This window comes from Paracoccus sp. NBH48, assembly GCF_015390265.1.
GTDB classification, from domain to species: Bacteria; Pseudomonadota; Alphaproteobacteria; order Rhodobacterales; family Rhodobacteraceae; genus Paracoccus; species Paracoccus marcusii.
Genome location: NZ_VUOJ01000004.1, coordinates 785834 through 841253, shown reverse-complemented (window position 1 = coordinate 841253; position 55420 = coordinate 785834). Strand labels below are relative to the sequence as shown.

The window sequence follows — 55420 nt, the reverse complement described above, 5'->3', positions numbered from 1 at the left end:
GGTTTCGCGGGGGTGGCCGATGCGTTCGCGCAGCCAGGCGAAATACAGGACCTCAACCGTCACGACGGGAATCCTTCAGATAGGGCAGCGCCTTGATGAAATAGTCCCAGCCCGTCCAGGCCGTCAGCGCCGCGGCGATCCAGATCAGCGTCCAGGCCGGCATAGGTGGCAAGCGCCGCCCAGCTGCCCGACCAGATCAGCCCGACCTCGCCCACGCGGGGGGCCAGGCCGTGTTCGACATAGGCCAGGCCCGTGGCCAGGAACAGGATCGAGATGGCGACCATCTGCAGGGTCGTCTTCCATTTCGCAAGCTTGGTCACCGCCAGCAGGCGCGATTTGTCGCCCAGGTATTCGCGCAGGCCGGACACGAACACCTCGCGGAACAGGATGATCGTCACCGGCAGGATCAGCCAGGGGTTCATCCCGGAATACCCGGTGATGACCACCAGCGCGATGACCACCATGGCCTTGTCCGCGATCGGGTCCATCGCGGCGCCAAAGCGGCTTTCCTGTTTCCAGGCGCGGGCCAGATAGCCGTCGATCCAGTCGGTGATCGCCGCGCCCCATGAACAGCGCCAGCGCCGCCCAGTCGGCCCAGGGCCTGTGGAAGTACAGAAACATCAGCGGGACCCCGGGGGCCGCCAGCAGACGCAGAAGGGTCAGGATATTCGGAAGGTTCCAACGCATGGCCGCACGCTAGTCCCTGCCGCGGGCGTTGGAAAGGGCCAACGCGCCGCTGGCGAAGCTGTGATCCGGACCTGTCATCCTTGGCGTTGAAGTGGTCATAGACCTTTTGCGCCATCGCCGCGGAAATGCCCGGCGCCGCCTGCAAATCGGTCAGCCCGGCGCGGCCCACGGCCTTGGCGCTGCCGAAATGCTGCAGCAGGGCGCGCTTGCGCGACGCGCCGATGCCCGCGATCTCGTCCAAGGGGTTGGCCATCTGCGATTTCGCGCGCTTGGCGCGGTGAGTGCCGATGGCCCAGCGGTGCGCCTCGTCGCGCAGGCGCTGGACGAAGTACAGGACCGGGTCGTTCATGCGCAGCGCGAAGGGGCGCTGGCCGTGGCGGTGGAACTCCTCCTTGCCGTGGTCGCGGTCCTGGCCCTTGGCGACGCCGATCATCGGGATGTCCTCGACGCCCAGTTCGGCCATGATCTCGTGGACGGCCGAAACCTGCCCCGCGCCGCCGTCGATCAGCAGCAGGTCCGGCCAGGCCTCGGTCTGGCGGTCGGGATCGTCCTTCAGCAGACGGGTGAAGCGGCGCGTCAGCACCTCCTTCATCATGCCGAAGTCGTCGCCGGGAGTGATCTCGGTGCCCTTGATGTTGAACTTGCGGTACTGGTTCTTGATCCAGCCGTCCGGCCCGGCGACGATCATGCCGCCGACCGCGTTGGTGCCCATGATGTGGCTGTTGTCATAGACCTCGATCCGGCGCGGGGGCGCGGGCAGATCGAAGGCCTCGGCCAGGCCCTCCAGCAGGCGCAGCTGGGTCGCGCTTTCGGACATGCGGCGGGCCAGGCTTTCGCGCGCGTTGCGCAGCGCGTTGGTCACCAGGTCGGACTTCTCGCCGCGCAGCGGAACGGCCACCTCGACCTTGCGGCGGGCGCGCTCGGACAGGACATCCGCGGTCAGGTCCGGATCCTCGGGCGGGTGGGACAGCAGGATCTGGCGCGGCGGCGGGGTGTTGTCATAGAACTGCATCAGGAAGGCCTGCATCACCTCGTCCGGGCTCTCCGCCCCGCCAAGGCGCGGATAGAAATCGCGGTTCCCCCAGCTTTGATTGCCGCGGATGAAGAAGACCTGCACGCAGGCCTGCCCCCCCTCCATGTGCAGGGCCACGATGTCGGCCTCGGCCACGCCCTTGGGGTTGATCGCCTGCACCGACTGCACCGCGGTCAGCGCCTTGATGCGGTCACGCAGGGCGGCCGCGCGCTCATACTCCATGTTCTCGGCCGCGCGGGCCATCTCGGTCGCCAGGTCGGACTGGATGGTCGTGGTCTTGCCCTGCAGGAACCGTTCCGCGTCATTGACCAGCGCATTGTAGTCGGGCGCGCTGATGCGGCCCACGCAGGGCGCGCTGCACCGCTTGATCTGGAACAGCAGGCAGGGGCGTGTGCGGCTCTCGAACACGCTGTCGGTGCAGTTCCTCAGCAGGAACACGCGCTGCAGCTGGGTCAGCGTGCGGTTGACAGCCCCCGCGCTGGCAAAGGGGCCGTAATAGTCGCCCTTTTCCGACTTCGCGCCGCGATGCTTCTTGATCTGGGGATAGTCGTGGGACTTGGCCACCAGGATGTTCGGGAACGACTTGTCGTCGCGCAGAAGCACGTTGTAGCGCGGCTTGAGCTGCTTGATCAGGTTCTGCTCCAAGAGCAGCGCCTCGGTCTCGGTGTTCGTGGTCAGGAACATCATCGACGCCGTCTCGCGGATCATCCGCGCGATGCGCCCCGAATGGCCCGACGGCCGGGCATAGTTCGACACCCGCGCCCGCAGGTCGCGCGCCTTGCCCACGTAAAGAACCGCCTGCTGGGCATCCAGCATGCGATAGACGCCGGGACTGCTGTCCAGCGTGCGAAGGTAATCCTGGATGAGGGCGTGGCCGGTTTTCTGGGTCATGACGTGAACTTGGTGATTCTCGGGCCCGCTGCAAGTTCCGGGGACCGAAGGCAAGAAGGAAGCTTTCCACGGAATCTGTGGATAATTCTGTGGGTGGGCTGTGAGGATGACCCCACAGGGCCAGCAATCGTTACAGTTCCGTGAAGTTGCCCTTATTTTAGGCAGATCGCAATGGCATTGTTATTGCTTGATAATTTTTATTCAGGCCCATTGTGGACAGAAAAATCTTGCAGAATCCGCATCTTGCAGGGGTCTGCCGGGGTGCCGTGGACAAAATGATCCGATCGTTCCGGATCGGGCCTATTCCGGCCCCAGGACGTCGGGCGTGCGCCACCCCAGATGCTGTCCGCCATCGACGCAGATCAGCTGTCCGGTGACCGCACGCGCGTCCAGGAAGTACCCCAGGGCGTCGGTGATCCCCTGAGCATCCGCCCCCCTGCCCAGCACCGTCGCAGCCCTCTGGGCGGCGAAATGGCGGTCGCTCTGGCGGGCGCCCTGCAGGGTCGGACCGGGACCGATGGCGTTCACGCGGATGTCGGGTGCCAGGGCCTGTGCCGCGGTGCGCGTCAGCGACCACAGCGCGGCCTTGGCGATGGAATAGGTCATGAACTCTGGCGTGGGCTTCAGAACCCGCTGATCGACCATGTTCACCACCAGGCCCGCGGCCTGAGGCTCGCCGTTCTCGTCCGTGCGGGCCTTGGGGCATTGCGCGGCAAAGGCCTGCATCAACTGGAAGGGCGCGCGAAGGTTCGACCCCAGGTGCCGGTCCCAACCCTGCATCGTCGCGCTGCGCATCGTGTCGTATTCGAAGATCGAGGCGTTGTTGACCAGCACGGTCAGCGGCCCCATCGCCGATGCGACGTCCGGGACCAGCGCGGCGGTCGCATCTGCGTCCAGCAGGTCGACCTGGAAGGTCTGCGCCCGCACGCCCAGGGCGCGTGCGTCAGCGGCCGTGCGCTCGGCATCGTCGGCCGAACCGGCATAGTGGATCGCCACGTCATGGCCGCGCCGCGCCAGTTCCAGCGTCATCGCGCGGCCAAGGCGGCGGGCCGCCCCCGTGACCAGCGCGACGCCCGTCACAGCAGCACCCAAGCATAGGCGGCATAGCCCGCCACGAACAGCGCCCCCACCGGCCGCGTCAGGCTGATGCCGCGGAACAGGAACGGGAACAGCAGCAGGGCCGCGCCCAGCATCACCCACAAATCCAGCCGCAGCATTTCGGGCGGGATGGGCAGCGGAGAGATAACCGCGGTGATCCCCAGGATGGCCAGGATGTTGAAGATGTTCGAGCCGACCACGTTGCCAAGCGCCATGTCCGCCCGACCCTTCAGCGCGGATGCGACCGAGGCCGCCAGTTCCGGCAACGACGTGCCGATCGCGACCAGCGTCAGCCCGATCACGGTCTCGCTGATGCCGAAGGCGCGGGCGATGTCGGTCGCGCCATTGACCAGCAGGTTCGCCCCGACCGGCAGCAGCACCAGGCCCAGGCCCAGCCAGACCGCAATGCGCCCCCAGCCCGCGCCCAGGGTCGCGCCGTCCACGCCGTCGGCCTGCGTCTCCTCGGCGCGGCCGGTGGACAGCTGCCGCCACAGGACCGCGGCCAGCGCCAGCAGCAGGATCACGCCCTCAAGGCGCCCTATCTCTCCGGTCAGGGCGATGCCGATCAGCAGCAGCGAGGCCGCGATCATCATCCCCCAGCTTTCGCGCAGGTCGTGCCCCTTGGTGACGATCACCGACACCAGCGCGGTCACGCCCAGGATCACCAGCACGTTGGCGATGTTCGAACCAACGACATTGCCCATGGCGATGCCGCTGGACCCCTTCAGCGCCGCCGACAGCGACACCAGCAGCTCGGGCGCCGATGTGCCGAAGGCCACGACGGTCAGGCCCACGACCAAGGGCGTCATGCCCAGTTTCAGCGACAGCCCGACGGCGCCCTTGACCAGCAGGTCGCCCCCCAGAACCAGAAGGGCCAGTCCGCCCAGCACCAGAAGCAGTTCAACGATCACGATGGTCGATCCCCAGGAATTTTTTCAGAAAACGGCGCAGGCCCGGTCCGCGCAGCAGGGCGACGACGACCATGACCAGCAGGAACAGGAGGACGATGCGCAGCATCATCCGCGGGTGCCGAACCGCTGGAAGGCGGCGCGATCCTCGGCCGCGTCCATCAGAAGGTCGGCGGACAGGCCCAGGCGGCGCAGCAGCGGCCGGCGCATGCCGTGCACCTCGAAGCGGATCTTGTCGCCGTACAGCGCCTTGAGCCGCGGGACCGGATGAGCGATGCCGTCGGCCAGCCCCAGGCGCACGGATTCCAGCCCCGCCCAGAACTCTCCGGTAAACAGGTCGCGTTCGGCGTTCAGGCGGGTGCCGCGTCGGGCGCGGACATGGTCCTTGAACGCCTGATGGATCGGTTCGAGGATCGCGTGCAGGCGGGCCACGTCGTCGGGATCCTGCGGGCGGAACGGGTCCAGCGTCGATTTCGACGTGCCGGCCGTGTGGACGCGGCGTTCGATGCCCCATCGCTGGATCAGCTGGTCGAACCCGAACCCGGCCGAGATCACCCCGATCGACCCCAGGATCGAGCTTTCGTCCGCCCAGATGTCGTCGGCCGCGCAGGCCAGCCAATAGCCACCCGATGCGGCCACGTCCTCGACGAAGGCATGGACGGGAATGTCGGTCTCATCCGCCAGCCTGCGGATGCGCGCCGCGATCAGCGACGACTGCACGGGCGACCCGCCCGGCGAATTGATGATCAACGCCACGGCCAGGGGCTTGCCGCGCCGGAACGCGCGTTCGATCACGGGGGCAAGGGCCGCATCGTTCAGGCCGCCACCGCGCCCCGCACCACCGATGGTGCCGGACAGGCGGATGACCGCGACGCGGGGCTTGCGGGACAGCAGGCGAGAGACGACGGGAATACGCATCGCCCACAGATAGGCCGCGCGGGGGCGGCCCACAAGGCAGGACGTCAGGCGGGGATGTCGCGGATCGTGTCGCCGGGCAAAAAGGTCGGGGTCAGCGCGATGATGCGGTTGTCGGGCGCCGCGTCCTTGCCCGACACCAGCCGCGCCGCGCGCCGCCCAACATCGACGCGCCGTGCATCCGTGGTGGCCAGGCGCATCGGCAACCCGTCCAGCAGGTCGACCCCGTTGAACCCCGCCAGCCCCAGCCTGCCGGGCACGTCATAGCCGCGGTCGATGCAGTGCAGCAGCCCCCCTGCCCCGATCATGTCGTTCGAGAAATACAGGAAATCGAGGTCCGGCGCGCGGGTCAGAATGCGCTCGGTCAGCTCACGCCCCTTCAGCAGGGACGATCCGCCCTGATAGTACTCGCGCGCCTCCAGCTGGACGCCGGCGGCGGCGAGCCCCTCCTCGAAGCCCAGCAGGCGTTTGCGGGCGCGGTGATCCTCGGGCATGTGGGTGCCCACGAAACCGATGCGGCGATAGCCCGCCGCCAGGATGCGGTCGGCCATTTCGCGCCCGGCGCGGATATGAGAGATGCCGACCAGTGTGTCGATCCCCTCGCCGTCGACATCCATGATCTCGACCACCGGCAGACCGGAATTCTGCAGCATCGCGCGCGCCGCCTTGCTGTGCTCCAGCCCCGCCAGGATCACGCCCGAGGGCCGCCAGGACAGCATGTCGTACAGCACCATCTCCTCGCGCGCGGGGGAATAGTTGGTGACACCGATCACCGGCTGCAGGCCGGTATCGTCCAGCTCCGCCGAAATGCCGCCCAGCACGTCGGGAAAGACCAGGTTCGACAGCGACGGGATGACCACGGCGACCAGGTTGACCCGCTGGCTGGCCAGTCCGCCCGCGATCTTGTTGGGAACATAGCCAAGCGTCTTGGCCGCGGTCAGCACCTTTTCACGCGTGGCCGCCGACACGTCGCCCCGGTTGCGCAGGACCCGGCTGACGGTCATCTCCGAGACGCCCGACGCCTCGGAGACGTCTCTGAGGGTCAGGGGGCGGCGCGGTCGAATGGGCAGCATGGGGCGTTCCGATCTGTGGATGGCCGATGTTAGCGAAGGACAGACCGGCCCACAACCGCCCCTGCCGCCGCTTGCCAAGCGCCCCCCGGTTTGAGTATGCATGCCCGGCAGGCCCCGTGGCTCAACTGGATAGAGCAGCCCCCTCCTAAGGGGCAGGTTACAGGTTCGAGTCCTGTCGGGGTCACCAACAATCAATAGGCCTTCTAAGCGCGTTGGGGGTTGCTCTTTGGTTTCTTGAACCAAGTAGCTGCTTGCGCACCGTGTGATCAAGCAAAAGAAGAGGCGCCGAGCTATGTGCCAAGCGCCTCTTCCGACATGTCAAAGTGGTACGGGGTCAGCCAAACATTGGCCATCCACCGCGTTCATCTCGATCAGGCGTCAGGAAGACATTGAAGGTATTACGCGTCTGGAGCGCCTGTCCAGCCGTCACTCTCTCTGAGCGCTCAAGGATCTGCTCGAGCATCTGGTCCAGTACTACAGAGTCGTTCCTATGATCGCCAGAAGCGTTGTTTTCATTTGCCATTATCTGGAGTCCCACCTCGAAGTATCAGCATTGAGCGTAGCCTGCACTGTTGACGTTGACAAGCATTCTGAGCAAGCTCGTACGTCGTGGCGCACAAAGATCTTGTGACCGTTCTTACCAAGAATTCTCCAATCAAAAAGTTCCCTCCCATGCATCCTTTGCCCGACGAAGAACTAGCCTATAAACCCGAATTAATTTTTGGTCCTGGTCGGCCCGATCGGGTGCAATATAGATGCGGCGCAAGATGCCCTTGACACCCACCTTACGCGCTTTGGCTATCAAACAAAGCTAGTGCATATTACGAAAGCTGTAGGAGAAGTTATCCCTCAAGCAGCCGAAGTTTCGCAGGGACGATACGAGCAGAAAATCACCGAACTTAACAACATTGTTTCTCTTTCAGGTGAAAAAGATTTTCTGGCAAAGATTGCAGTTCTATTTATTGGTCGGCACAGGCTGGAGCGGAATAAAGAAACCGGATTGGATCCGTCATTGATCGCGGATACTCCAGCAAATGGAACGGCATTTGTTATTAGACAACTGAAGCGATCGCAAGAAATCGAGCTGCTGCGAAAAGTCTACGGGGAGAAATTTATACAAGTCTCCGTCTCTGCCGATGAAGCTGAGCAACTAACCGCAGTGCAAGGCATAATCGGGAAAGAAGATCCATATCTCCCTCAAGACGAGCGCGAACGAAAAGCCCGTAGCCTAATTCACAAGGACAAGAACGAGGCCGCAAGAGACCTTTGGCCAGCGCATGCTCGATACATATCACTCCGGCGACGTGTTCGTCGGGGGAAGTGCGACCAAGATACATTCTCAGGTCGGGCGGTTCATCGATGCCTTCTTCGGGTCAAACTACATAAGCCCGACGAAGGACGAATTCGGCGCTTATCTTGCAAAAGCGGCATCTCTTCGAACGCTAGATCTGTCTCGCCAAGTTGGCGCTGCGATCGTCTCCTCGGATGGAGACGTGATCACCTTAGGGTGTAACGAAGTTCCTAAGGCCAACGGAGGGAATTATTGGGGAGAAGACGAAAACCCGCAGCGCGACATTGAGCGCCGGTTCGAATCAAACAAGCTGGAAACCAACCGGATAATTCACGATTTTATCCATGCCCTGTCGAAACACTCTATGGTCCAATGTGATCCCGAAAAGATCCTTGGCACCTCTGAGTTATCTCAACTTCTTAAAGCATCTCCAATTTCGGACTTGACCGAATTTGGCCGGATGACACACGCCGAAATGTCAGCACTGATGGACGCAGCAAGAATTGGGCGCTCCGTGAAAGGTGCAACGATCTATGTTACCACTTTTCCGTGCCACAACTGCGCAAAGCATATCATCGCGTCTGGCATCAAACGGATCGTATACATCGAGCCGTATGCGAAGAGTAAAGCAATTGAATTAAATGGCGACGCCCTTACAACATACACTAAATCAAGTGACCGTGTAATCCTTGAACATTTTCATGGAATTTCCCCTGCGCGGTACAGAGAAATCTTCGACAAACCCAGAAAGAGGCGAGACGAAAACAACAACATAAAGCCATGGCACTTTCGACAAGCCGAAGCCGATGGTAAATCAGCTAATTAGCACCCATATAATGATTGAGCCCGGCGCACTGAAGGAATTCAAATTAACTCTTAATAAGGTTAGCGATGGCTTGAGCGCTTCCCGCACTTAACAAGCTGGTCGCGCCCCGAAAGTCACATCTCCAAGGCGCTCGCAGCTGAACGGAGGTACTCAGGCGAGAATCGGGCGTAGGTTGACCGGGTAATTGCCGGATTTGTGTGACCCAAGTACTGCGCCGATCTCCTCCATAGGCACCCCTGCCTCGGCCATGAAACGACCAGCAGTCCGTCGCAGATCATGAGGGGTGCAGTGGTCGATCCCTGCCCGCTTTACTGCCGCATTGAAGCCCGTCTTGATCGAGCTAACCTTCCGCCCGCCCCATTCGATCACATAGGCAGAAATTGCCGCCTTGTCTGCAGTCTGAAGGGCCGCCATAAGGGTGTCGTTGATCGGTACCGTGGCCCTGCCCTTGCGCGGTCCGATGTCATTCGTTGCCAGCTTGATCAGTCGGCGATCCAGATCCACACGATCCCATGTCAGTTCCAGAAGCGCGCCGATCCGGCCCGCCGTCGTCAGCATCAGCAGCACCACAAGACGAATGTGGGGATCCCCGCAAGCGGTCAATAGCCGTGCGACCTCGTCGCGGTCCAGATACCGCTCACGCGGTGGCGGCGTCTGCGGCATTTCGATCCGTGGCGCATTGCGGATTAGCTTCGCCTTAACGGCCCATGTCAGAGCTGTCCGGAGGCAGCCAAGCTCCGTCCGGATCGTCGCATCCTTGCGCCCTGCCTGGCGGCGGTTCGCGATGAAGCGCCGGCAGTCCTCGATGCTGATCTGGTCAGGACTGAGGTGCCCGAATACTGGAAGGACGTTCTTGCCTGTCTGGGCCAACTTTGATTCTTGGCGGCGGCCTGCGACCTCTTCCTGATAAGCGGCCCATAGCTGTGAAACGAGGAGGCCCTTAGCGGGTGCCGTCTGCCGCAGGATTAGGTCGCGCGCTTCGCGCTCAGCATCTTTCTGCGTGTGTGCCTCAAGGCGATAACGTCGCCGGCTTCCTCCGTCGTCGTTCCACATGACGACGAACCGGCCCTTGAGTCGTCCGATCCTGTAATCCCGCATTCGTAGTCCTCTACCGCCCTGGCCGTGATGCGCATCACTTTTTCCGACTCGGAACGCTGGCAACGTCCCGCTGCGCACCATGGCCCGGACAGTCTCGGCGCTGCAATCCCAACGCTCCGCCAGCAGCTCGGGGGTGTATGGTCTCGCCATCAGCTGGCCTCCTCGAATTTCTCGGACTCGTGTCCCCAGTTCGACCACCCTGCCCGCCTCTGCCGGCTGAACACCTCGATACGCCGCGCGTCGGGCATCAGCTTTTCGGCCGCGGCGAAGGCCTCCTCCGGCTTGCGGCTATGCTCGCGGATCTGGCCCATGATGACGGAACTGGTCGAGCTGGTCGTCTTCGGCGCGCCGCGCGTGCCGATCAGGAACGGCTCGCCAGCACCGCGCAGGATGTAGCCCATACCCATGTTCAGCTTGCCGTTCACGGTCGTCTTCACCCAGTGGCCCGACGTCTTATACTCGAAGCCCCAGGCCTCGATCACTGCCAGGGCCTGAGGCAGCATCGTGTTCAGGCCCCATAGCCACAGCAGGCAGTTTGGCGCGGCCAATGCCGCGACGGGCAGTGCGGCGATCTCGTCGATCGACATGCAGGCGTACTTGGCCTGAGGCGACCGCGTCTCGCCTTTCTCCGACCGCATCTCATACCGCCAAGGCGGGTCGGCCATGATTAGGTCGAAGCCGCCGAAGGGCCTCAAGTTGTTGAACTGGTGCAGGACGGTGGTCATTTCCTGCTGGCCCGTGCCAGCCGTGCTGCATGGTCCAACTTTGCCACGGTCATCACTGCGGGTTTCAGTTCAGGCGCAGCATCGTCGTATTTGACGCCTGACCAGCGGGCGTTCAGCCGTGGCAACAAGGCCTGCGGTATGGCTTCCCAATTTTCCGGGGCGCAGTTCTTCTTATCGCCGTCCAGGCATTTCAGAACGTGCCCCTCCGGGACCGGGCCATTAATCTGCTCCCAAAGATAGCGGTGTTTGTGCACCGGGCGGGTATCGGCGCCCGTCCAAGGGTTTTTCTCGGCCACGATCATGATGACGTAGCCCTCCTTGCTGTCGACGCGTTCGTGACCAGGGCCACGATAATTGTGCGGGAGCTGTCCGGCCTTGAACGTCGTAGCCAGACACTTGGCGCGCACCTCCGGCGACATCGGTTTGCCCTTGTTGAACGGCACCTGTCCCTTGCTGAAGCATCCGGTGCGGCCGGTCATCCAGCGCTTGCGCTTGCACAGGTTCTTGAAGGCGCCGAGGAGCACATCGTTCCGCTGCCAATAGGCACAGAACAGGGCATGCAGTTCGGCGCGCGGCATATCCTTGCGGGCCTCTATCCATGCCAGCTCCTTGGGTAGATAAACAATAGCTCGACCTTTCATGTTTCGGCCCGCCCAATCTGCGGCAGCATGGGCATGATCTGCTGACCATGTTCCGCCCATAGCTTGGCTGCCTTCAACTGCGTGTCCGCATTGCTGATGATGGTGTCGGCCACCGCAACGATCGCCGACGCCCGCTTGGCCTCCTGCTCGATCTGCTCGGCCGTCATATCCTCATCGGACAGACGCTCTAGGGCGGCAAACAGGTGATTGTTGAGATCTCCAAGCTTGTTCTTCATGCCACCAGCTCCTCGCCATCGTAGCCGCGCCCGCCGTCCATAGCGGCCAACTCTTCGTCCATGCTGAATGTCTTCGGTGTGCCCTGCATGACCGGGGTGCCACTGCCGCGCCGTCCGGTAATCCTCCCCATGCTTGCGTGGGTTCCACTCGCCCTCACCCTCGACCTTGACGCCGTGCTATCGATCATCAGGTGTAGCGGGCCGTTGGGGCCACGATATGGGCTATTCACGGCCAGCGTCCTCTGGCTGCGCAATAGCGTGCCGAACTCCGGCATAGCTCAATTAGAACCCATGAGATGCAACAGGCTCTAGAAGAAGCCACTCGCCAAGATCACTCGGACCAGTGTCGTTTCGATGGCTCGATCTGCCGTAATGCCATGCCGAACAGATCCTTCATCATCAGACAAGTATGGATGACGGTATCGTCGTAGACCTATTGGCGGTCACACTTGCCTGATGGCGCGGCATTCCGGTTCACCTCGGGGTCGAACCAGATCGTCGCGAACTAGGGCGCTTGGGCGCTTCATTGCAGGCCGGCCAGTTCCTGGTCCTGTAAACTGGGGGTGTCGGATTGCTCATGTAGCCCAGTTACCAAGCTGGGTTCATAAGATAAATCCCTTGCAGAATTTGTGTAGCAGAGCCGGCGGAAGCGACACATTTCACCGCGGCTCAAGATACAATAAATAAAACATAAATCTTTATTATGCAGTATACGCACGAAAGCAAAGCCTGATTTCCAATCCACAGCGACAAGGAGGAAACGTAAGTCTAACGGTCGACATGGCGCCACACATTACCATCAAGCTGAGGAACCCCTTAAGTAGCACGCACCAACATAATCCATGACAAAACCATGCATAAATCATTATACTTAGATAGATTAGCAGCGCCAACTCAGATATTAAACATTGCGTCGCTCAGTTAGATAAGCATGGCTTTTAAATTAAAGATGCTTAAAAAGAAAATCGCACCAGGAATAATTATTAATTACTTAAAATGAGATCAATATTTCTAAAAATTTATTGACAAGCAAAGCCGCAATGATCAGAAATTCTATAAAAATATACCTAGACTGGCGCCAGCCCTTTTTACAGCTGAACATATAAGTAAGAACCAAAAAAATTTAGTGAGTCCCGTTTACCATTTAAAAACTGTTATTTTTGATCCTATCGCCTGGCCTGTTGCCGTCATACAATTACCTTACACACAAGTTCCCTTTGAATGTATTGCACAGTATATTTTAGCAGGGCTTAATGTACGCCGGCATAGCATGATCAGGGATGCCGAACCTTGGGTAGGGGGATCACGACTATCCGGTCGCGCTGATCCTCCGCTACAAGCGCTGCAACCTTTGCGCGGACCGTGCGATAGGCGCTGTTGTGCTGATAGGACGACAGCGCGTCATCGATCAGGCGCAATTCATCCTCGGTAAACAGTCGGGCCAACGATATCTCTCCAGCTGCTGCGTCAAATTACGTGGCGGGGTGTAAAGGATCGATCATTAACAATTTGCACGGAATGCATTCACCACGCTTCGACGGATGCCGGCAAGTAAGGTATCTGTGACCCTGCAACATCTTGCGCATCACACGAAAAGGCGCTTCCCCCTGCGGCGTCAGGCGGACGGCGTGAAGCGGCGCATTGTCAGTTCGATGACCTCCTCGTCATCGGGAAGCGGGATCGCGCTTTCCAGCATCACCTTCTGCATCTTGCCGCCGATCTCGATCAGGCCTTCGGCATATTGTGCCAGCTGATCCTGCGTCATCTTGGTCGTGGTGCGGATCCGGATATAATCGCCACCGGTATCGACGATCTCTCCCGAAAGTTCGGGGCCGTCTTCCAGGGTCAGTGTTGCATGGGTCATCGTTAACTCCTTGTCGGCCTGCTTATGTGCAGCCCTCATCCGAACGCGCGATGGCGGGAATGGGTCCGCGATCCGCCCGGCAGGTACCGCAACGTTCGCTTGGCCGTGCGGAGGCTGGCGCGACGCGCGACCGTACAGCGCCCGGTCCTCCACTTGACCGTTGCGGATCCGTTGCCGGCGACGCGGCACAGGCAACGCGCGCATGGTTAACGAAGTATTACCGCAAAGGCTGTGTAACGGGCCCTGCAAACAGCGCAGATCGGAGACGTCACCATGCCGACCGGAAAGATCGCGGCCCGCCTCGGGGTCATCAACAGCGAAAGCTCCCGCCCATTCGTCAACGCGTTCAAGCAGGCCTGGTCGTGGCAGTCGGACCGGGGCGGCCTGCAATGGGACGCACTGGTGGCCGCAGGGCACATGACTGCCGGTGGGCGGCTGATCTCGATCCCGCCGAACTCGGGGGGCTTCCGGACCCGCGTCTTCCACAACATGCCGGCCCAAGCCGGCGGAACCGGCCGCTGGCGCCTGCGCTGGCAGGGGACCTGCACGATCGACGTCATCGGCGGCACGAACATCAACCGGTCCCTGCCGAACGAAATCTATTTCGACTTCACCGCGAACGGGTCCAGTTGGGTCGACATCATCGTCCGGACCATTGACCCTGCCGGCGGGCAGATCCGCAACATCCGCCTGAACCACCGGGACGACTGGCCCGACGCCGACCGCGGCGCGATCTTTCGCAGCCAGTATCTGGACACGGTGCGCGGCTTTGGCGCGCTGCGGTTCGACGAATGGGTCGGCATCCTGACCAGCGCGGACCAGGGTGGTCTGCGGATCACCAACTGGGCCAGCCGCGCCCTGCCGACCGACGAGATCTTCCACCGCTTCGTGCCCTACGAGTGGATGGCCGCGCTGTGCAACCAGGTCGGCGCGGACATGTGGCTGTGCCTTCCGACCGCGGCCACCGATGATCATTTCCGCCAGTGTGCCACGCTGATCCGGACGCTGATGCCCGCGCCGCGGCACGTCTATGTCGAATACAGCACCAAGACCTGGGACTTTTCGGGCACGCCCCAGGCGCATTACTGCGCCGAGCAGGGCCGCCTGGCCTTTGGCACCGCCACGGGGTCCGAGTTCCGCAACTGGTACGGCATGCGCGCCACCCAGATGGCGCAGGCCTGGCGCGCGGTCTGGGGCAACGACACCCGGCTGCACACCGTGGTCCAGCACCAGGCCGATTGGGTCGGCGGCGAGGCCGACATCCTGGTCGCCCCGCTGTGGCGGGACCGCAGCGGGACACGGGGGCTGCCGACCTATGTCGCGCCGCATTCGGTGATCGACATGCTGACCGTGCATGCCCAGGTTGACGGCGGCATGGCCTATGGCGCGCGCGTGGCCCAGATCGACGGCTGGCGCACGACCCTGTCGCAAAGCGCGGCATTCGACCGGATGCGCGACCAGATGCTGACGGGCGCGAACTGGGCGGCCGATCGGACCGTCAGGGCGCTGACCCCCAAGTGGCGGCATTACCGCACCGAGGCGACGAAGTATGGCATGGAACTGGGCGCCTACGAGGTCGGCAACCATCTGAACGGCGTCGGAGGCACCACCGCCACGCGGGCGTTCCTGCATGCGTTCTCGGTCAGTGCGCAGATGGGTGCGGTCTATGCCGCCACCATCGCCGCGCTGCGGACCCAAGGGTTCGACGGGCCGATGGCGATGTCGGTCGAATGCCGGTTGCCGGACGCGAATGTCTGCCACGGCCTGCAGCGCTGGCTGGGCGACCGCAACCCGGCCTGGACCGCGGTCGCGGCGCTGATGGAACCAGTGGTGGTCCCGACGCCCACTCCGACTCCTACTCCCACTCCGGCACCGACACCCACGCCGACTCCTACTCCTACTCCTACGCCGACCCCGGCGCCTACACCCACTCCAACCCCGACGCCGACGCCGACGCCGACACCAACGCCAACTCCTACTCCAACGCCAACGCCGACCCCGACGCCTAATCCCACCCCGACTCCGACGCCCCAGGAACCGAACATGAGCGATCGCAAGAAACTGACCGACGTCTTGGCGGCCCTGCTGGCCACGACCACGGACCTGCAAGCCTATCTGGCTGCGCAGCCGGCCGTGACGCCCGCACCCGTTCAGCCGGCACCGGTTACGCCCGCACCGGTCACGCCGACGCCCACCCCCGCGCCGACCCCAGCACAACCCGCGCCCGTCACCCCGGCTCCTGCGCCGATCCAGCCTGCACCCGTGCAGCCGGCACCTGTCCAGCCCGCGCCGGTCGCGCCGCTGCTGCCCACGGGCTATCGCGCCGTTCAGGACTTTACCATCGACCGCTCGCTGTCCTTTGACTGGAGCAGCGCGGGAGGCATCAACATCTTCCTGCCGAACTGGGCCGGGGGCGACCGGGGCAACGGCGTGGGCGGCAGCCTGGGCACGCCGGCCCGCGTCACCTACAACACCGACAAGTCCGTCTCGATCAGCGCAGCGATGGAGGGTGGCCAGTGGCGGAACGGTGCGATGCAGCTGAACCGCCCGTCAGCCGCCATCGGCAAGTGGGGCGCGGTGGTCACCAGCCACACCAGCAGCGCCGTCAATGCCTTCTTTACCCACGCGGACAACGGCAAGGAGCTTGATTTCGAACTGGTCAAGCGCAACGGTGTGATCGGATGGGCGCCGGCCGTCCACATGCCCCGCACCGGGGGTGGCCGTGCATCGTCCGACCGCCGCACGCTGGCACTGGGCGAGTTCAAGCCGGGCGTGCCGCAGCGCCTGGAGTTCGAGCTGTTCGCCGACCGCTGCGTGTTCTCGATCGACGGCAAGGTGTTCGAGACGGTGCGCCATGCCGACATGGCGTCCGGCTTCATCTGGGACCTCACGACGAGAATGGCGACGCTGACGACGATCGAACGTCATGCCGCCTGGGCCGGCTGGGCCACCGAGGACTATGCCCGCGAAAGCCGGATGACCATCCACGGCTTTGCCCTGCCCACGATGCCCTGACGGTCAGACGCCAAGGAATGAACCATGCCCCGCCATCGTGCGGGGCATGGTCTATTGCATGGGATGCGTCCGAATCCGGTGTCAGGCCGCCGCAGGCAGGGCATCCGCCCGCGACAGGCGCGGGGCGACCGGGTTCGCGGCATGGTGATCGACCAGATGCGGAAAATCCTTGGCCAGCTTCAGATCCTTGGTCATCTGCAGACTTTCCGCGACCAGCACGGTCCCGGCGTCATCGGCCTTGACCGAGAGCCAGCTGTGATCCTCGACCAGGATATGGAAATAGCTGCGGCCGTCGATCAGACCGCGTTTGCTGCTGACCGCGCCGGCCTCGACATTGAAGCCGTCGACCCGCACGCCATGATTGGCCGAAAGACGAACGCCGGCGACGATGCTGGGCCGGTCGCGGAACTGCGTCGGCTGCCATGATCCGACCGACAGGACGCGCTGCGGCCCCTTGGAGGTGGTGATGATGTCGCCGGCCTGGATGGTCTCGACCTTGACCCATGCGTTGTCCGCCAGGATCAGCGTGCCTTCGCAAAAGCACGGACCGCCGATGTTCTGCGGCGGGTTGGACCCGACATCGTCGCCGCCGCGCGTCCCCAAATACAGCAGCGCAAGCGGGATCAGCGCCAGCCAGTAATTGGGCGCATTGCCAACGGCCGCGACGGGCGTGGCGGCGGGGGTGAATTCCACGATGGGCGCCACGTAACCGCCTGCATAGGCCGCCACGGAACTGCCGAAGGCCGCGACGCCGGCCGTCAGCGCCTGAAGCAGGCGACGGGACGATTTTGCAGAACCCTGGGAAATGCGGTCGTCACGGCCGAAGCGGTTGCCTTTGGCCGGCGCGGTGCGCTTATCGCTGATACGCATACTGTGCGATCCAATTCACTTGTGACTGATTGTCGCGCAAGATGAACGCCCTCTGCTGCCGATAAAAGCGGCAATTTAAGGCGAGAATTGGGCAGTAACGCAATTCAGGGTTTAGTTAAGTGTCATTACAGTGGGTTGAATATTCAGGTGCCTGTCCAATTATACAGGTGGTTCCTTTTCGCCGAAACGCCCGCGTTCGGGTGTTTATGCCCAAGCGCCCCACATTCAGCCAAAGCACGATACTCTGCGCCAATTTCCTTCGGAATCAGTCGACATCGCGGTCTTGCTGCGCTGACCGCCCCTGGCCCACGACTGTCCGGCAGTTATCAGCGCCTTTTCTAATGGTAGGCGCTGATAACGACTGGCAGGCGGAAGGAGTGAAATCAGAACGACAGTGGATGACGCTCAAATTTTCCAATAAACAGCGCGCACTTTTTAGAATGCGCATCAGCCACGACAGTACCAGGATGATGATCCGCAATTCACCGACAATTACGGTGCAGGTATCGGCGGCATAATATCTTCGGATTGTATTGAGCGCGCATCGCCTGTCAGGCACTGCGCCCGGCATTGGTGCGGGACGCACCATTCGATGCCGTCAATGCGAACGGGCCCGGCTTTGGCCGGACCCGTTCGGATCGTGGGGTGGATGGGTCAGGGACGCGCCTTGACGACCTGCAGCAGGGGCATGACGTCGGACATGTCCGGGCCATGCGCCTGGCCGGTCACGGCCTTGCGCAGCGGCATGAACAGGCCCTTGCCCTTGCGGCCCGTGGCCTCCTTGACCGCCGCGGTCCATTCGCCCCAGGTCGCGTCTGTGAAGGGGCCCGCAGGCAGCAGGGTCATGGCCTGCGCGATGAAGTCGGCATCCTCGGGGTCGATCTGGGGCTCTGCGCCCTCGCTGAAGATCCGCCACCAGTCGCCCAGGTCGTCCAGGCGGGTGATGTTCTGGGACGCCACGCGCCAGAAGCGTTCGGCCTGATCGTCCGGCACGCCCAGGGCCGCGATGCGGTCGGCCACCGCCGCGAAGGGCAGCGCCTGGTTGCGTTCGCGCGTCAGCGGCCACAGATCCTCGGCATCGAACTTGGTGGGCGATGCGCCGAACTGGCCCAGATCGAAGGCCTCTGCCAACTCGTCCAGCGAGGCCAATCCGACCGGCACGCCCGACCCCAACCGCGCCATCAGCGCGATCAGCGCCTCGGGGGCCACCCCCGCCTCGCGCAGGTCCTTGAGCGACAGGGCGCCGATGCGCTTGGACAGCTCCTCGCCCTTGGCGCCGGTCAGCAGGCTGTGATGGGCAAAGGCCGGGGGCGTGCCGCCGATGGCCTGGATGATCTGGATCTGGGTGGCGGTGTTGGTCACATGGTCCGAGCCGCGCACGATATGGGTCACGCCCATGTCGGTGTCGTCCACGCTGCTGGCAAAGGTGTACAGCACCTGGCCGTCGGCCCGGATCAGCACCGGATCGCTGACGGATGCGGCGTCGATCGAGATGTCGCCCAGGATGCCGTCTGTCCATTCGATCCGGTTCTGGTCCAGCAGGAAACGCCAGTATCCCTCGCGCCCCTCAGCCCGCAGGCGATCCTTGTCGGCATCCGACAGCGACAGACCGGTGCGGTCATAGACCGGCGGCTTGCCCATGTTCAAAAGCTTCTTGCGCTTCAGGTCCAACTCGACCGGGGTCTCGAAGACTTCGTAGAGGCGCCCCGAGGCGCGCAGCGCATCGGCCTCGGCGCGATAGCGGTCCATGCGCAGCGACTGACGCTCGACCCGGTCCCAGTGCAGGCCCAGCCAGTCCAGGTCGCGCTGGATGCCGTCGACATATTCCTGCTTGCTGCGTTCCTGGTCGGTGTCGTCCAGGCGCAGGATGAAGGTGCCGCCGGCCTTGCGGGCGATCAGATAGTTGAACAGCGCGGTGCGCAGGTTGCCGACGTGGATATGGCCGGTGGGCGAGGGCGCGAAACGGGTGATGGTCATGGGGCGTCTCCTGTTGCTGTTGCTCTTTCACAGCCGGGCATTTTTGTCCATATCGGGGGGACCATGCAGGAGGCGCTGGAATGAGTGACTGGAACGGCCGCACGGCCCCCGACGCGGCCGAGATCGAGGCCATGGCCCGGCACGCCATGACGACCCTGCCCCCCGAATTCCGCGAAGCCGCGGCACAGGTCGCCATCCGCGTCGCCGAATTCGCCCCCGAGGACGTGCTGGACGAGTTGCAGATCGACGACGCGTTCGACCTGACCGGCATCTATGACGGCATCCCCGTGACCGAGAAATCGATCAGCGACCAGCCGGGCGGGCCGGACATCATCTGGCTGTACCGCCGCCCGATCATGGACGAATGGGCGTCGCGTGGCGACGTGACCCTGGGCGATCTGGTCACCCATATCGTCACGCACGAGATGGCGCATCATTTCGGCTGGTCCGACGACGACATCGCCACCATCGACCGCTGGTGGGAATGAGATGAGCGGTCAGGCCCCCATCCTGACCGTCACGCTGAACCCGGCGCTGGACCTGTCGACCGCCGCCGACAGCGTCGTGCCCGACCTCAAGCTGCGCTGCGACAAGCCGGTCGTCGATCCGGGCGGCGGCGGCATCAATGTCAGCCGGGCGATCAAGATCATCGGCGGCCAGTCCACCGCAATGGTGGCCCTGGGCGGCGCGACGGGCCAGCGCATGGCCGACATGCTGAAGGCGGCGGGGCTCAAGGTGCTGCGCCTGACCGCGCCGGGCGAAACCCGCCAGTCGCTGGCCGTCACCGACCGCGCGACGGGCGGGCAGTACCGGTTCGTCATGCCCGGCCCCGAATGGCACATGACCCAGCTGGCCAGCACCATCGCCGCCATCGCCGAAGCCGCCCTGGCCGGGGGCTGGGTGGTCGTGTCGGGGTCGAACCCGCCGGGCATCGCGCCGGGGTTCGAACAGATGCTGACCGTCAGGCTCAAGGACGGGCGGGCGCGGCTGCTGGTGGACACGTCGGGGGACGCGCTGCGCGCCCTGGCGGGGTCGTCCATTCCCGTCGACGTGCTGCGCATGGACAGCCACGAGGCCCAGGGCCTGGCGGGCCGCCCCCTGCCCCTGCGCAGCGACAGCGCCGAATTCGCGGCGGGGCTGGTTCGCAACGGGGCGGCGAAATCGGTGATCGTGGCGCGCGGCGCGGACGGGTCGGTCATCGCTGGACCCGACGGCGCCTGGCATGCCGCGGCGGCGCCGGTGCGCGTGGTCAGCGCCGTGGGCGCGGGCGACAGCTTCGTCGCGGGCTTCGTGCTGGCGGCGGCGCGCGACTGGCCCATGCAGGAGGCGCTGGCCCTTGGCGCGGCGGCCGCCTCGGCGGCGGTCATGACGCCCGCGACCGAATTGTGCAACGCCGCCGACGTCCGCCATTTCTATTCACAGCGCGTCGTGACGCGGCTGTAACAAAAGAGGCCGCCCGAAAGGGCGGCCCTGATCGTCGATGCGCGCAGGTTTCAGGCGGCTTCGGCTTCCTCGGCCTCGGCGGCCATGCGGCGCTCGCTCTCCTCGCGCGACAGCGCGACCGAGGTGCGCACGCCCTTGGACACGAATTCCATCAGGCCCTTGACCACACGCTCGTTCGGGTCGATCCCGGCGCAGGACAGCACCTCGCGCCCATCGCGCGAGCGCGCCCAACGGGCGATCTGTTCGGGGCCGTTGCCGTATTTCTTGTCATCCGCAATGGCATCATCCAAGGCTGCCAGCACCACCGCTGCAAACAGCTTGCGGGCACGCTGGCCCTGTTCGAAATTGAAGGCCGAGCCGTCGACAAAATCGCGCATCTTGTTTTCGTCCATTCTCTTGCGGCCCCGATCGGGAGTCAGGGCCTTATGGGAAAACTTGACGTTTCCCCTGTTTCTTGAATCCGCTTCTCTGACGGTGCCTGCTGCCTTAGCCGTTCGGCCCGCCGATTCGGTATCCCTTCACTCGCATGTCTGCCATGTCCTTACTGCATGTCGCGCAAATTGCGGGAAAAATCGTGACCCCACTGCGCCAGTGACGTGGCGATGATCTTGTTGGCATCTTGACAACGCCGCAGTTCCGTTCTGGTTGCCTGATGCCGCAGCCCTCGATATAGGGGGCCAGAATTGTCGTTCAACGGCTGGCAATGCCAGGACGGCCCGAAATTTCCGCAAACGCACGAGACCCATCCCATGCCCAAGATCAACGGCAATGAAATCCGCCCCGGCAACATCCTGGAACATGACGGGGGCCTGTGGGGCGCCGTCAAGGTGAACCACGTCAAGCCCGGCAAGGGCGGCGCCTTTGCCCAGGTCGAACTGAAGAACCTGCGCGACGGTCGCAAGCTGAACGAGCGTTTCCGCAGCGAGGACAAGGTCGAACGCGTCCGCCTGGACCAGAAGGACCAGCAGTTCCTGTACGAATCCGACGGCAAGCTTGTCTTCATGGATAGCGAGACCTTCGAGCAGACCGAACTGGACGCCGACCTCTTGGGCGACCGCCGCCCCTTCCTGCAGGACGGCATGACCGCCACCATCGAATATTATGGCGAGGAGGCCCTGTCGGTCTCGATCCCGCAGAAGGTCACCTGCACCGTCGCCGAGACCGAGCCGGTCGTGAAGGGCCAGACCGCCGCCAACAGCTACAAGCCGGCGATCCTGGACAACGGCGTGCGCATCATGATCCCGCCCTTCGTGGGCGAGGGCGAGGCGATCGTCGTCAACACCGAGATGTTCGAATACAGCGAACGCGCCTGATCCAAGACCCGTCCTGACACGCGCGCCCCGCAGGCCCCCTGCGGGGCGCGTCGCGTTCTCACCTTTGCGTGAACGCGGTGATGGGGTGTGGTGCCGGGCATCGCTTCGCGGGAAAGATCGCGCAAACCCCCGAAAAAGGAGATGCCCGTGACCGTCCTGTCCCGCCGCCACCTGATGCTGACCGCCGCGGGCGCCGCCGTCGCGATGCCGTTCCTGGGCCGCGGCTTGGTCTTTGCCCAGGAACCGGCCGCCACCGCGATCCCGGCCTTTCTGCCAACGGTCCATACCCGCACCCTGGGCAACACCACCGTCACCACCATCGCCGACGGGCATTTCGACTTTGCCAAGGATCTGGTCGTCAACCTGGACGATGCGGCCTATGGCGCGGCCCTGCGTGCCGCCTATCTGGACCCCGAACAACCGATCCGCGTGCCGGTCAGCGTGCATCTGATCCGCCAGGGCGATCAGCTGACGCTGGTCGATGCGGGCGGCGGGTCGGCCTTCGGTCCCACCACCGGGCATCTGGCGGCCTCGCTTGCGGCATTGGGCGTGACGCCCGACCAGATCACCCGGATCGTGATGACGCACCTGCATCCCGACCATGCGGGCGGACTGGTGGGCGATGCGGGCGCGGTCTTTGCCAATGCCGCGCTGCACGTCAACGAGGACGAGCTGGCTTTCTGGACCGACGAGGCGACGGCCAGCGCCGCGCCCGCCGATGTCCAGCCCTTCTTCGCGCTGGCCCGCGGGGTCCGCGACGCCTATGGCGACCGCGTCCAGACCTTTGCCGGAGAGGCCGACCTGGGCGGCGGGATCACCACGATGGCCCTGCCCGGCCACACGCCGGGCCACAGCGGCCTGCGCCTTTCGGATGGCGACGCACAGATGATCATCCTGGGCGATGCCGCCGCCCTGGCCGCGCTGCAGTTCCGCCACCCGGATGCCGGCGTGGCCTTCGATACCGACGCAGGCCAGGCGGCCACGACCCGGCGCAACCTGCTGCAGATGGTCACCGCCGACCGGATTGCGGTGGCGGGCACGCACCTGCCCTTCCCCGGCATCGGCCATGTCGAGGCGCGCGGCGACGCCTTTGCCTGGGTGCCCGAGGACTGGTTCGCGACCCGCGCATGAACAGCGCCCTGAACCTGACGGGCCGCCTGCTGATCGCGGTCCTGTTCATCGGCGGCGCGCTTCAGAAGGTTGGCGACCCGACGCAGGTCATCCGCATGATCGAAAGCCTGGGCCTGCCCGGCGTACTGGTCTGGCCGGTCGCGGCCTTCAACCTGGTCGCGGGCATCTGCCTGATCCTGGGACCGCGCGTGCGGACCTGGGCGCTGCTGTTGGCGGTCTATTGCATCGGGACCAGCTGGTTTCACTGGCAGCTGCGCGCCGACCCGTGGCAGGTCACCATCGTGGTCAAGAACTGGGCCGTGGCGGGGGGCCTGCTGATCCTGGCGGCGCAGGGTCCGGGCCGGTGGGTGCGCTGGCGCTAATCGAACAGCGACAGCTGGGCGGGGCCGTCATCGGGGGCCTCGAACCCCGACAGCGTCACGCCCAGCAGGCGCGCGCCGCGCGGATCGGGCAGCACGCCCGCCGCCAGGTCGCGCGCGATGGACAACAGCTCGTCCTGCGAGGCCACTGCATGACCCAGGCTGCGGGCGCGCGTGATCTGCTGGAAATCGCTGAACTTGACCTTCAGTGTCACGGTCCGCCCCCGCAGGTCGTGGCGCGCGACGGCGGACCAGACCTTGGCGGCCAAAGGATCCAGCGCCTCCTGCGCGGCGTCCAGCGCCATGATGTCGGCGGAATAGGTGTTTTCCGCCCCCACGGACTTGCGGATGCGGTCGGGGCTGACCCGGCGGTGGTCGATGCCCCGCGCGATGTTCCAGTAATAGCGCCCCGACTTGCCGAACCGCCGCAGCAGGAAATCCAGGTCCTGCGCATGCAGGTCGGCCCCGGTGGCGATGCCCATCGCCTGCATCTTGGCCGCCGTCGCGGGCCCCCACGCCGTGGAACTTGCCCACCGGCAGGGACAGCACGAAGCCCGGCCCCTGTTCTGGCGTGATCACGCACAGACCGTCAGGCTTGTTCTGGTCGGATGCCAGCTTGGCCAGGAATTTGTTGTAGCTGACGCCCGCGCTGGCGGTCAGGCCCGTGGTCTCGCGGATGCGGGCGCGGATCTGGGACGCGATCTTGGTCGCGGTGCGCCCGTCAAGGTGATCGGTCACGTCCAGATAGGCCTCGTCCAGGGACAAAGGCTCGACCAGGGGGGTGTAGTCCAGGAAGATGTCGCGGATCTGCTGGCTGACCTGCTTGTAGACGTCGAACCGGTGCCGCACGAAAATCAGGTCGGGGCACAGCCGGGCCGCCGTCACTGACGGCATGGCGGACCGCACCCCGAACACCCGCGCCTCATAGCTGGCGGCGGCCACGACGCCCCGCGCGGCGGACCCGCCCACGGCCACCGGCTTGCCGCGCAGTTCCGGAAAATCGCGCTGCTCGACCGAGGCGAAGAAGGCATCCATGTCGATATGGATGATCTTGCGCGGCCCCGGCGCGGGGTCGGTCACAGCGGGAACAGCCGCGCCTCGCCGGCCTGCATCTCGGGGGCCACGCGGTCGTGGCGGACATGGGCGATGGCCTGCCCGCCGGACTGGGTGAAGACCGCGCCGACCTCTCGTCCCTCGGCGGTGATCGGCGTGCCGACCGGGGCGGCACCCTCGATCCGCAGCACGGTCAGGCCCTTGCGCAACTCGGTCTTGTGCTTCATCCGCGCGGTGACCTCTTGACCGACATAGCAGCCCTTACGGAAATCCACGCCGTGCAGACGCTCGAACCCGGCCTCCAGGATATAGGTGTCGTTCGGGATCAGCTCGACCAGAGTCTCGGGGATGCAATGCGCGACGCGGATGGCATCCCAATCCGTGCCATCATCCCCCGCCGCGCCGTAATGCCGCCAGCCCAGGGCCGGATGCCGCGTGTCGACCACCGCGCCCTCTGGTGCGGGGCCGGTGCCGCGTGCGACGGGCATGTCCACAGCCTCCAGCGCGACCTTGCTGCGCAGCTTGTACATCGACAGACGGCGCAGCAGGTCCTCGGCCAGCCGCGCATCGACGTCGATCAGCAACGAGTCGCCGTCGGGCACGACCAGGAAATCGGCCAGGTACTTGCCCTGCGGCGTCAGGATCGCGGCCCAGATCGGGGCACGGGCCACATCGTTGGTCACCAGCCCCTGCAGAAAGGGCAGGCGGTCCTCGCCGGTCAGGCGGATGATCTGGCGGGTCATTCATTGTCTCCGAATTGCAGCGCGACAAGGCGGGCATAGGCGCCGCCCTTGGCCATCAACTGGTCATGACTGCCCTGTTCGACAACCCGTCCCGATTCCATCACGACGATCTTGTCGGCGTTGCGGATCGTCGACAGGCGGTGGGCGATGACCAGCGTGGTGCGTCCGCGCGACAGGTGGTCCAGCGCATCCTGGACCAGACGTTCGCTGGCCGTGTCCAGTGCGCTGGTCGCCTCGTCCAGCAGCAGCACGGGCGCGTCGCGCAGCAGGGCCCGGGCGATCGCCACGCGCTGGCGCTGTCCGCCCGACAGGGCCGACCCGCGCGGACCCACGGGGCTGTCCAGCGTGCGGCCATCGTCCAGGAAGTTGCTGACATTCGCGGCCTTCAGCGCGGCCTGCAGGTCGGCATCGGATGCGTCGGGGCGGCCCATCAGGATGTTGTCGCGCAGGCTCTCGTCGAACAGGGCCGATTCCTGGGCCACGGTCGAATACTGGTCGCGCAGCACGCCCAGGTCATAGTCGCTGACCGGCGCACCGCCCAGGCTGACCAAGCCGCGGTCCGGGTCGACCATCCGGGTCAGCAGGTTGAAGACCGTGGACTTGCCCGCCCCTGACGGGCCGACCAGCGCGGTGGTCTGGCCGGCCTTGGCGGTGAATGACAGCCCGTGCAGCACGACCTGCCCGTCATAGGACAGCCAGACGTCGTCCAGAACGATCTCGGTCGTGTCGGGCGGCGCGGTGCGGGGGCCGGACACGACCGTCGGACGGGTGTCGAAGACGTGATAGATGCGCTCCAGGCTGGCGGCGGCGGTCTGCCAGACGCCGGCGATCCCGCCAAGGCGGCGCATCGGCTGGAACGCCAGCGCCAGCGCGGTGAAGAACGCCATGAAGTCGCCGACGCTGCGGTCGCCGTCCATCACCTGGTTGCCGCCCAGCGCCAGCACCGCGACGAAGCCGATGCCCGTCACCACGTCGGTCAGCGCCGGGATCACGCTGGATGTCGCCGCGACCTTGGTTTCGGATGCGCGGATGCGGGACACGATCGCCGCAAAGCGGGCGGTCTGGTCCGCCTCGGCCCGGTTCAGCCGGATCGAGGCGATGCCGTGCAGCACCTCGTCCAGCCGGGTGGCGCGCAGGCTGGCGTTCACGCGGTTCTGGCGCACCTTGCGGCGGATGTATTTCTGCACCATCGCGGCGGGCATGATCAGGATCGGCGCGCCCACCAGCGCCCCCAGCGTCCAGATCGGATCGATGCTCAGCGCCACCCCGAACAGCATCACCAAGCTGATGGCGTCGCGCGTGGCCCCCGTGATCAGCGTGGCCCAGACCCCCTGGACCGCCATCGTGTCGCCCTGGATCCGCTCGATCATCGCGCCGGGCGAATTGTCGCGGAAAAAGCGGCTGTCCAGCGTCAGGATATGCGCCAGCAACTGCGTCTGCATGGTCGTGGACACCGCCAGCGAGATCGTCGTCAACAGGGCCCGGCTGGCCACCAGCGTGACCGCCCGCAGCAGGAATATACCGAAGATCGCCGCCCCCACCCACCAGATCGCGCCCGGCTGCTTGCCAATGAAGACCAGGTCGAACAGCGGCTTCAGCATCCAGCTGATCAGCGCCAGCGTGGACCCCTCCAGCGTCATCAGGAAGAAGGCCAGCGCCATCTTGCCCCAGTGCTGGCGCAGATAGTCGTCCCACAGCCGCCGCAGCAGACCGGGCACCTTGGACGCATCCGGGGCGGGCGGCACGGTCGCGCCGCGCGTCGCGGCGGCAATCAATCGGGAGGGGCTGTCCTGGCGCGGGTCCACGTGTCTGTCGGGCCTTTCGGTCGCGGGCGCGGGCGCCCTTTTCGATCACGCCCAGCCATACCCCTTTCCGACCTTGCGCCACAAGGCCACCCCCCGTTGACGCGGACGGGGTGTGGCCGTACCGATCTTGCACGATGTGAAGGAACGCTTGCGATGAGCCTTGCCCCCGGACCCGACCTGATTGCCATTCCCGGACCCTCGCCGGTGCCGGCCCGCGTGCTGAACGCGGCGCACCGCGCCTCGCCGGACATCTATGCCGACGATCTGGCGCAGGTGAACCTGCAGGTCATGGCCCACCTGAAGCGCCTGGCGGGGACGCGGGCAAACCTGGCGCCCTATATCGGCAACGGCCATGCCGGCTGGGAGGCGGCGTCGGCCAACATGTTCGCCCCCGGCGACCTGGCGCTGGTGCTGACCAGCGGCCATTTCGGCCGGTCCTGGGCCGAGATGACCGAAGGTCTGGGCGTCACGGTCGAGCGGCTGGACTTCGGCGCGCTGGCCCCCGATCCCGCGCGCCTGGCGGCCCGCCTGGCCCAGGACCCGCAGGGCCGCATCCGCGCCGTGATGGTGTGCCAGACCGACACGGCCAGCGCGACCCTGGCCGACATCCGCGCGATCCGGACAGCGATGGGCGATCACCCGGCGCTGCTGGTCGTGGATGCCATCGCGTCTTTGGGCTGCGCGCCGATGCGGATGGACGACTGGGGCGTCGACGTGCTGATCGCCGCCAGCCAGAAGGGGTTGATGTGCCCGCCCGGCACGGTCTTCGTGTGGTTTTCCGACCGGGCGGCGGCGCGCGGGCGGACGTCGCTGACGTCTCCGTGGTGGGACTGGCACCTGCGCGCGGGGTCGGACGCGCTGTGGCGCTGGTGGGGCGGCACGCCGCCCGTCCAGCAGATCTTCGCCCTGTCCGAGGCGCTGACGATGATCCTGGACGAAGAGGGGCTGGAGGCCACCTGGGCGCGCCACGACCGCCTTGCCCGCGCCACCTGGGCCGCCGTCGACGCCTGGTCGGTCGGCGGCAGCATCCGCCTGTCGGTGGCCGATCCCGCCGCCCGCGCCTGTTCGGTGACCGCGGTGACGCTGCCCGGGGCCGACGCGCTGCGGGCTTGGGTGACGCGCGAATGCGGGGTGACACTGGGCGTGGGCCTGGGCGCGCCCGACCCGTCGGGTGCGCTGCGCATCGCGCATATGGGCCACAGCAACGCGGGCGTCCTGCTGGGCACGCTTGGCGCGATCGAGGCCGGGCTGACCGCCCTTGGCATCCCGCACGGCACCGGCGCATTGGAGGCGGCAGCGGCCAGCATCGCCCGTTCGGCAGGAACCGCCGGCAGCGGCCGGCACTGACGCGCCGGGCCGCCGAAGGCAGGCCCGGCGCCACCGAACGGCCCCGCGCCGTCAGGCGCCACGCGCGGCGGTCGACCGTTCGGACCGGTGCGACTGCGTGCAGATGACGGGCGTTCGCCTCAGGTTGGATACGGCACCAAAAGGTGGCTTTTACGCAGCTTCGTTGCCTGCGACGCGCGCCAAGGTCACCACCGTATCGCCATAGTTGCGCCGGTCCAGCAGCGTGACCCCTGCTGGCAGCATCGGCAGGCGCGATTCCTCCCAGATGATCCATGCCCCCGCGCCGATCCAGCCGCCCTGCATGGCAGAGGCCAGTGCGATCTCTCCGCGTCCCTGGCCATAGGGCGGATCAAGGAACACGACGTCGAACGTCGGCCCTTCGTGCCGCCCCAGCCTGGTCGCATCGCGGCGCAGCAGGCTGGCTTTGTCCTGCACCCTGGCCTTGGTGATGTTCTGCCGCATCAGGGCATGGGCGCGGGCGCCGTCATCGACTAGGGTCGCGTGGGCAGCGCCGCGCGACAACGCCTCCAGCCCCAGCGCCCCGGTCCCGGCGAACAGGTCTAGCACGCGCGCCGCCGGCAGTGGATTGCCGTGCGTGCCATTGATCAGCAGGTTGAAGATCGCCTCGCGGACGCGATCAGTCGTGGGGCGGAGATGCGCCGCCGGATCGCCTGCACCCAGGTCTGCCAGCTTCAGACCGCGCAGCGTGCCGCCGACGATCCTCATGATGGCGTCCCGCGGTGGCGGCGGGGGGCATCCTGCCCCCCGCTCCCCCCTGGGCCGATCTGCGAACCGGACCCGGTCATGCCATCAGCGCCTTGAGGTCCGCGACGGTCGATATCACCGCCGGGTCCGGACTGATCCCGCCCTCGATCAGGCGCTTGCCAATCATGTAGGCGCGGGCGTCGTTCAGCGCATCGACCGCGATCAGGGTCCCCTGCCGGTAATACCAGACCGATGCGGCGTGATCGCCCTGCCCCACCCGCGTGACGACCTGATCATGACCCGTATTCAAACCCGCGATCTGCAACTTGGCATCGAACTGATCCGACCAGAACCATGCCTTGGGCACATAGTCCCGCGTCAGCCCCAGCATGTTGTCGGCCACGCATTCCGCCATGTCGATCGCCCCGCCAACGCTTTCCAACCGCAGCCGCCCGCCCTGCCAGGGCGTGCTGGCGCAATCGCCTGCGGCCCAGATTAACGGATCCGACGTGCGGCCGTGCAGGTCGGTCGCGATGCCGTTGTCCAGATCCAGCCCCGCCGCGCCGGCAAGCGCGGTTTCCGGCAGCACGCCGATGCCCATGATCACCAGATCCGCGTCGATCTGCCGGCCGTCGGTCAACGCGACCCCGGTCGCCCGGTCGTCCCCGGTGATGCGGCTGATCCCCGTGCCTTCCAGGATGGTGACGCCATGCGCCCGGTGCAGCGCGCGGATCAGGTCCGCGGTCTGGGCGGCCGCGACCCGGCCCAGGATGCGCGGTGCCGCCTCTATCAGCGTGACCTCCAGGCCCAGCTTGCGCGCCACCGCCGCCGCCTCCAGTCCAATATATCCACCGCCGATCACCACCAGGCGCCGCCCCTCGCGCATCTGCGGTGCCAACGCGTCGACATCGGCCAGGCTGCGGATCACATGCGTGCCGGGCAGGTCGCCGCCCATCGCCGCGGGCAGGCGCCGCGGCGCCGCGCCCGTGGTCAGCGCCAGCGCGTCATAGGAATACGTGCCCCGATCGGTCGTCAGGACCTGCCCCGCCCTGTCGATGGACAGCGCGGTTTCCGACAGGTGCAGCGCGATCCCCTGGTCGCGCCACCATTCGGGCGCGCGTAGCGTCAGGCGGTCCAGCCCCATCTGGCCCAGCAGATAGGCCTTGGACAAGGGCGGGCGCTGATAGGGGGCGGCGGGCTCGTTTCCGATCACCGTCAGCGGTCCCTCGTGGCCCTTGGCCCGCAGCCGCGCCGCCATCGACGCTGCCGCCTGCCCCCCGCCCACGATCACGATGCGCATCTGCCGCCTCTCTGGTCTGTTCACCGGAGGCACCCTATAGTCGCCGCGAATCCGTTGCAATTCAGGAGAATGCGATGACCATCACCGCCGGGGACAAGCTGCCCCAGGGCCAATTGCTGCGCGTGGGCGAGGCCGGCCCCGAGACCGTCGACACCGCCGACCTGATGCAGGGCAAGGTCGCCCTGTTCGGCCTGCCGGGCGCCTTCACCGGTACCTGCACGAACGCGCATATGCCCAGCTTCGTGCGCAGCGCCGACGCGTTCCGCGCCAAGGGCGTCTCACGCATCGTCTGCATCACCGTGAACGATCCCTTCGTGGCCAAGGCCTGGGCCGATCAGACCGGCGCGACCGAGGCCGGGATCGAGGTCCTGGCCGATGCCGACGGCAGCATGACCAAGGCCCTCGGCCTGGACTTCACCGCCCCTCCGGTCGGCTTCTTCGGCCGCTGCAAGCGCTTTGCGGCCTATGTCCAGGACGGCGTGGTCAAATCCATGGATGTCGAGGACAGCCCCGGCACCTGCAGCGTCAGCGCCGGAGAGGCCCTGCTGGAAAAGGTCTGACCGCAGACCCATGGCACGACACCTGGGGGCCCGGGGGGCTGGCCCCCCGGCCCTTCGCGGGACGCAAGGGCCCGCTCACGGAGACAGATCGCCCTTGCGGAAGGGGGTGAACTCGGCCAGCGCCTCGATCTCGGCGCCCATCGCGTCGCGTTCCTGATCCAGATAGTTTTCCAGCGCGCGCAGGAAGCCCGGATCGCGCACCCAGTGCAGCGAATGGATCGGCACCGGCTCGTATCCCCGCGCCAGCTTGTGATCCCCCTGCGCCCCCGCCTCGACCCGGCCCAGCCCATGCGCGATCGCATGGTCGATGGCCTGGTGATAGCACAGCTCGAAATGCAAAAAGGCGTGGTCGGCCACGCAGCCCCAGTAGCGGCCATAGATCGCGTCCGGCCCCAGGAAGTTCAGCGCCCCCGCGATGGGCCGGCCGTCGACCTCCGCCAGCACCAGCAGGATGTCGTCGCGCATCGTGTCCTGGATGCGGTCGAAGAAGGCGCGGGTCAGATAGGGCTGCCCCCATTTGCGCGCCCCGGTGTCCTGATAGAATTCCCAGAACGCGTCCCAGTGATGCGGCCTCAAGTCGTCGCCGGTCAGGTGCCGGATCGTACCGCCGAACGCCTGCGCGCGGGCACGCTCCTTGCGCAGATCCTTGCGCTTGCGCGAGGACAGTGCTCCCAGAAAATCGTCATAGCTGGCATAGCCGCGGTTCAGCCAATGATACTGCTGCGTCACGCGCGGCAGGAACCCCGCCGCCTCGCCCAGATCGGCCTCGTGCTCGGTGCAGAAGGTGACATGCGCCCCCGACACGTCAAGCCGCTCGGCCACCTGCATCAGACCCGCCAGAAGGCCCGCGCGGGCCTCGTCGTCGCGGGCCAGCAGGCGCGCGCCGGTGGCGGGGGTGAAGGGCACCGCGCATTGCAGCTTGGGATAATAGCGCCCGCCCGCACGCACATAGGCCTGCGCCCAGGCATGGTCGAAGATGTATTCGCCCTGGCTGTGCGACTTGGCATAAAGCGGCGCCGCGGCGACGGTCTGCCCGTCGCGTTCCAGCGTCAGGTGCAGCGGCTGCCACCCCGTGCCGGTGCCCACGGATCGGGACTGCTCCAGCGCGGACAGGAAGCGGTGCGTGGTAAAGGGATTGCCGTCGCCCAGAGCGTCCCAGTCCTCTGGGTCGATGGCGGCGATCGAGGGATGGGTGGTCAGGGTCATCATGTCGGTCATGCCCCGGAAGATAGGGTGCGGGGCGCGGCTTGTCAGGGCCCGCCGGTGTCGCGGGGCGCCGCAGGTCGGCGCCCCTTGGGTATTTGTGCAGCGAAAGGGCGTCAGATCGCCGCGCGATAGCCTTCGAAGGTGATGTTCGTGGCGACGCGGCGGGCGGCCTCCTCCTCGGCGGCGCTGCGGATGGTCCAGGTCAGCACCGGAACGCCCTGTGCGCGCAGCGCATCGACGCGCGGATTGTCCAGATCGCCCTTGTCATGCGAAATGAAGCACGCCCCCACCGCATCGAAATCGCGAATCTGCGCCAGCTCCTCGCGTCGGGCGGGCGCGACCTGCGGCCAGTCGCCCTCGGGAAAGGCGCAGGTGGTCAAGCCCACCGGCACGTCCGGAGCCGCGGCGCGGAAGGCCGCGATCATGTGCGGGTTGAAGGACATGACCGCCACCGGCCCGTCATAGCCTGCCAGCACCTTGGCCACGCGCGTGGACAGCGGGCCGACATCTGGCCCACAGGCGCCGTCCTGGTCCTTGATCTCGATCAGCAGCGGCACCTGGCCCGCGACCAGGTCAAGGAACCGGGCCAAGGTCGGCACCGGCTCGTCCGTGCCCAGGAGGCGCAGGCCGGCCAGCGTCTGCGCGTCGGTCGCGCCGATCACGCCCTCGGCCCCGGTCAGCCGCTTCAGCCGATAGTCGTGAAAGACCAGCGGCTCTCCGTCCGGGCCGGGCTGGATGTCGCATTCGATGCCGTAGCCCGCCTCGATCGCGGCGCGGGCTGCGGCCAGGCTGTTTTCGGGAACCCCCGCGCCATGCAGGCCGCGATGGGTGATCGGCACGGTCAGAAAGCGCGGGTCCAGCATCAGCGGACCTCGAAGACGGCTTCGATCTCGACCGCGACGCCGAAGGGCAGCGAGGGCGCGGACACCGCGGCGCGCGAATGACGCCCGGCCTCTCCGAAGACCTCGACCATCAGGTCGGAACAGCCGTTGATGACCTTGGGCTGATCGGTGAAGTCGGGGGTCGAGTTCACGAAACCGGTCAGCTTGACCACCCGCGTCACGCGGTCCAGGTTGCCGATCGCGGCCTTCAGCTGCGCGATCAGCGCCAGCCCGCAGCGGCGTGCGGCGGCGGCGCCGTCCTCCAGGCTGGTCGTGTCGCCCAGCTTGCCGGTGATCAGCCCATTGTCGTCCGCGCTGATCTGCCCCGAGATGAAGACCAGGTTGCCGGTCTGCACGAAGGGGACATAGTTCGCCGCCGGCATGGGTGCTGCGGGAAGGGTGATGCCTTTTTCGGCCAAGGTCTGTTCGACGCTCATGGGATCCTCGCTTGGTTTCGCCCGGACCCTAGCGCGGGTCGCGTCAGGCGACCAGAGCCTCGGCGCGTTTCAGGTCCACGCTGACCAGCTGGCTGACGCCCTGCTCGACCATGGTGACGCCGAACAGCCGGTCCATCCGGCCCATCGTCACCGCATGGTGGGTGATGATCAGGAACCGCGTGTCGGTCCGGCGGGTCATCTCGTCCAGAAGGTCGCAGAATCGGCTGACATTGGCATCGTCCAGCGGCGCGTCGACCTCGTCCAGCACGCAGATCGGCGCGGGATTGGCCAAGAACACCGCAAAGATCAGCGCCATCGCGGTCAGCGTCTGTTCGCCCCCGGACAAAAGACTCAGTGTCGACAGCCGCTTGCCGGGCGGCTGGCACATGATCTCAAGCCCCGCATCCAGCGGGTCGTCGGATTCGACCATCACCAGGCGCGCCTCGCCGCCCCCGAAAAGCGTCGTGAACAGGGTGGCGAAATTGGCGTTCACCGTCTCGAACGCGGCCAGAAGGCGCTCGCGCCCCTCGCGGTTCAGGCTGCCGATCCCGGCGCGGAGTTTCGCGATGGCGGCCTCCAGGTCGGTCTTCTCGGCGGCCAGACCGTCGCGCTCGGCCTCCAAGGCGCGCTTGTCCTCGTCGGCGCGCAGGTTGACCGCGCCCAGGGCCTCGCGCGCGCCGCGCAGGCGGGCGATCTCCTGTTCCAGCCGGTCGACGGGGGCGGTCAGGTCGATCTCGCCCAAGCCCGCGCGCAGCTGGTCGGGGCTCTGCTCGGTCTCCTCGCGGATGCGGGCGCGGGCCAGGGCCTCGGCCTCGCGGGCGGCCTCCTGGCGGGCCTCGCGCGCGGCGCGGGCCTCGCGGGCCTCGCCTGCCTGCCGCTCTGTCTCGCGCTCGGCCAGGGCGGCGGCGCGGGCGGCGTCCTCGGCGGAGGTCAGCGCGGCGCGGGCCGCCGTCAGCCGCGTCTCCAGCTGCACCCCGCGCGTGACCAGCGCCTCCTCCTGCTCGGCCAGGATGGCGGGCTGGTCCTGCGCCTCGGCCAACTCATCGGCGGTGGCCTCGCGGCGGGCGGACAGCTCGGCCGCACGCGTTCCGGCCTGCTCCAGGCGCAGCCGCCAGCCCGATTCCTCCTTGGCGATCTCCTGCAGACGCTTGGTGCGGGCCTGCCCCTCGCGGCGCAATTCGTCCAGCGCGGCGCGGCGGGTCATCGTGGCGATGCGCGCGCCTTCGACGCCGGTGCGGGCATGTTCCACAGCCGCCGCGGCGTCGCCGCGGTCGGGCAGCGCGGCCAGTTGCGCCTCCGCCTCGGTCAGGCGGCCTTGGGCGTCGGCGGCATCGGCGCGGTGGCGCGCCAGCTCCGCCCGCGCCCCGTCGGCGCGGCTGGAGGCCATGGCCAGATCGGATTCCGCCCGCGTCGCGGCGCGCGCAGCCTCGGACAGCAGGCGCTCGGCCTCGCGGCGCGCATCGCGGGCCGATTTCTCGACCTCGGCGGCCTGGGCCAGATCGGCGCGGGCTGCCTCATGGGTCTCGCGAGCCTCCTCGGCGCGGGCCTCGGCACGCTCGGCCTGTTCGGTCACATGGGCCAGCTCGTTGACCTTCTGCAGATGCAGCGCGGCCGAGGACAGCGCCTGCCCCGCCATCACCCGCAGCCCGTCCCACCGGAACAGATCGCCCTCGGGCGTCACCAGCCGCTGTCCCGCCGACAGCATCGGTTGCAGCGCGGCCCCCTGCCCCGCGTCCAGCACCAGCCCCGTCTGCGACAGCCGCCGCGCTAGCAGATCCGGGCCGCGCACATGCGGTGCCAGCGGCACGGCGCCGTCGGGCAAGGGCTGCGGATCGTCCCAGCCCGGCAGGTCGTGCCAGCCCGACCCGTCGCCGCCCACGCCCGCGCGCAGATCGTCGCCCAGGGCGGCCCCGAATGCGGCCTCGTGCCCCCGCGCGACGGCCACCTGATCCAGAAGCGTGGCCCCCCCGGAGCGCCCGCGATCGACCAGCCGCTGCAGGGCGGTGCGTTCGGCGGCCAAGGCCGCGGCCTCGCCCTCGGCGGCGGCACGCGCCTGACGGGCGGCGGCCTCGCGGGTCTCCAGCGCGGCGCGCCCGGCCTCGGCCTCGGCCAGCGCATCCTCGGCGGCCTCGGTGCGGTCGCGGGCCTGATCCTGCGCGGCATCCGCCCGGTCCAGCGCGGCGGCCGCGGCCTCTCCGGCGGCATCGGCGGCGGCCAGCGCCTCGGCGGCCTCGGCGGCGGCCCGGTCCGCGCGGTCGAACATGGTGCGCAGGTCATGGGCCAGACGCTCGGCCGACTGATGGCGGGCGGCCAGGCGGGCGGATTCGTCGGTCAGCTCGGCCAGCCGGGCCTCGACCTCGTGCAGCGTCTCGGCGGCGGCCTCGGCCTGGGCTGTGGCGGCGTCCAGCCGCGCGTCGTGACCCTCGCCGCCCGCGCGCAGCTGCTCGGCCTCCCAGGTCAGGCGGCGCACGACCTCCTCGGCATCGCGGTTCAGCGCCTGCTCGCGCTCGATGTCGCGGTCCAGCTGCGCCAGACGCCCTGACAGCGCGGTGATGGCCTGGGTCGCGCGCCGCCCGGCCTCGGCCAGGGCCTCGGTCTCCACGGCCAGCCGCTGGACCAGGGCGGCGGCGATCTGCTCCTCTTCGCGCAGCGGCGGCAGGGCGGCCTCGGTCTCGGTCCGCCGCAGGACGGCGGCATCGGCGGCGGCACCCGCCTGACCGGCGGCCCGCACCGCCTCGGCCAGGGCCTGCGCCGCGGCAAGGCGCGCAGCCTCGGCATCCGACCAGCGGCGATACAGCAGCAGCCCCTCGGCCAGCCGCAGCGCGGCGCCGATCTCGCGGTACTTCGCCGCCGCACGCGCCTGCCGGGCCAGGGTCGCGGCCTGGGAGGACAGCTGGTCCAGCGTGTCGTCGACGCGCGTCAGGTTGCCTTCGGCCCCGTTCAGCTTCAGCTCCGCCTCGTGGCGGCGCGCGTAAAGCCCCGAGATCCCCGCCGCCTCCTCCAGGATGCGGCGACGCGACTTGGGCTTGGCGCTGATCAGCTCGCTGATCTGGCCCTGCCGAACCAGCGCCGGGCTGTGCGCCCCGGTCGAGGCATCCGCAAACAGCATCTGCACGTCGCGCGCCCGCACGTCCTTGCCGGCGATCTTGTAGGCGCTGCCCGCGTCGCGGGTGATGCGACGGGTGATGTCGAACTGATCGTCCTCGTTGAAGCCCGCGGGCGCCAGACGGTCGCGGTTGTCGACGCTCAGCGAAACCTCGGCATGGGCACGGGCATTGCGGCGCGTGGTGCCGGCAAAGATCACGTCCTCCATCCCCTCGCCGCGCATCGCGGTGGGGCGGTTTTTCGCCCATCACCCAACGCAGGGCCTCCAGCAGGTTGGACTTGCCGCAGCCGTTCGGCCCGACCACACCCGTCAGCCCCTCGCGGATGACCAGATCGGTCGGGTCCACGAAGCTCTTGAAGCCGTTCAGTCGCAGGCGGTCAAAGCGCAAGGGGTCGGGTCCAGATTCGAAAAGGCTGGCGGATTGTCCATCCGCAGGGGGGACAAGTCAACCGGACCGCAAGATGTCGCCCCGCCGGGACACTTATCCACAAGATGCGCGGCGTCGCCACTGGCGTGACCGGGGGCCGCACGCTACTCTGGCGGCATGATCCGCAGCCTTGCCATCATCCTGACGTTCCAGCTGGTCGGAGAGATCACCTCGCGCGGCCTGGGCCTGCCCCTGCCCGGCCCGGTGGTCGGATTGATCGCGATGGTCGCGGCCTTCATCCTGCGCCCCGACCTGGCGCAGGCGATCCGCCCCACGGCGACGGGACTCTTGTCGCATCTGTCGCTGTTCTTCGTGCCTGCGGGCGTCGGCATCGTGGCCCACTGGGATCTGCTGCGCGAACAGGGGCTGGGGCTGGCCGCCGCCCTGACGGGATCGACGGTGCTGGCCATCGCCGCAGGGGCCTGGGCCTTCACCGCGGTGGCCCGCCTGACCGGATCCGAAGAACGCGCCGCCCTGAGGGACCAGGGGCGTGAGTGATCCGGTCCTGATCTGGTCCTATCTGGCGCAGGGGCCGCTGTTGTGGCTGACCGCCACGCTGGTCGCGTACCTGGCGGGCGATGCGGTGTCGCGCAGGCTGGGCCGCGCCAGCTGGGCCAACCCCGTTCTGATCGCGGTGATCCTGCTGGCGGTGCTGCTGGGGATGACGGGGACCGACTATGCCACCTATTTCGACGGCGCGCAGTTCGTGCATTTTATGCTGGGGCCGGCCACCGTGGCGCTGGCGCTGCCTCTTTATGACAACCTGCCCCGCGTGCGGCGCGCGGCGTGGCCGATGCTGGCAGGGTTGCTGGCCGGATCGGGCGTCGCGGTCGTCTCGGCCCTGCTGATCGCCCGCGCCTTCGGGATCGAGGGATCGGTCCTGGCCTCGCTTGCACCGAAATCCACCACCGCGCCGGTGGCCATCGGCATCGCCGAACAGCTGGGCGGTCAGCCCACGCTGACCGCGGCGCTGGTTCTGCTGACGGGCATCTTCGGCGCGATCGTGGTCACGCCTCTGCTGAACGCGATGAAGATTCGCGACTGGCGCGCGCGCGGATTTGCGGTGGGCGTCGCCGCGCATGGCATCGGCACAGCCCGGGCGTTCCAGGTGAACGCCACAGCAGGCGCGTTTTCGGGCATCGGCATGGGCCTGAACGCGGTGCTGACGGCGATCATCGCCCCGCTGGCCCTGCGTCTGTTCGGCGGCTAGGCGCTTTCGGGTATTTGGACAAAGAAGAAATCAGTCTCCTTTGTCCAAATACCCCCTTTGCCGGCACCTACGGGCGGTCAGGCCGATTTGGGACGAAAGGCCTGGATCCGCGCAGGATCGGTCTCGATGTGCGCCGCACCCATCAGGTCCAGGCAGTAGGGGACAGCGGCAAAGACCGCATCTAGGCAGGTGGCGATGGCCGACGGCTTGCCGGGGATGGTGATGATCAGCGTCCTGCCGCGGATCGCGGCGGTCTGGCGCGACAGGATGGCGGTCGGCACCTCGCGCAGCGATGCGCGGCGCATCTCCTCTCCGAAGCCGGGCAGTTCCTTGTCCATCACGTCGGCCACGGCCTCGGGCGTCAGGTCGCGCGGCGCGGGGCCGGTGCCGCCGGTGACCAGGATCAGGTCCGCGCCCCCGTCGGCCAGATCGCGCAGGGTGGCGGCCACGCTGTCGCGGCCGTCGGGGATGATGTGGCGGTCGATGGCCATGGGCGAGGTCACGACACCCCGCAGCCAGGCCTCGGCACCGGGGCCGCCCTTGTCCTCGTACTCGCCGCGCGACGCGCGGTCGCTGACGGTCACGATGGCGATGCGGGCGGCCCCGGCGGTCATTTCGCCACGCGGGCGTTGCGGTTCGCGATCAGCTTCAGGCGCAGCGCGTTCAGGCGGATGAAGCCCGCCGCGTCCTTCTGGTCATAGGCGCCGGCATCGTCCTCGAAGGTCACATGCGCCTCGCTGTAGAGCGAATGATCCGACCAGCGGCCCACGCAGGTCGCCAGACCCTTGTAGAGCTTCAGCCGCACCGTGCCGGTGACATGCTCCTGGCTCTTGTCGATCAGGGCCTGCAGCATCTCGCGCTCGGGGCTGAACCAGAACCCGTTATAGATCAGCTCCGCATAGCGCGGCATGATCGAATCCTTCAGGTGGCCCGCGCCGCTGTCGAGCGTGATCTGCTCGATCCCGCGATGGGCTTCCAGCAGGACCGTGCCGCCCGGCGTCTCGTAGATGCCGCGCGATTTCATGCCGACGAAGCGGTTCTCGACGAAATCCAGACGGCCGATGCCGTGCCGGCCGCCCAGCTCGTTCAGCCTGGTCAGGATCGTGGCGGGCGACATGGCCTCGCCGTTGATCGCCACCGCATCGCCCTTCTCGAAGGCCACCTCGATGAACTCGGGCTGATCGGGCGCGTCCTCGGGGTTCACGGTGCGCTGATAGACATAGTCGGGCGCGGCCTCGGCAGGGTTCTCCAGCGCCTTGCCCTCGCTGGAGGTGTGCAGCAGGTTCGCGTCCACGCTGAAGGGCGCCTCGCCGCGCTTGTCCTTGGCGATGGGGATCTGGTTCTTCTCGGCGAACTCGATCAGCTTGGTGCGGCTGGTCAGGTCCCATTCCCGCCAGGGCGCGATCACCTTGATCGACGGGTCCAGCGCATAGGCCGACAGCTCGAACCGGACCTGATCGTTGCCCTTGCCCGTCGCGCCATGCGCCACCGCATCCGCGCCCGATTCCTGCGCGATCCGCACCAGATGCTGAGAGATCAGCGGCCGCGCGATCGACGTGCCCAGCAGATACAGCCCCTCGTACAGCGCATTGGCCCGGAACATCGGGAAGACGAAGTCGCGCACGAATTCCTCGCGCACGTCGACGATGTGGATGTTCTCAGCCGCGATGCCCAGCATCAGCGCCTTTTCGCGCGCGGGCTCCAGCTCCTCGCCCTGGCCCAGATCGGCGGTGAAGGTCACCACCTCGCAGCCGTATTCGGTCTGCAGCCATTTCAGGATAATCGAGGTATCAAGCCCCCCCGAATAGGCGAGGACGACTTTTTTCGGCGCGTCGGACATGCGGTTAACCCTTCGTCGAAGTTTCAGCGGGGAATACGGCGATTTGCGCGTTGTCACAAGGGTTCGGCGGCGATTAGGGTCTGGGCCATTTCAAACGAATGATTTGATGCTGGCCTTTCGCCTTCTCCGCCATTCCATTCTGCAGCTGACCGGCAATCTGGGCGCGGCGCTGACGCTGTCGGTTCTGCCGCTGTTGCTGGCCGCCCTCGGCATCGGCATCGGGATGGCCGCGCACCAGGCCCTAGCGGTCGGCGATCCGCCCGGGATCATTGTCGCAGTGGTGGCAGTGGCGATCGTCGCGACCTTCGTGCTGGGCCTTCGTCAGCCTGGCTGCATCCTGGCATCGTCACGTCCTCCTGGGGGAACGCCCGCAGGTCTTTCGCAGCTTCGGAGGTTCCGAGGCGCGCTATTTCTGGGCGGCGGTCAGGATGAGCCTCGGCATCATGCTGATCGTCTTCATGCCCATGATCCTCATCGTGGCGCTGACCTCGGCGTTGAACGGCAGCATCTACGTCACCATGCTGGCCAGCCTGATCATCGGGATCGCGGTGGCCATCATCGGCCTGCGCCTTGGAACAGGGCTGGCCGGGGCGGCCATCGGCGCCGCAAAGCCGCTGACGACCGGCTGGAAGGGGACGGAATCCTGTCTGGGCACCCTGCTCCTTCTGGCCGTGTTCAGCCAGATCCTGCAGACCATTCTGAACCTTGCGTCGCAGATCCCCGGTCTGGTGGGGCTGGTGGCCACGCTTCTGGCTGCCTGGCTGGGCACCCTGCTGTCGCTGTCGATCATCACCACGCTCTGGGGGCATTTCGTCGAGGGTCGCGCGCTGCGCTGACCCTTGCCAACAGGCCCGTTTCGCGGCATGGGCGGGGCATGGAAAACTTTGTCGCCGCCGTCCGTCTGGCCGAGGCCGCGCTTCGCGACCTGTTCGAGCCTACGCCCCTGCAACGCAACGACCATCTGTCGGCGAAATACGGCGCCGACATCTGGCTCAAGCGCGAGGACCTGACCCCCGTGCGCAGCTACAAGCTGCGCGGGGCGTTCAACGCGATGCGCAAGCAGGTCACGCCCGGCGCGCCCGGGCATTTCGTCTGCGCCAGTGCGGGCAACCATGCCCAGGGCGTGGCCTATGCCTGCCGCCATTTCGGCGCGCGCGGCACGATCTTCATGCCGATCACCACGCCGGGACAGAAGATCGACAAGACCCGCATGTTCGGCGGAGACGCGATCGAGATCGTGCTGAAGGGCGACTATTTCGACCAGACCCTGGCCGCGGCCCAGGCCTTCTGCGCCGAACAGGGCGCGCAGTTCCTGTCGCCCTTCGACGCCCCCGACGTGATCGAGGGGCAGGCGACCGTCGGCATGGAGATGCTGGCGCAGCTTGGCCGCGCGCCCGACCTGGTCGTGCTGCCCGTGGGCGGGGGCGGCCTGTCAGCGGGCGTCACGAAGCTGCTGGCGACCCAGGCGCCGGACACCCGCTTTGCCTTTGCCGAACCCCTGGGCGGCGCCAGCCTCAAGGCCGCACTGCAGGAGGGGGCGCCCGTGGCCCTGCCGGCGGTGGACAGCTTCGTCGACGGTGCCGCAGTCGCGCGCATCGGGGCCCTGCCCTTCGAGGCGCTGCAGCGCTTTACCCCCGCCGACGTCTATCTGGCCCCCGAGGACCGCATCTGCCGCACCATGCTGGAGATGCTGAACACCGAAGGCGTGGTGCTGGAACCCGCGGGCGCGCTGGCGTTGGACGTGCTGGGCGATCTGGGCGACCTGTCCGGCAAGACGGTCGTCGCGGTCTGTTCGGGCGGCAATTTCGACTTCGAACGCCTGCCCGAGGTCAAGGAGCGGGCTCAGCGGTTCCAGGGCGTGAAGAAGTATTTCGTGCTGCGCATGCCGCAGCGCCCGGGCGCGCTGCGCGATTTCCTGGACCTGCTGGGACCGAACGACGACATCGCGCGGTTCGAATATCTCAAGAAATCCGCCCGCAACTTTGGTTCGGTGCTGATCGGGATCGAGACGTCGGACCCGGCCAACCTGATCACGCTGATGGCGCGGCTGGACCGGTCGGGCTTTGCCTATCGCGACATCACGAACGACGGCATCCTGTCGGAACTGCTGGTCTGATCACGACGCGCGGGCGGCGGCCTGGCCGCCCTGGTCGCCGTCCATCACATGCGGCAGATCGCGCAGGAACAGCTGCTTTGTATGGCCGAAGCTGGCGCGCAGCGCCGCGGGGGCCAGGGCCGTCTGGTCGCCGCGGGCCAGCTGCTGTTCGGCGCGCAGGCACTGGGCGCAGAACTCGGTGAAGCCGATGTTTAGCGCCAGGCCGCGCAGCAGGTGCAGGTCCTCGGCCAGGTGCAGGGTGCGGCTGTTCAACGCGAACAGATGCGCCTCGATCTCGACCAGGATCATGTCGATGATGGGCAAAAGCTCCTCGGGGCCAAGCTCGTCGCGCAGCTCGATCACGCGGTTCCAATCGATCATTCCCCAAACCCTTCGAATCGCTGACATGCCCCTGTCTAGCGCGGTCGCGTTGCGAAAAGTTTAACCGCGGGAAACGGGGCGGTTTACCCGAAATTTACGACCGGCACGCTATGCATGGTCCCATGACAGCCGCGAATCGCCCCTCTCCCCTCTCCGACACGGCACCGCCCAAGCAGAAGCGGCTGGTGCTGCTGGTCGATGACAGCGCCGCGCAACGCCGGCTGCTGGCGCGGCTGCTGAAACGCGGCGGCTATGACGTGATCGAGGCCGCCAACGGGGCCGAGGCGCTGCAGCTGTGCGAAAGGCTGGCCCCGGACCTTGTGCTGTCGGATTGGGTTATGCCCGAGATGACCGGCCTGCAGTTCTGCGCCGCGTTCCGCCAGTTGTCGCGCCCGAATTATGGCTATTTCGTGCTGCTGACGTCGAATGCCGACGCCCATGCCATCACCGAGGGCTTGCAGGCCGGCGCCGACGATTTCCTGACCAAGCCCGTGGCACCCCAGGAACTGCTGGCGCGCCTTGCCGCCGGCGAACGCATCCTGCGCATCGAGGAGGAGCTGCGCGCCAGCAACACCCAGCTGCGCCAGGCCCTGTCTCAGCTGTCCGAGACCCAGGCCGCGATGGAACGCGACCTGCGCGAGGCGCGCAAGCTTCAGCAGGGGCTGGTGCGCGAACGCTCCGGGCGGTTCGGCCAGATCGAGATCAGCCTGCTGTTGCGCCCGGCGGGCCATATCGGCGGCGACCTGGTGGGGTTCTTTCCCATCGGCGACGACAGGCTTGGCCTCTATGCGCTGGACGTATCGGGGCATGGCGTGACCGCGGGCGCTGCTGACGGCGCAGCTGTCGGTGCACCTGTCGGGGTCGTCCGACCAGAACATCGCGCTGCGCGGCGCGCTTGGCGGGGCGGATGCGGGGGGGCCGGCGGCGCTGGCACATTTCTTCAACACGATGATGTTGGAGGAGATGAACACCGACACCTACTTCACCATGATCTATGCCGAGCTGAACCACATGACCGGGCATCTGCGCATGGTTCAGGCGGGGCACCCCCACCCCGCGCTGCAACGGGCCGACGGCACGGTGACGCATCTGGGCGCGGGCGGCATGCCGATCGGCGTCTTCGAAAGCCCGCTCTTCGACGAGATCGACATCACCCTTGGTCCCGGCGACCGTCTGCTGATCGCATCCGACGGCATCACCGAGGCCACGACCCCCAACGGCCGCCAGCTGGGCAATGACGGGCTGGAGGCGGTGATGCGCACCAACGCCTTCCTGAACGGCCATTCCTTCCTGGAATCGATGGCCTGGTCGGTGTCGGAATATTGCCGCGGCGAACGGCAGGACGACATGTCCGCGGTGCTGGTCGAGTTTCGTGGCACGGGCAAGGTCATCCGCCTGGACGACGGCTAGCGTCCCGCCAGCCACCCCGACAGCGCCGCACGCGACCCCGGATCGGCCAGCGCGTCCATCGCCTGCGCGGGCGTCATCCAATGCGCACTGTGTCCCGGTTCGGTCGGCGGCGACAGGCGGCTGATCGGCCGTGCCACCCAGATCTGACAGCGCTTTTCGGCGTGCATGTCGTAATCGGGCATGAAGCAGAACCGCCGATAGCTGCCCAGATAGCGCGGCGCGCCGATGGTCCAGCCGGTCTCCTCGGCCACCTCGCGGTGCAGGGCCGCCAGGGCATGCTCTCCAGGGTCGATGCCGCCGCCGGGCAGCTGGAATTCGGGTTCGGGCGCCTGCTGATGCGTCAGTAGGATGCGCCCGTCGCGCCACAGGATCGCATAGGCGCCGGGCCTGCGGCGATAGCGGGGTCCGGTCAGCGGCGGTTGTCCGAAACGCGGGATCATGGGGCACCTGTCTGATTGCCCGCCCGTGATAGCCCGGACCGGGCGTGGCGGAAAGCGGCGTGCCCGGGCCCCCTTGGGATCGGCGGAAAATGCCTTATATTGGGCGCAACCGGGCGCGCAATGTCGGCGCCGACACCACCTCAAGGATCAATCATGAGCAAGATCAACCAGATCGCCTGGGACGACACCGTACTGCCCTTTCAACTTGACCGCAGCTCCATCCGGGGCCGCGTGGTGCGTCTGGACGGCGTCTTGGACCATATCCTGTCGCGCCACGACTATCCGCCCGCCGTCAGCGCCATGGTCGCCGAGATCGCGCTGCTGACCGCGCTAATCGGCCCGACCGTCAAGCTGCGTTGGAAGCTGAGCCTGCAGGTGCGCGGCAACGGCGCGATCCGCACGCTGGCCGCCGACTACTTCGCCCCCGAGGGCGAGGGCAAGCCCGCCCGCATCCGGGCCTGGGCCAGCTTCGACCCCGATCGCCTGGATGCCCGCGCCCCCTTCGAGCAGATCGGAGAGGGCTATTTCGCCATCCTGATCGACCAGGGACCGGGCAGCACCCCCTATCAGGGCATCACGCCGCTGACGGGCGGGTCGCTGTCGGCCTGCGCGCAAACCTATTTCGCGCAATCCGAACAGCTGCCGACGCGGTTCCAGCTGGCATCGGGTCAGTCGCGCCTGTCCGGTCAGGACACGCAGTGGCGCGCCGGCGGCATGATGCTGCAGACTTTGCCCGGCAATCCGGCGCAGCCGACCGAGGGCGGCAGCGGCGAGGGCGGGCTGATCGAGGCGGCCGACATCCTGCAGGGCGCGGAATCCGAGGATTGGAGCCGGGCCAACATCCTGCTGGACACGGTCGAGACGCTGGAGCTGATCGGCCCCACCGTCGGCCCGACCGACCTGCTGCTGCGCCTGTTCCACGAGGAGACGCCGCGGGTCTTTGACGCGCATCGGGTGGAATTCGGCTGTTCCTGCGACGCCGACCGGGTGCGGGGCACGCTGTCGATCTATTCGGCCAAGGATATCGCGCACATGACCACCCCGGAGGGGACCGTGACCGCCGATTGCCAGTTCTGCGGCGCGCATTACGTCTTCGACCCGCAAAGCCTGGGCTTCGAGGCGACGGTGGATGCCGACGGCAACCCCCTGCCCGACAGCGACAGCGACAAGGCGGCCGAGTGACGGAGTGGTCCGAATCCCGCCTGCGCGACGCCCTGCGTCGCGCGGCGGACCCCAGCTCTGACTATGACTTGAACCCCGAAGCCGCGCCGCCGGACGCGCCCCTGCGCCCGGCGGGGGTGCTGGCGGCGTTTCGCGCCGATGACGGGCGCCTGGTCCTGACCAAGCGCGCGTCGGGGCTGCGCCACCACCCCGGGCAGATCGCCCTGCCCGGCGGCAAGGTCGATCCGGGCGACGCCGATGCCGTCGCTGCCGCCCTGCGCGAGGCGCGCGAGGAGATCGGCCTGGACCCCTCCCAAGTGCGCGTGCTGGGATGCCTGCCGCCGCACCGGACCGTCACAGGCTTTTCCGTGACCCCGGTTTTGGCCGTGATCGACGGCCCCTTCGCCCCCGTCCCCGAGGCCGGAGAGGTGCAGGAGGCGTTCGACTTGCCCTTTGCGCATGTCGCTGACCCCGCCCGGTATCGCGTCGAACGCCGGCGCTGGCGCGGCGGCTGGCGCAGCTATCACGCGGCGCCGTTCGGGCCCTATTACCTGTGGGGCGCGACCGCGCGCATCCTGCTGGGACTGGCGCGGCGCCTATGACCCGGTTACCCGCGCATGTGCTGGAGGATGCCGCCCTGATCCGGGTGCTGGACGCGCTGCAGGCAGAGGGCGATCACGCCTATCTGGTGGGCGGCGCGGTGCGCAACGCGCTGTTGGGCCAGCTTATCGACGACATCGACATCGCGACCGACGCCCTGCCCGACCGGGTGACCCGACTGGCGCAGGCTGCGGGCCTGCGTGCGGTGCCCACGGGCATCGACCACGGCACCGTGACGCTGATCGCCGGCGGGCGCGGGTTCGAGGTCACGACCTTTCGCCGGGACCTCGACACTGACGGGCGTCATGCCGTGGTCGCGTTCTCGACCGACCTGGCCCAGGACGCGGCGCGGCGCGATTTCACCATCAACGCGCTTTACGCGGCCCGCGACGGGGCGGTGATCGATCCGATGGGCGGCCTGCCCGATCTGGCCGCGCGTCGCCTGCGCTTTGTCGGCGACGCCCACGCGCGGATCACCGAGGATTACCTGCGCATCCTGCGCTTCTTCCGCTTTCTGGCCCGCTATGGGCAGGATGCCGACCCGGCCGCCGTCGCCGCCTGCGGCGCGCATCGCGACGGCCTGTCGCGCATCGCCCGCGAACGCATCGGGGCGGAACTGAAGAAACTGCTGGACGCGCCCGACCCCGGCCCGGCGGTCGCGCTGATGGACCAGACGGGGGTGCTGCATCAGTTGCTGCCCGGTGCCGATGCCGCGCGCCTGCAGGCGCTGCTGGACGCCGAACCCGCGCCCGGCGGCTGGCTGCGCCGTCTGGCGGCGCTTGGCCCGGTCCAGCCCGACCTGCGCCTGTCGCGCGCCGATCAGCGCGCGCTGGCGGCGCTTGACCGGGCGCGCGGCTGGTCACTGGACCGCGCAGCGTGGCACCTGGGCGCGGATGCCGCGACCGACCATGCCGCCCTGATGGCCGCCGACGGCCACCCGCTGCCCCCCGACTGGCAGGCCCGCATCGCGCGGGCGACCCGGTCCCCCCTGCCCGTGGCCGCCGCCGACCTGGCCCCGCTGCAGGGGCCTGCCTTGGGACGGGCCCTGAAGGCCGCGGAGGAGGCGTGGATCGCATCGGCCTTCACCCTGCCCGCCCCTGCCCTGATCGACGCGGCCCGCCTGGCCGGGAAGGACGACGAATGAGCCTGCACACCCGCTTCGGCCGCATGGTCGACGCCTTTCGCCCAGCCGAGGGCGCGCCGCCCGCCACGCTGATGGCCTTCTTCCGCTGGTGCCTGTCGGGCGCCTGGCCGGGGCTGGGCTTTGCCGCCATCGCCTCCGCCTTGGGCGGGGTGGCGGATGTCGTCTCGGCGCTGCTGCTGGGGATGGTCGTCGATGCGGTCACGACCAGCGCGCCCGGCGTCTTCTGGGACCAGAACTGGGGCCTGGTCGCGCTGTTCGCGGGGTTCTTCCTGGTGGTGCGCCCGGCGATCTATGGCCTGTCCACGGCCAGCTCGAACGTGATCATCGGGCCGAACATCCTGCCGCTGGTGTTGTCGCGCCTGCATCGCTGGACGATGGGACATGCGGTCACCTTCTTCGACAACGACTTTGCCGGGCGGCTGGCGCAAAAGCAGATGCAGACCGCGCGCGCGGTGACCGATGTCGCATCCGAGATGGTGAACGTGGTGGCATTCGCCCTAGCATCCGTGCTGGGATCGGCGGCCTTCCTGCTGGCCGTCGATGGCTGGGGCGCGGTGGCGCTGCTGGTCTGGCTGGCGGCCTATTTCGCGCTGATCCGGTTCTTCCTGCCGCGCATCCGCGCGAAATCGGGCGCACGCGCATCGGCGCGGGCCAATGTCACCGGACAGGTCGTCGACACCATCACCAACATCAAGACGGTCAAGCTGTTCGCCCATGCCGACCACGAGGATCAGGCCGCCCTGGGCGCGATGGCCGGGTTCCGCGAACGCGCGCTGGATTTCGGCGTCGTCTCTACCTGGTTCCGGCTGTCGCTGATGGTCGTGGCGGGGATCCTGCCGGTGATTTTGGTCGGCGGCGCGATCCTGCTGTGGCGCGACGGCACCGCGACCGTGGGCGATGTCGCCGCCAGCGGTGCCATCGCCATGCGCCTGTCGCAGATGACCGGGTGGGTCAGCATGGCCCTGATGGGCATGTGGGGCAGCATCGGAGAGGTCGAGGACGGGATGAAGACCCTGTCCCCGCCCCATGCCCTGACCGACCGCCCCGGTGCCCGGACCCTGTCGCGCGTGCAGGGCCGGATCGAGTTCGACCATGTCGAATTCGCCTATGGCCGCGACGCGGGCGGCATCCGCGACCTGACCCTGACCATCCCGGCCGGAGAGAAGATCGGCATCGTCGGCGCGTCCGGCGCGGGCAAGACGACGCTGGTCGGCCTGCTGCTGCGGCTCTACGATGTCGAACGGGGCACCATCCGCATCGACGGCCACGACCTGCGCGATGTGACCCAGGAAAGCCTGCGCCGCCAGGTGGCGATGGTCACCCAGGACACCGCCATGTTCAACCGATCCGCCCGCGACAACATCCTGTACGGTCGCCCCGACGCGACGCAGGACGAGGTCGTGGCCGCCGCCAAGGCGGCCGAGGCGCATGACTTCATCCCGACGCTGGAGGATTACGCGGGCCGCACCGGGTACGACGCCTATCTGGGCGAACGCGGCGTCAAGCTGTCGGGCGGCCAGCGCCAGCGCATCGCCCTGGCCCGCGCCTTCCTCAAGGACGCGCCGATCCTGGTCCTGGACGAGGCGACCAGTGCGCTGGACAGCGAGGTCGAGGCCCAGGTCCAGGATGCCCTGACCCGCGCCATGCGCGGCAAGACCGTTCTGGCCATCGCGCACCGCCTGTCCACCATCGCCGAACTGGACCGCATCCTGGTGATCGAGGACGGGCGCATCGTCGAACAGGGCGGTCATGACGACCTGCTGGCCCGCGACGGCCGCTATGCCCGCTACTGGAACCGCCAGTCGGGCGGTTTCCTGGGCACCGAAGAGGCTGCCGAATGACCCATTGGACGATCGAGCGGCTTGGCCGCAAGGGCGACGGCGTGGCCCTGTCGGGCGACGCCCGCGCGCTGGCCCCCCTGGTCCTGCCCGGAGAGGTCGTCGAGGGCGAGGCCCTGGACGGCCGCATCGCCGCACCGCGCATCGTCACCCCGTCCCCGGACCGCATCCGTCCCGTCTGCGGCCATTACCGCGCCTGCGGGGGCTGTTCGCTGATGCACGCGACCGACGCCTTCACTACCGTCTGGAAGACCCAGGTCGTGCTGACCGCGCTGGCGGCCCAGGGGATCGCGGCGCCCCTGCCGCAGGTCCACGTGTCGGCGCCGAACAGCCGCCGCAGGGCCGTGCTGTCGGGGCGGCGCACGAAGAAGGGCGCGACCGTGGGGTTTCATGGCCGCGCATCCGACGTGATCGTCGATCTGACCGAATGCCACGTGCTGCGCCCGCAGATCCTGGCCGCGCTGCCGCTGCTGCGCCGCATCGTCATTGCCGGGGCGTCGCGCGCGGCGGAACTGTCGCTGGTCGTCATCCATGGTCCGGCCGGGCTGGACGTCGCCGTGCGTGGCGGCAAGCCGATGGACCCTGCGCTGTTCCAGGCCCTGGCCGCCTTGGCGGACGAGGGCGATCTGGCGCGGCTGGACTGGGATGGCCAGGCCATCACCCGCCGCGCGCCCGCCCTGCCGATGGGGCGTGCGCATGTCGTCCCCCCGCCCGGTGCCTTTCTGCAGGCCACCGCCCAGGGCGAGGCCGCACTGCTGGCTGCGGTGCGCGACACCGTGGCGGGCGCGTCCAGGGTCGCCGATCTTTTCGCGGGCTGCGGGACCTTCACGCTGCCCTTGGCGGAACAGGCCGCCGTCCATGCGGTCGAGGGGCTGGCCGCACCCCTGTCCGCCCTTGATTCGGCGTGGCGGGCCACGTCCGGCCTGAACCGTGTCACGACCGCGGTCCGCGATCTGGCCCGCAGGCCGCTGATGCCCGATGAACTGGCCCGGTTTGACGCGATCGTGATCGACCCGCCCCGCGCCGGGGCCGAGGCGCAGATGCGTCAGATCGCCGCCGCTCGCGTCCGGGTGGTGGCGGCCGTGTCCTGTGACCCGGTCAGTTTTGCCAAGGATGCGCGGATTCTGGCCGATGCCGGCTATGGCATCGACCGACTGTGGGTGGTCGACCAGTTCCGGTTTTCCCCGCATGTCGAACTGGTGGCGGCGTTAACGCACCGCTAGGCAGGCATGGTGTATCCGTGATATTCCGGGCCCATAAAAAATCAAAAACGCTTCAGAGGCAGTGATGATCAGAACCACCCGTCGGACGTTCACGATTTCGATGCTGGCCCTGCTGGCTGCCTGTGGAAAGCCGCAGCAACCCAGCAAGTTCCAGCGCTATTCCGGGCCGCCGATCACCCAGGTGCAGGTGAACAAGGGTCAGCGTCGCATGCACCTGTTCAGCGGCAGCACGCCGGTCCGGTCCTATGACATCAGCCTGGGCAACCAGCCGGTGGGGCACAAGCAGTTCTCGGGCGACGGCAAGACCCCCGAAGGCGTCTATTACATCGACCGCTTCAACCCGCGCAGCGCGTTCCACCTGTCGGTGGGCATCTCGTATCCGAACCCCAACGACCGCGCCTTCGCCGAGCAGTACGGCATGGATCCGGGCGGCGACATCTTCATCCACGGCCGCGGACCCCAGGGCAACAACCTGTTCCCGCGCCAGCGCGACTGGACGGCCGGCTGCATCGCCGTCACCGACGAGGAAATCCAGGAAATCTATGCGATGCTGATGCCCGGCACGCCGGTCGTCATCTATCCCTGACCCCCGCGACCGATGCGGCCCCGCATGGGGCCGCCCGATGCCTAGCGTCCGGTCAGCAGCGTCCACCAGACCTTGCCCGACGGCTCCTTGAACCAGGCAAAGCCCAGCTGCGTCGCGGTCGGGTCCATGATCACGTCGCGGGTGTCTCGCGTGGACATCCATGCGGCCAGCGTCTCGATCTCGTTCTCGTAGGTCTCCGAGATGTTCTCGCCGATGATCTCTCCGCCGAACCCCTGACGCTGCGCCCGGTCCAGGGGCGACGATCCGTCCGACCCCCAGTGCCAGGCCCGGTTCTGGGCCGACATGTCACGCGAATGGACCAGCGACGCCGCCTCCAGCGCGGGGCTGGGCTGCAGCGGGGACAGGCCGATATTGCCGCGCAGCGTGTTGATCTGCTGCAGCACGCGCCCCGCGATGGCCGCGTTGTCGTCGACCACCGGCGCCGCCGCCGCGGCCGGGTCCATGGGCATGGCCATCGGCGCAGGCGCCAGGTTGCGCGGGCCGCACGCGCCCAGCACGATCAGGCCCAGAATCGCAAGCGCGTTGATTTTCTTCATGTTCCGGCCACTCTCCTCGCGCACATGGCCTAGTCCTATCCAATGCCTCGCACCGGATCAAACCCAACTTGGCGTGAACGCGCCGACGCTCAGCGCGGCTGCACCCAGCCGCCGATGTTCTCGCGCACCACCTCCAGCATGACGCGGATATGGGCGGGGTCGTCGTTCAGGCAGGGGATGTACTGGAATTCGTGCCCCCCGGCCTCCTCGAAGGCCTCCTTGATCTCGCCGTTGATCTCCTCCAGCGTCTCGATGCAGTCCGACGAGAACGCCGGAGAGATCACCGCGATGTCGGTATGGCCCTGCTTGGCCAGCTCGGCCACATGCTCCACCGTATAGGGCTTCAACCACTCCTCGCGGCCAAAGACCGACTGGAAGGTCGTGTCGATGATCCCCTCGGGCCAGCCCAGCTCCTCGCGCAGCAGGCGCGACGTCTTCTGGCACTGGCAGTGATAGGGATCGCCCTGCATCAGATAGCGCTTGGGCATGCCGTGATAGCTGGCGACCAGCTTCTTCGGCACCTTGCCGTCCAGCGCGCGGCGCACGCTGTCGGCCAGCGCCTTGATGTAGTCGGGGCGGTTCACATAGGGCTCGACCGTGCGCACGGCGGGCTGCCAGGTCTCCTTCATCAGGACGCGGAACAGCTGGTCGTTGGCCGTGGCCGAGGTCGGCCCCGCATATTGCGGATAAAGCGGCAGGAACACGATCCGCCGACAGCCCGCATCGACCATCCGTCGCACCACGTCCCCGGTCGATGGATTGCCATAGCGCATGCAGAAATCGACCATCACCTGATCGCCCCATTCGTCATGCGCCATCTGCGCCAGCGCGCGGGTCTGGGCCTTGGTGATGGTCAGCAGCGGGCTTTCGTTCGCCTCGTGGTTCCAGATCAGCTTGTAGTTCTTGCCGGAACTGAACGGGCGCTTGGTCAGGATCACCCCCTGCAGCAGCGGCTGCCAGATCAGGCGGTTCACGTCGACGACGCGGCGGTCGGACAGGAACTCGTTCAGATAGCGGCGCATCGACCAGTAGTCATAGCCGTCCGGCGTGCCCAGATTGGCGATCAGGATGCCGGTCTTGGCGGGCTTGACCGCGGGATGGTCGGCAGGCGCGTGGGTGGGTCTCATCATGACTTCCTGAGTTTTGTCAGCGCATCGGCCAGCGAGGTGGTGGCCGATCCGGGGCGCAGGGGCTTTGGCTGGCTGTCCGAGGGCGCCCAGCCCGTCAGAAAGACCAGATCGAAGGTGACGGCGACACGGGACGGATCGTCGCGGTCGGGACTGTGGGCGGCCAGCAGATCGGCGGCGCGGGCCAGCACGGCGCGCGGGGTGGGCCGGCGCAGGCGCGCGGCCATGGCGTTGCCCTCGCCCATCGCACGCAGGTCGCGGCCCAGGTGGAACAGGTCGCGATAGCTGGCGCGCTGCGGCAGCAGGTCGGCCACCGGCAACGCCAATCCCGCGCGGGCCAGCAGGCCGCCCAGGTCGCGGATCTCTCCCATCGGCAGGATCCGGGGCGACAAACCACCGGTGATCTCGGCTTCGGCCTGGGCCAGGGCGGCGCGGGGTTCGGACAGGGTCTGGCCGCCGAACAGGACGCCGATGAACAGCCCGTCCTCGCGCAGGGCGCGGCGGCATTGCACCATCTGCCCGACCGGATCGTCCGCCCAGTGCAGCGACAGGGCGTGGATCACCAGGTCATGCGCGCCGGGTTCCAGGTCCAGCACCGGGTCGTCCGCCACCACCCGCGCATCGGGAAAGCGCGGGCCCCAGATGTCGGGAAAACCGGTCACCAGGGCGGGGGCCGTAAAGGTTCTGTTAACCTCGGCCAGCCTATCGTGGATCTCGTCGGCGGCGATCTGGTGGAACAGGTCGACCATGCCGTCCCGTTGGGCGCGGCGGCGCTGGCGGGTCAGGGCGATGCGATCGGTCAGGGCGGGTCTGGGGTCACTCATGGGACGGGAACATAAGGTGCTTTCGGGGGCGATGAAAGCCGCGCTGCGGCTGTTCTATCCGCCCCAATGCCTGTCCTGCGGCGCGGGGGTGGCCGACGGGGGCGCGGGGGCCGTGCATCTGTGCGCCGACTGCTGGCCCGAGGCTGCCTTCATCACCGGCGCCTGCTGCGATTGCTGCGGGGCGCCGCTGCCCGATGACGGGTCGGGCATTGACATGGTGCTGGTCTGCGACGACTGCCTGGGCACGGTGCGGCCCTGGACGCGGGGGCGCGCGGCGATGGTCTATGGCGGCACCGCGCGCAGGCTGATCCTGGCGCTGAAGCATGGCGACCGGCTGGACCTGGCCCCGCCCATGGCCGCGTGGCTGGCGCAGGCGGCGGCACCATTGGCGATGCCCGGCATGATCGTGGCCCCGGTGCCCCTGCATCTGCGCCGCCTGGCAAAACGCAAGTACAACCAGTCCGCGCAGGTGTCGGGCCGGGTGGCGCGCGCCCTGGGGCTGGATCACCAGGCCGACCTGCTGGTGCGGGTGCGCCACACGCAGGCGCAGGACCATCGCGGCGTGGCCGACCGCTATGCCAACCAGCAGGACGCCCTGGCCGTGCATCCGCGTCGCACGGCGGGCGTGGCGGGGCGGCCGGTGATGCTGGTCGACGACGTGATGGCGTCGGGGGCCACGATCCACGCGGCGGCGCTGGCGCTGCTGGCGGCGGGATCGGGGCCGGTTTCGGTGGCGGTGCTGGCACGCGCGGTCAAGGATCACTAGATAGGGGGCAGCCACCAAAAAGGACCGCCATGAGCATCGAGATCTATACCACCCGCACCTGCCCCTTCTGCATCCGCGCCAAGCAGCTTCTGGACCAGAAGGGCGCGTCCTATACGGAAATCGACGTCGGCGCCGACCCGGCGCTTCGCGACAAGATGACGAAACGCGCGGGCAAGCGCAGCGTGCCGCAGATCTTCGTGGGCACCACGCATGTCGGCGGCTGCGACGACCTCTATGCGCTGGAGCGGTCGGGCAAGCTGGACCCGCTGCTCAAGGGCGCCGCCTGATGGGCGCGCTGACCGTCGGGCTGATCCAGCTGACGGTCGGCGACGACCCGGCCGCGAATCTTGGCCCCACGATCGCCCTGATCCGCAAGGCCGCGGGCCGGGGCGCGCGGCTGGTCCTGACGCCCGAGGCGACGAACCTGCTGTCCCCCGACCGCGCGCGTCAGGCCACCCTGCTGCGCCCCGAGGATCAGGACGCGACCCTGGCCGCCCTGCGGGCTGAGGCGCGGGCGCTGGACATCTGGCTGCTGGTCGGATCGCTGGCCTTGGCCAGCGGCGACGCGGACGGGCGGTTCGCCAACCGCAGCCTGCTGATCGCCCCCGACGGGACGGTCGCGGCCCGCTATGACAAGCTGCACATGTTCGACGTGACCATCAGCGACAGCGAATCCTATCGCGAAAGCGCCGCCTATCGCCCCGGCGACCGGGCGGTCACGGCCCCCGCGGCCGGGACGGTGCTGGGCATGACGGTCTGCTATGACCTGCGCTTTCCGCACCTGTACCGGGCGCTGGCGCAGGCGGGCGCGCGCATCCTGACCGTGCCGTCGGCCTTCAATCCGGTCACGGGGGCCGCCCATTGGGAGACGCTGCTGCGCGCCCGCGCGATCGAGACCGGGTGCTTCGTGCTGGCGCCTGCGCAATGCGGCACCCACCCCGCGCCCCACAGCCCGGACCGCCCCGCCCGGCGCAGCCACGGCCATTCGCTGGTCGTCGACCCCTGGGGCCGGGTGCTGGCCGATGGCGGGGACGATCCCGGCATCACCATTGTATCCCTTGACCTTTCGGCGGTGGATGAGGCACGGTCTCGCATTCCCTCGCTGTATCACGACAGGCCCTTTGCGGCCCCGGAAGGCCATGACGACACCTGCGCCCAACCCTGACAAAGCCGCCGAGGCCCGGTCCACCGACCGGTTGGCCGCAAGCCTGTTCGCCGAGGTGCTGATCGCCGACCAGCTGTCGCGCAACCTGA

General features: G+C 67.3%; 52 protein-coding genes, 1 tRNA gene and 7 pseudogenes (2 of these 60 cut by a window edge). 26 read left to right on the top strand and 34 right to left on the bottom strand.

The features are described from left to right. From moaD to F1642_RS10980, 7 genes and pseudogenes are all read right to left on the bottom strand, one after another. A pseudogene (gene moaD, locus F1642_RS11010) lies at positions 1 to 63 on the bottom strand (molybdopterin converting factor subunit 1) (it extends 190 nt beyond the left edge of the window). After that, positions 53 to 687: pseudogene (gene pgsA / locus F1642_RS11005) on the bottom strand (CDP-diacylglycerol--glycerol-3-phosphate 3-phosphatidyltransferase). Before pgsA ends, moaD begins: the two co-directional pseudogenes overlap by 11 nt. 85 nt (positions 688 to 772) lie before the next feature. Beyond that, positions 773 to 2611: pseudogene (gene uvrC, locus F1642_RS11000) on the bottom strand (excinuclease ABC subunit UvrC); the annotation flags it as partial. A gap of 300 nt (positions 2612 to 2911) precedes the next feature. Next, entirely contained in the window at positions 2912 to 3691 is a 780-nt protein-coding gene (locus tag F1642_RS10995; protein WP_276523039.1) for an SDR family oxidoreductase, read from the bottom strand. Beyond that, complete coding sequence (locus tag F1642_RS10990) at positions 3688 to 4620, bottom strand: calcium/sodium antiporter (protein ID WP_045981070.1); 933 nt, start codon at positions 4618 to 4620, stop codon at positions 3688 to 3690. The genes F1642_RS10995 and F1642_RS10990 overlap by 4 nt, the downstream gene beginning before the upstream one ends. A 105-nt stretch (positions 4621 to 4725) precedes the next feature. Further along, the gene (locus F1642_RS10985; protein ID WP_045981110.1) at positions 4726 to 5535 is read right to left on the bottom strand and encodes a S49 family peptidase; all 810 of its coding nucleotides are present in this window, start codon (positions 5533 to 5535) and stop codon (positions 4726 to 4728) included. Positions 5536 to 5579: 44 nt separating this feature from the next. After that, positions 5580 to 6605: a LacI family DNA-binding transcriptional regulator gene (locus F1642_RS10980; RefSeq protein ID WP_045981069.1), complete on the bottom strand. Its 1026-nt coding sequence runs from the start codon at positions 6603 to 6605 to the stop codon at positions 5580 to 5582. A 110-nt stretch (positions 6606 to 6715) separates the two neighbouring features. Between F1642_RS10980 and F1642_RS10975 the strand changes: the two genes are divergently transcribed. Together F1642_RS10975 and F1642_RS10970 are read left to right on the top strand one after the other, a co-directional pair. Next, positions 6716 to 6792 (top strand) — tRNA-Arg (locus F1642_RS10975). A gap of 1090 nt (positions 6793 to 7882) precedes the next feature. Continuing rightward, positions 7883 to 8722, top strand: a complete 840-nt coding sequence (locus F1642_RS10970) for a deaminase (RefSeq protein ID WP_194886224.1) — start codon at positions 7883 to 7885, stop codon at positions 8720 to 8722. 150 nt (positions 8723 to 8872) lie between these two features. On the opposite strand, the gene F1642_RS10965 is transcribed toward F1642_RS10970, so the two are convergent. From F1642_RS10965 to F1642_RS10940, 7 genes and pseudogenes are all read right to left on the bottom strand, one after another. After that, positions 8873 to 9820, bottom strand: coding sequence for a site-specific integrase (locus F1642_RS10965; RefSeq protein WP_255522366.1), 948 nt, complete (start codon positions 9818 to 9820; stop codon positions 8873 to 8875). Positions 9821 to 9969: 149 nt separating this feature from the next. Next, entirely contained in the window at positions 9970 to 10545 is a 576-nt protein-coding gene (locus F1642_RS10960; RefSeq protein ID WP_045999994.1) for an MT-A70 family methyltransferase, read from the bottom strand. After that, entirely contained in the window at positions 10542 to 11123 is a 582-nt protein-coding gene (locus F1642_RS10955; RefSeq protein ID WP_255522365.1) for an HNH endonuclease signature motif containing protein, read from the bottom strand. The genes F1642_RS10960 and F1642_RS10955 overlap by 4 nt, the downstream gene beginning before the upstream one ends. Before the next feature lie 59 nt (positions 11124 to 11182). Beyond that, the gene (locus F1642_RS10950; protein WP_046000324.1) at positions 11183 to 11422 is read right to left on the bottom strand and encodes a hypothetical protein; all 240 of its coding nucleotides are present in this window, start codon (positions 11420 to 11422) and stop codon (positions 11183 to 11185) included. A 72-nt stretch (positions 11423 to 11494) separates the two neighbouring features. Then, positions 11495 to 12001 (bottom strand): annotated as a pseudogene (locus F1642_RS15895) (transposase); the annotation flags it as partial. Between the two features lie 695 nt (positions 12002 to 12696). Further along, positions 12697 to 12867 (bottom strand): hypothetical protein, encoded by a 171-nt coding sequence (locus F1642_RS10945; RefSeq protein ID WP_157001307.1) that lies wholly within the window; start codon positions 12865 to 12867, stop codon positions 12697 to 12699. Positions 12868 to 13037: 170 nt separating this feature from the next. Further along, a complete protein-coding gene (locus F1642_RS10940; protein ID WP_045999992.1) occupies positions 13038 to 13286 on the bottom strand; it encodes a hypothetical protein in 249 nt (82 codons plus the stop codon). Between the two features lie 273 nt (positions 13287 to 13559). On the opposite strand from F1642_RS10940, the gene F1642_RS10935 reads away from it, so the two are divergent. Beyond that, positions 13560 to 16301 (top strand): hypothetical protein, encoded by a 2742-nt coding sequence (locus F1642_RS10935; protein ID WP_194886223.1) that lies wholly within the window; start codon positions 13560 to 13562, stop codon positions 16299 to 16301. Positions 16302 to 16382: 81 nt separating this feature from the next. Here F1642_RS10935 and F1642_RS10930 read toward each other — a convergent pair whose 3' ends face one another. Continuing rightward, positions 16383 to 17171 carry a hypothetical protein gene (locus F1642_RS10930; RefSeq protein WP_194886222.1) on the bottom strand — a complete coding sequence of 263 codons (789 nt, stop codon included), beginning with the start codon at positions 17169 to 17171 and terminating at the stop codon, positions 16383 to 16385. 654 nt (positions 17172 to 17825) lie between these two features. Beyond that, on the bottom strand, positions 17826 to 19148 hold the full coding sequence (gltX, locus tag F1642_RS10925) for a glutamate--tRNA ligase (protein ID WP_194886221.1): 1323 nt from the start codon (positions 19146 to 19148) through the stop codon (positions 17826 to 17828). Between the two features lie 80 nt (positions 19149 to 19228). Between gltX and F1642_RS10920 the strand changes: the two genes are divergently transcribed. Beyond that, positions 19229 to 19636, top strand: a complete 408-nt coding sequence (locus tag F1642_RS10920; protein ID WP_045981063.1) for a metallopeptidase family protein — start codon at positions 19229 to 19231, stop codon at positions 19634 to 19636. Between the two features lies 1 nt (position 19637). Further along, the gene (locus F1642_RS10915; RefSeq protein WP_194886220.1) at positions 19638 to 20591 is read left to right on the top strand and encodes a 1-phosphofructokinase family hexose kinase; all 954 of its coding nucleotides are present in this window, start codon (positions 19638 to 19640) and stop codon (positions 20589 to 20591) included. 50 nt (positions 20592 to 20641) lie between these two features. On the opposite strand, the gene F1642_RS10910 is transcribed toward F1642_RS10915, so the two are convergent. Then, positions 20642 to 20968, bottom strand: a complete 327-nt coding sequence (locus F1642_RS10910; protein ID WP_042251710.1) for a DUF6280 family protein — start codon at positions 20966 to 20968, stop codon at positions 20642 to 20644. 372 nt (positions 20969 to 21340) lie between these two features. On the opposite strand from F1642_RS10910, the gene efp reads away from it, so the two are divergent. From efp to F1642_RS10895, 3 genes are all read left to right on the top strand, one after another. Beyond that, positions 21341 to 21904 carry an elongation factor P gene (efp, locus tag F1642_RS10905; protein ID WP_042251708.1) on the top strand — a complete coding sequence of 188 codons (564 nt, stop codon included), beginning with the start codon at positions 21341 to 21343 and terminating at the stop codon, positions 21902 to 21904. A 147-nt stretch (positions 21905 to 22051) separates the two neighbouring features. Then, positions 22052 to 23035, top strand: a complete 984-nt coding sequence (locus F1642_RS10900) for an MBL fold metallo-hydrolase (protein WP_282028292.1) — start codon at positions 22052 to 22054, stop codon at positions 23033 to 23035. Then, a complete protein-coding gene (locus F1642_RS10895; protein ID WP_045999986.1) occupies positions 23032 to 23397 on the top strand; it encodes a DoxX family protein in 366 nt (121 codons plus the stop codon). The genes F1642_RS10900 and F1642_RS10895 overlap by 4 nt, the downstream gene beginning before the upstream one ends. Here F1642_RS10895 and F1642_RS15890 read toward each other — a convergent pair. The 4 genes and pseudogenes from F1642_RS15890 to F1642_RS10880 form a co-directional block, all read right to left on the bottom strand. Next, the gene (locus F1642_RS15890; RefSeq protein ID WP_255522364.1) at positions 23394 to 23876 is read right to left on the bottom strand and encodes a hypothetical protein; all 483 of its coding nucleotides are present in this window, start codon (positions 23874 to 23876) and stop codon (positions 23394 to 23396) included. The genes F1642_RS10895 and F1642_RS15890 overlap by 4 nt on opposite strands. A gap of 85 nt (positions 23877 to 23961) precedes the next feature. Next, positions 23962 to 24429 (bottom strand): annotated as a pseudogene (gene dinB / locus F1642_RS15885) (DNA polymerase IV); the annotation flags it as partial. A gap of 41 nt (positions 24430 to 24470) precedes the next feature. Then, complete coding sequence (locus F1642_RS10885) at positions 24471 to 25190, bottom strand: folate-binding protein YgfZ (RefSeq protein ID WP_139598540.1); 720 nt, start codon at positions 25188 to 25190, stop codon at positions 24471 to 24473. Continuing rightward, positions 25187 to 26851 carry an ABC transporter ATP-binding protein gene (locus F1642_RS10880; RefSeq protein ID WP_194886267.1) on the bottom strand — a complete coding sequence of 555 codons (1665 nt, stop codon included), beginning with the start codon at positions 26849 to 26851 and terminating at the stop codon, positions 25187 to 25189. The genes F1642_RS10885 and F1642_RS10880 overlap by 4 nt, the downstream gene beginning before the upstream one ends. A 297-nt stretch (positions 26852 to 27148) precedes the next feature. Between F1642_RS10880 and F1642_RS10875 the strand changes: the two genes are divergently transcribed. Then, positions 27149 to 28342: an alanine--glyoxylate aminotransferase family protein gene (locus F1642_RS10875; RefSeq protein WP_194886219.1), complete on the top strand. Its 1194-nt coding sequence runs from the start codon at positions 27149 to 27151 to the stop codon at positions 28340 to 28342. 150 nt (positions 28343 to 28492) lie between these two features. Here F1642_RS10875 and rsmD read toward each other — a convergent pair whose 3' ends face one another. Together rsmD and F1642_RS10865 are read right to left on the bottom strand one after the other, a co-directional pair. Beyond that, positions 28493 to 29068, bottom strand: a complete 576-nt coding sequence (rsmD, locus tag F1642_RS10870; protein WP_194886218.1) for a 16S rRNA (guanine(966)-N(2))-methyltransferase RsmD — start codon at positions 29066 to 29068, stop codon at positions 28493 to 28495. Between the two features lie 76 nt (positions 29069 to 29144). Next, positions 29145 to 30347 carry an NAD(P)/FAD-dependent oxidoreductase gene (locus tag F1642_RS10865; RefSeq protein WP_139598541.1) on the bottom strand — a complete coding sequence of 401 codons (1203 nt, stop codon included), beginning with the start codon at positions 30345 to 30347 and terminating at the stop codon, positions 29145 to 29147. Positions 30348 to 30421: 74 nt separating this feature from the next. On the opposite strand from F1642_RS10865, the gene F1642_RS10860 reads away from it, so the two are divergent. Continuing rightward, a complete protein-coding gene (locus F1642_RS10860) occupies positions 30422 to 30907 on the top strand; it encodes a peroxiredoxin (protein ID WP_045999980.1) in 486 nt (161 codons plus the stop codon). A 75-nt stretch (positions 30908 to 30982) separates the two neighbouring features. Here F1642_RS10860 and F1642_RS10855 read toward each other — a convergent pair whose 3' ends face one another. The 4 genes and pseudogenes from F1642_RS10855 to F1642_RS10840 form a co-directional block, all read right to left on the bottom strand. Then, a complete protein-coding gene (locus F1642_RS10855; protein ID WP_045999979.1) occupies positions 30983 to 32125 on the bottom strand; it encodes a GNAT family N-acetyltransferase in 1143 nt (380 codons plus the stop codon). 101 nt (positions 32126 to 32226) lie between these two features. Then, complete coding sequence (locus F1642_RS10850; protein ID WP_045999978.1) at positions 32227 to 32976, bottom strand: glycerophosphodiester phosphodiesterase family protein; 750 nt, start codon at positions 32974 to 32976, stop codon at positions 32227 to 32229. Beyond that, the gene (locus F1642_RS10845) at positions 32976 to 33431 is read right to left on the bottom strand and encodes a RidA family protein (RefSeq protein ID WP_045981051.1); all 456 of its coding nucleotides are present in this window, start codon (positions 33429 to 33431) and stop codon (positions 32976 to 32978) included. The genes F1642_RS10850 and F1642_RS10845 overlap by 1 nt, the downstream gene beginning before the upstream one ends. A 43-nt stretch (positions 33432 to 33474) precedes the next feature. After that, a pseudogene (locus F1642_RS10840) lies at positions 33475 to 36925 on the bottom strand (chromosome segregation SMC family protein). Between the two features lie 156 nt (positions 36926 to 37081). Here F1642_RS10840 and F1642_RS10835 point away from each other — a divergent pair. Both F1642_RS10835 and F1642_RS10830 read left to right on the top strand, forming a co-directional pair. After that, positions 37082 to 37462, top strand: a complete 381-nt coding sequence (locus tag F1642_RS10835) for a CidA/LrgA family protein (RefSeq protein ID WP_045999976.1) — start codon at positions 37082 to 37084, stop codon at positions 37460 to 37462. Further along, positions 37455 to 38174, top strand: a complete 720-nt coding sequence (locus tag F1642_RS10830) for an LrgB family protein (protein ID WP_045999975.1) — start codon at positions 37455 to 37457, stop codon at positions 38172 to 38174. The genes F1642_RS10835 and F1642_RS10830 overlap by 8 nt, the downstream gene beginning before the upstream one ends. Before the next feature lie 77 nt (positions 38175 to 38251). Here F1642_RS10830 and mog read toward each other — a convergent pair whose 3' ends face one another. After that, positions 38252 to 38788: a molybdopterin adenylyltransferase gene (gene mog, locus F1642_RS10825; protein ID WP_194886217.1), complete on the bottom strand. Its 537-nt coding sequence runs from the start codon at positions 38786 to 38788 to the stop codon at positions 38252 to 38254. Next, positions 38785 to 40014, bottom strand: coding sequence for an argininosuccinate synthase (locus F1642_RS10820; protein ID WP_194886216.1), 1230 nt, complete (start codon positions 40012 to 40014; stop codon positions 38785 to 38787). Before F1642_RS10820 ends, mog begins: the two co-directional genes overlap by 4 nt. Before the next feature lie 428 nt (positions 40015 to 40442). Here F1642_RS10820 and F1642_RS10815 point away from each other — a divergent pair, with 428 nt between their 5' ends. Together F1642_RS10815 and ilvA are read left to right on the top strand one after the other, a co-directional pair. Further along, complete coding sequence (locus F1642_RS10815) at positions 40443 to 40850, top strand: hypothetical protein (RefSeq protein ID WP_194886215.1); 408 nt, start codon at positions 40443 to 40445, stop codon at positions 40848 to 40850. A 38-nt stretch (positions 40851 to 40888) separates the two neighbouring features. Then, entirely contained in the window at positions 40889 to 42130 is a 1242-nt protein-coding gene (gene ilvA, locus F1642_RS10810) for a threonine ammonia-lyase IlvA (RefSeq protein ID WP_045983339.1), read from the top strand. Here ilvA and F1642_RS10805 read toward each other — a convergent pair whose 3' ends face one another. Further along, entirely contained in the window at positions 42131 to 42490 is a 360-nt protein-coding gene (locus F1642_RS10805) for an Hpt domain-containing protein (protein WP_194886214.1), read from the bottom strand. It abuts the gene before it with no gap. A 110-nt stretch (positions 42491 to 42600) separates the two neighbouring features. On the opposite strand from F1642_RS10805, the pseudogene F1642_RS15880 reads away from it, so the two are divergent. Further along, positions 42601 to 42951: pseudogene (locus tag F1642_RS15880) on the top strand (PleD family two-component system response regulator); the annotation flags it as partial. A 385-nt stretch (positions 42952 to 43336) separates the two neighbouring features. Next, a complete protein-coding gene (locus F1642_RS15875; protein ID WP_370582861.1) occupies positions 43337 to 43900 on the top strand; it encodes a PP2C family protein-serine/threonine phosphatase in 564 nt (187 codons plus the stop codon). On the opposite strand, the gene F1642_RS10795 is transcribed toward F1642_RS15875, so the two are convergent. Then, positions 43897 to 44340 carry an NUDIX domain-containing protein gene (locus tag F1642_RS10795; RefSeq protein WP_045999969.1) on the bottom strand — a complete coding sequence of 148 codons (444 nt, stop codon included), beginning with the start codon at positions 44338 to 44340 and terminating at the stop codon, positions 43897 to 43899. The two genes, F1642_RS15875 and F1642_RS10795, sit on opposite strands and share 4 nt — an antisense overlap. A gap of 153 nt (positions 44341 to 44493) precedes the next feature. Between F1642_RS10795 and F1642_RS10790 the strand changes: the two genes are divergently transcribed. From F1642_RS10790 to F1642_RS10765, 6 genes are all read left to right on the top strand, one after another. Further along, positions 44494 to 45522: an Hsp33 family molecular chaperone HslO gene (locus tag F1642_RS10790; protein WP_194886213.1), complete on the top strand. Its 1029-nt coding sequence runs from the start codon at positions 44494 to 44496 to the stop codon at positions 45520 to 45522. After that, a complete protein-coding gene (locus tag F1642_RS10785) occupies positions 45519 to 46103 on the top strand; it encodes a CoA pyrophosphatase (RefSeq protein ID WP_246071325.1) in 585 nt (194 codons plus the stop codon). Before F1642_RS10790 ends, F1642_RS10785 begins: the two co-directional genes overlap by 4 nt. Beyond that, complete coding sequence (locus tag F1642_RS10780; protein ID WP_194886212.1) at positions 46100 to 47245, top strand: CCA tRNA nucleotidyltransferase; 1146 nt, start codon at positions 46100 to 46102, stop codon at positions 47243 to 47245. The genes F1642_RS10785 and F1642_RS10780 overlap by 4 nt, the downstream gene beginning before the upstream one ends. Then, positions 47242 to 49086, top strand: a complete 1845-nt coding sequence (locus F1642_RS10775; RefSeq protein ID WP_194886211.1) for an ABC transporter ATP-binding protein — start codon at positions 47242 to 47244, stop codon at positions 49084 to 49086. Before F1642_RS10780 ends, F1642_RS10775 begins: the two co-directional genes overlap by 4 nt. Then, positions 49083 to 50306, top strand: coding sequence for a class I SAM-dependent RNA methyltransferase (locus F1642_RS10770; protein ID WP_194886210.1), 1224 nt, complete (start codon positions 49083 to 49085; stop codon positions 50304 to 50306). Before F1642_RS10775 ends, F1642_RS10770 begins: the two co-directional genes overlap by 4 nt. Before the next feature lie 64 nt (positions 50307 to 50370). Beyond that, the gene (locus tag F1642_RS10765) at positions 50371 to 50892 is read left to right on the top strand and encodes a murein L,D-transpeptidase family protein (protein WP_045981359.1); all 522 of its coding nucleotides are present in this window, start codon (positions 50371 to 50373) and stop codon (positions 50890 to 50892) included. 41 nt (positions 50893 to 50933) lie between these two features. On the opposite strand, the gene F1642_RS10760 is transcribed toward F1642_RS10765, so the two are convergent. The 3 genes from F1642_RS10760 to F1642_RS10750 form a co-directional block, all read right to left on the bottom strand. Continuing rightward, the gene (locus F1642_RS10760) at positions 50934 to 51449 is read right to left on the bottom strand and encodes a CAP domain-containing protein (protein ID WP_045999965.1); all 516 of its coding nucleotides are present in this window, start codon (positions 51447 to 51449) and stop codon (positions 50934 to 50936) included. Positions 51450 to 51538: 89 nt separating this feature from the next. Continuing rightward, the gene (gene hemH / locus F1642_RS10755) at positions 51539 to 52579 is read right to left on the bottom strand and encodes a ferrochelatase (RefSeq protein ID WP_194886209.1); all 1041 of its coding nucleotides are present in this window, start codon (positions 52577 to 52579) and stop codon (positions 51539 to 51541) included. After that, positions 52576 to 53400 carry an SAM-dependent methyltransferase gene (locus tag F1642_RS10750; protein ID WP_127897820.1) on the bottom strand — a complete coding sequence of 275 codons (825 nt, stop codon included), beginning with the start codon at positions 53398 to 53400 and terminating at the stop codon, positions 52576 to 52578. Before F1642_RS10750 ends, hemH begins: the two co-directional genes overlap by 4 nt. Before the next feature lie 31 nt (positions 53401 to 53431). Here F1642_RS10750 and F1642_RS10745 point away from each other — a divergent pair, with 31 nt between their 5' ends. The 4 genes in view from F1642_RS10745 to F1642_RS10730 are tightly spaced (at most 29 nt apart) and all read left to right on the top strand, a layout consistent with a single transcriptional unit that may run on beyond the window. Beyond that, the gene (locus F1642_RS10745) at positions 53432 to 54166 is read left to right on the top strand and encodes a ComF family protein (RefSeq protein WP_194886208.1); all 735 of its coding nucleotides are present in this window, start codon (positions 53432 to 53434) and stop codon (positions 54164 to 54166) included. Between the two features lie 29 nt (positions 54167 to 54195). Beyond that, complete coding sequence (grxC, locus tag F1642_RS10740; protein ID WP_045981364.1) at positions 54196 to 54453, top strand: glutaredoxin 3; 258 nt, start codon at positions 54196 to 54198, stop codon at positions 54451 to 54453. A gap of 8 nt (positions 54454 to 54461) precedes the next feature. Beyond that, the gene (locus tag F1642_RS10735) at positions 54462 to 55331 is read left to right on the top strand and encodes a carbon-nitrogen hydrolase family protein (RefSeq protein ID WP_194886266.1); all 870 of its coding nucleotides are present in this window, start codon (positions 54462 to 54464) and stop codon (positions 55329 to 55331) included. Beyond that, on the top strand, positions 55306 to 55420 hold the 5' portion of the coding sequence (locus F1642_RS10730) for a MarR family winged helix-turn-helix transcriptional regulator (protein ID WP_045981366.1). The gene runs 374 nt beyond the window's last position; only the first 115 of its 489 coding nucleotides appear in the window; its start codon is at positions 55306 to 55308; its stop codon lies off the right edge, out of view. Before F1642_RS10735 ends, F1642_RS10730 begins: the two co-directional genes overlap by 26 nt.

Coding starts and splice junctions, on each gene's coding strand:
- F1642_RS10970 (WP_194886224.1), top strand. CDS start 7,883: ATGCTCGATACATATCACTCCGGCGACGTGTTCGTCGGGGGAAGTGCG.
- F1642_RS10850 (WP_045999978.1), bottom strand. CDS start 32,976: ATGCTGGACCCGCGCTTTCTGACCGTGCCGATCACCCATCGCGGCCTG.
- F1642_RS10920 (WP_045981063.1), top strand. CDS start 19,229: ATGAGTGACTGGAACGGCCGCACGGCCCCCGACGCGGCCGAGATCGAG.
- F1642_RS10805 (WP_194886214.1), bottom strand. CDS start 42,490: ATGATCGATTGGAACCGCGTGATCGAGCTGCGCGACGAGCTTGGCCCC.
- F1642_RS10895 (WP_045999986.1), top strand. CDS start 23,032: ATGAACAGCGCCCTGAACCTGACGGGCCGCCTGCTGATCGCGGTCCTG.
- F1642_RS10820 (WP_194886216.1), bottom strand. CDS start 40,014: ATGTCCGACGCGCCGAAAAAAGTCGTCCTCGCCTATTCGGGGGGGCTT.
- F1642_RS10940 (WP_045999992.1), bottom strand. CDS start 13,286: ATGACCCATGCAACACTGACCCTGGAAGACGGCCCCGAACTTTCGGGA.
- F1642_RS10760 (WP_045999965.1), bottom strand. CDS start 51,449: ATGAAGAAAATCAACGCGCTTGCGATTCTGGGCCTGATCGTGCTGGGC.
- F1642_RS10855 (WP_045999979.1), bottom strand. CDS start 32,125: ATGACCGACATGATGACCCTGACCACCCATCCCTCGATCGCCGCCATC.
- F1642_RS10930 (WP_194886222.1), bottom strand. CDS start 17,171: ATGCGTATCAGCGATAAGCGCACCGCGCCGGCCAAAGGCAACCGCTTC.
- F1642_RS10960 (WP_045999994.1), bottom strand. CDS start 10,545: ATGACCACCGTCCTGCACCAGTTCAACAACTTGAGGCCCTTCGGCGGC.
- F1642_RS10770 (WP_194886210.1), top strand. CDS start 49,083: ATGACCCATTGGACGATCGAGCGGCTTGGCCGCAAGGGCGACGGCGTG.
- F1642_RS10835 (WP_045999976.1), top strand. CDS start 37,082: ATGATCCGCAGCCTTGCCATCATCCTGACGTTCCAGCTGGTCGGAGAG.
- ilvA (WP_045983339.1), top strand. CDS start 40,889: ATGGAAAACTTTGTCGCCGCCGTCCGTCTGGCCGAGGCCGCGCTTCGC.
- F1642_RS15890 (WP_255522364.1), bottom strand. CDS start 23,876: ATGGGCATCGCCACCGGGGCCGACCTGCATGCGCAGGACCTGGATTTC.
- F1642_RS10775 (WP_194886211.1), top strand. CDS start 47,242: ATGAGCCTGCACACCCGCTTCGGCCGCATGGTCGACGCCTTTCGCCCA.
- F1642_RS10860 (WP_045999980.1), top strand. CDS start 30,422: ATGACCATCACCGCCGGGGACAAGCTGCCCCAGGGCCAATTGCTGCGC.
- F1642_RS10955 (WP_255522365.1), bottom strand. CDS start 11,123: ATGCCGCGCGCCGAACTGCATGCCCTGTTCTGTGCCTATTGGCAGCGG.
- efp (WP_042251708.1), top strand. CDS start 21,341: ATGCCCAAGATCAACGGCAATGAAATCCGCCCCGGCAACATCCTGGAA.
- F1642_RS10795 (WP_045999969.1), bottom strand. CDS start 44,340: ATGATCCCGCGTTTCGGACAACCGCCGCTGACCGGACCCCGCTATCGC.
- F1642_RS10875 (WP_194886219.1), top strand. CDS start 27,149: ATGAGCCTTGCCCCCGGACCCGACCTGATTGCCATTCCCGGACCCTCG.
- gltX (WP_194886221.1), bottom strand. CDS start 19,148: ATGACCATCACCCGTTTCGCGCCCTCGCCCACCGGCCATATCCACGTC.
- F1642_RS10950 (WP_046000324.1), bottom strand. CDS start 11,422: ATGAAGAACAAGCTTGGAGATCTCAACAATCACCTGTTTGCCGCCCTA.
- rsmD (WP_194886218.1), bottom strand. CDS start 29,068: ATGAGGATCGTCGGCGGCACGCTGCGCGGTCTGAAGCTGGCAGACCTG.
- hemH (WP_194886209.1), bottom strand. CDS start 52,579: ATGATGAGACCCACCCACGCGCCTGCCGACCATCCCGCGGTCAAGCCC.
- F1642_RS10985 (WP_045981110.1), bottom strand. CDS start 5,535: ATGCGTATTCCCGTCGTCTCTCGCCTGCTGTCCCGCAAGCCCCGCGTC.
- F1642_RS10965 (WP_255522366.1), bottom strand. CDS start 9,820: ATGCGGGATTACAGGATCGGACGACTCAAGGGCCGGTTCGTCGTCATG.
- F1642_RS10885 (WP_139598540.1), bottom strand. CDS start 25,190: ATGACCCGCCAGATCATCCGCCTGACCGGCGAGGACCGCCTGCCCTTT.
- F1642_RS10865 (WP_139598541.1), bottom strand. CDS start 30,347: ATGCGCATCGTGATCGTGGGCGGGGGGCAGGCGGCAGCGTCGATGGCG.
- F1642_RS10815 (WP_194886215.1), top strand. CDS start 40,443: ATGAGCCTCGGCATCATGCTGATCGTCTTCATGCCCATGATCCTCATC.
- F1642_RS10935 (WP_194886223.1), top strand. CDS start 13,560: ATGCCGACCGGAAAGATCGCGGCCCGCCTCGGGGTCATCAACAGCGAA.
- grxC (WP_045981364.1), top strand. CDS start 54,196: ATGAGCATCGAGATCTATACCACCCGCACCTGCCCCTTCTGCATCCGC.
- F1642_RS10780 (WP_194886212.1), top strand. CDS start 46,100: ATGACCCGGTTACCCGCGCATGTGCTGGAGGATGCCGCCCTGATCCGG.
- F1642_RS10750 (WP_127897820.1), bottom strand. CDS start 53,400: ATGAGTGACCCCAGACCCGCCCTGACCGATCGCATCGCCCTGACCCGC.
- F1642_RS10910 (WP_042251710.1), bottom strand. CDS start 20,968: ATGCGCGATTTTGTCGACGGCTCGGCCTTCAATTTCGAACAGGGCCAG.
- F1642_RS10765 (WP_045981359.1), top strand. CDS start 50,371: ATGATCAGAACCACCCGTCGGACGTTCACGATTTCGATGCTGGCCCTG.
- F1642_RS10845 (WP_045981051.1), bottom strand. CDS start 33,431: ATGAGCGTCGAACAGACCTTGGCCGAAAAAGGCATCACCCTTCCCGCA.
- mog (WP_194886217.1), bottom strand. CDS start 38,788: ATGACCGCCGGGGCCGCCCGCATCGCCATCGTGACCGTCAGCGACCGC.
- F1642_RS10915 (WP_194886220.1), top strand. CDS start 19,638: ATGAGCGGTCAGGCCCCCATCCTGACCGTCACGCTGAACCCGGCGCTG.
- F1642_RS10745 (WP_194886208.1), top strand. CDS start 53,432: ATGAAAGCCGCGCTGCGGCTGTTCTATCCGCCCCAATGCCTGTCCTGC.
- F1642_RS10790 (WP_194886213.1), top strand. CDS start 44,494: ATGAGCAAGATCAACCAGATCGCCTGGGACGACACCGTACTGCCCTTT.
- F1642_RS10880 (WP_194886267.1), bottom strand. CDS start 26,851: ATGGCGCTGGCCTTCTTCCTGATGACGCTGGAGGGGTCCACGCTGGCG.
- F1642_RS10980 (WP_045981069.1), bottom strand. CDS start 6,605: ATGCTGCCCATTCGACCGCGCCGCCCCCTGACCCTCAGAGACGTCTCC.